General features: G+C 67.0%; 55 protein-coding genes (2 of these 55 cut by a window edge). 11 read left to right on the forward strand and 44 right to left on the reverse strand.

The window, feature by feature from the left end; all coding sequences use genetic code 11:
• Window positions 1-965, reverse strand: partial view of a nitric oxide reductase activation protein NorD gene (locus A5759_RS12620; protein ID WP_068197970.1) — the 5' portion only. Its footprint begins 739 nt before the window's first position; the window shows 965 of its 1704 coding nt (coding positions 1-965); the start codon lies at window positions 963-965; its stop codon lies beyond the left edge, outside the window.
• An 80-nt stretch (window positions 966-1045) separates the two neighbouring features.
• Between A5759_RS12620 and A5759_RS12625 the strand changes: the two genes are divergently transcribed.
• The 4 genes from A5759_RS12625 to A5759_RS12640 all read left to right on the forward strand — a co-directional run bounded on the left by A5759_RS12625 (window position 1046) and on the right by A5759_RS12640 (window position 4691).
• Window positions 1046-1975 (forward strand): SDR family NAD(P)-dependent oxidoreductase, encoded by a 930-nt coding sequence (locus tag A5759_RS12625; RefSeq protein ID WP_068197973.1) that lies wholly within the window; start codon window positions 1046-1048, stop codon window positions 1973-1975.
• 90 nt (window positions 1976-2065) lie between these two features.
• Window positions 2066-2713: a nitroreductase family protein gene (locus A5759_RS12630; protein ID WP_068197976.1), complete on the forward strand. Its 648-nt coding sequence runs from the start codon at window positions 2066-2068 to the stop codon at window positions 2711-2713.
• Entirely contained in the window at window positions 2710-3243 is a 534-nt protein-coding gene (locus tag A5759_RS12635) for a nuclear transport factor 2 family protein (protein ID WP_231984620.1), read from the forward strand. The genes A5759_RS12630 and A5759_RS12635 overlap by 4 nt, the downstream gene beginning before the upstream one ends.
• A gap of 125 nt (window positions 3244-3368) precedes the next feature.
• Window positions 3369-4691, forward strand: a complete 1323-nt coding sequence (locus tag A5759_RS12640) for a TetR/AcrR family transcriptional regulator (RefSeq protein WP_068197979.1) — start codon at window positions 3369-3371, stop codon at window positions 4689-4691.
• Here the strand turns inward: A5759_RS12640 and A5759_RS12645 are convergent.
• From A5759_RS12645 to A5759_RS12660, 4 genes are read right to left on the reverse strand one after another with little or no spacing between them, the layout of a single operon-like run.
• Window positions 4678-5874: a cytochrome P450 gene (locus A5759_RS12645; RefSeq protein ID WP_068197983.1), complete on the reverse strand. Its 1197-nt coding sequence runs from the start codon at window positions 5872-5874 to the stop codon at window positions 4678-4680. The genes A5759_RS12640 and A5759_RS12645 overlap by 14 nt on opposite strands.
• Window positions 5871-6860: an LLM class flavin-dependent oxidoreductase gene (locus A5759_RS12650; RefSeq protein ID WP_068197985.1), complete on the reverse strand. Its 990-nt coding sequence runs from the start codon at window positions 6858-6860 to the stop codon at window positions 5871-5873. Before A5759_RS12650 ends, A5759_RS12645 begins: the two co-directional genes overlap by 4 nt.
• A gap of 16 nt (window positions 6861-6876) precedes the next feature.
• Entirely contained in the window at window positions 6877-7950 is a 1074-nt protein-coding gene (locus A5759_RS12655; RefSeq protein ID WP_068197987.1) for a dihydrodipicolinate reductase, read from the reverse strand.
• 15 nt (window positions 7951-7965) lie between these two features.
• On the reverse strand, window positions 7966-8934 hold the full coding sequence (locus A5759_RS12660; RefSeq protein WP_068197991.1) for an LLM class flavin-dependent oxidoreductase: 969 nt from the start codon (window positions 8932-8934) through the stop codon (window positions 7966-7968).
• A gap of 141 nt (window positions 8935-9075) precedes the next feature.
• Here A5759_RS12660 and A5759_RS12665 point away from each other — a divergent pair, with 141 nt between their 5' ends.
• Complete coding sequence (locus A5759_RS12665; RefSeq protein ID WP_068197994.1) at window positions 9076-10188, forward strand: dihydrodipicolinate reductase; 1113 nt, start codon at window positions 9076-9078, stop codon at window positions 10186-10188.
• Here A5759_RS12665 and A5759_RS12670 read toward each other — a convergent pair.
• The 11 genes from A5759_RS12670 to rplS form a co-directional block, all read right to left on the reverse strand.
• The gene (locus tag A5759_RS12670; protein WP_231984621.1) at window positions 10166-10645 is read right to left on the reverse strand and encodes a hypothetical protein; all 480 of its coding nucleotides are present in this window, start codon (window positions 10643-10645) and stop codon (window positions 10166-10168) included. The two genes, A5759_RS12665 and A5759_RS12670, sit on opposite strands and share 23 nt — an antisense overlap.
• Window positions 10642-12339, reverse strand: coding sequence for an MCE family protein (locus tag A5759_RS12675; RefSeq protein ID WP_068198342.1), 1698 nt, complete (start codon window positions 12337-12339; stop codon window positions 10642-10644). Before A5759_RS12675 ends, A5759_RS12670 begins: the two co-directional genes overlap by 4 nt.
• Window positions 12339-13499 (reverse strand): MCE family protein, encoded by a 1161-nt coding sequence (locus A5759_RS12680; RefSeq protein ID WP_068197997.1) that lies wholly within the window; start codon window positions 13497-13499, stop codon window positions 12339-12341. Before A5759_RS12680 ends, A5759_RS12675 begins: the two co-directional genes overlap by 1 nt.
• Window positions 13496-14935: an MCE family protein gene (locus A5759_RS12685; protein WP_068198346.1), complete on the reverse strand. Its 1440-nt coding sequence runs from the start codon at window positions 14933-14935 to the stop codon at window positions 13496-13498. Before A5759_RS12685 ends, A5759_RS12680 begins: the two co-directional genes overlap by 4 nt.
• Window positions 14932-16032: an MCE family protein gene (locus A5759_RS12690; RefSeq protein WP_066845150.1), complete on the reverse strand. Its 1101-nt coding sequence runs from the start codon at window positions 16030-16032 to the stop codon at window positions 14932-14934. Before A5759_RS12690 ends, A5759_RS12685 begins: the two co-directional genes overlap by 4 nt.
• The gene (locus tag A5759_RS12695) at window positions 16032-17057 is read right to left on the reverse strand and encodes an MCE family protein (protein WP_068198000.1); all 1026 of its coding nucleotides are present in this window, start codon (window positions 17055-17057) and stop codon (window positions 16032-16034) included. Before A5759_RS12695 ends, A5759_RS12690 begins: the two co-directional genes overlap by 1 nt.
• Entirely contained in the window at window positions 17054-18247 is a 1194-nt protein-coding gene (locus tag A5759_RS12700) for an MCE family protein (RefSeq protein ID WP_369816192.1), read from the reverse strand. The genes A5759_RS12695 and A5759_RS12700 overlap by 4 nt, the downstream gene beginning before the upstream one ends.
• Window positions 18248-18839: 592 nt before the next feature.
• Window positions 18840-19145, reverse strand: coding sequence for a DUF2469 domain-containing protein (locus tag A5759_RS12705; RefSeq protein ID WP_064398671.1), 306 nt, complete (start codon window positions 19143-19145; stop codon window positions 18840-18842).
• 54 nt (window positions 19146-19199) lie between these two features.
• Entirely contained in the window at window positions 19200-19931 is a 732-nt protein-coding gene (locus A5759_RS12710; RefSeq protein ID WP_068198002.1) for a ribonuclease HII, read from the reverse strand.
• 27 nt (window positions 19932-19958) lie between these two features.
• Window positions 19959-20774, reverse strand: coding sequence for a signal peptidase I (gene lepB, locus A5759_RS12715; protein WP_068198349.1), 816 nt, complete (start codon window positions 20772-20774; stop codon window positions 19959-19961).
• Window positions 20775-20860: 86 nt separating this feature from the next.
• Window positions 20861-21202 carry a 50S ribosomal protein L19 gene (rplS, locus tag A5759_RS12720; RefSeq protein WP_064428397.1) on the reverse strand — a complete coding sequence of 114 codons (342 nt, stop codon included), beginning with the start codon at window positions 21200-21202 and terminating at the stop codon, window positions 20861-20863.
• Window positions 21203-21524: 322 nt separating this feature from the next.
• On the opposite strand from rplS, the gene A5759_RS12725 reads away from it, so the two are divergent.
• Entirely contained in the window at window positions 21525-22448 is a 924-nt protein-coding gene (locus A5759_RS12725) for a hypothetical protein (protein WP_068198004.1), read from the forward strand.
• An 84-nt stretch (window positions 22449-22532) separates the two neighbouring features.
• A complete protein-coding gene (locus A5759_RS12730; RefSeq protein WP_064428350.1) occupies window positions 22533-23057 on the forward strand; it encodes a hypothetical protein in 525 nt (174 codons plus the stop codon).
• A 5-nt stretch (window positions 23058-23062) separates the two neighbouring features.
• Here A5759_RS12730 and trmD read toward each other — a convergent pair whose 3' ends face one another.
• The 5 genes from trmD to A5759_RS12755 form a co-directional block, all read right to left on the reverse strand.
• On the reverse strand, window positions 23063-23740 hold the full coding sequence (gene trmD, locus A5759_RS12735) for a tRNA (guanosine(37)-N1)-methyltransferase TrmD (RefSeq protein ID WP_064428351.1): 678 nt from the start codon (window positions 23738-23740) through the stop codon (window positions 23063-23065).
• A 3-nt stretch (window positions 23741-23743) separates the two neighbouring features.
• Window positions 23744-24259 (reverse strand): ribosome maturation factor RimM, encoded by a 516-nt coding sequence (gene rimM, locus A5759_RS12740; RefSeq protein ID WP_068198007.1) that lies wholly within the window; start codon window positions 24257-24259, stop codon window positions 23744-23746.
• A gap of 9 nt (window positions 24260-24268) precedes the next feature.
• Complete coding sequence (locus tag A5759_RS12745; protein ID WP_003881089.1) at window positions 24269-24511, reverse strand: RNA-binding protein; 243 nt, start codon at window positions 24509-24511, stop codon at window positions 24269-24271.
• Between the two features lie 8 nt (window positions 24512-24519).
• Window positions 24520-25062 carry a 30S ribosomal protein S16 gene (rpsP, locus tag A5759_RS12750; protein WP_068198011.1) on the reverse strand — a complete coding sequence of 181 codons (543 nt, stop codon included), beginning with the start codon at window positions 25060-25062 and terminating at the stop codon, window positions 24520-24522.
• A gap of 194 nt (window positions 25063-25256) precedes the next feature.
• The gene (locus tag A5759_RS12755) at window positions 25257-25673 is read right to left on the reverse strand and encodes a nuclear transport factor 2 family protein (RefSeq protein ID WP_064416873.1); all 417 of its coding nucleotides are present in this window, start codon (window positions 25671-25673) and stop codon (window positions 25257-25259) included.
• 32 nt (window positions 25674-25705) lie between these two features.
• On the opposite strand from A5759_RS12755, the gene A5759_RS12760 reads away from it, so the two are divergent.
• Together A5759_RS12760 and A5759_RS12765 are read left to right on the forward strand one after the other, a co-directional pair.
• Window positions 25706-26584 (forward strand): D-alanyl-D-alanine carboxypeptidase family protein, encoded by an 879-nt coding sequence (locus A5759_RS12760; RefSeq protein ID WP_068198015.1) that lies wholly within the window; start codon window positions 25706-25708, stop codon window positions 26582-26584.
• A 73-nt stretch (window positions 26585-26657) separates the two neighbouring features.
• Window positions 26658-27503, forward strand: a complete 846-nt coding sequence (locus A5759_RS12765; RefSeq protein ID WP_068198016.1) for a D-alanyl-D-alanine carboxypeptidase family protein — start codon at window positions 26658-26660, stop codon at window positions 27501-27503.
• A gap of 203 nt (window positions 27504-27706) precedes the next feature.
• On the opposite strand, the gene A5759_RS12770 is transcribed toward A5759_RS12765, so the two are convergent.
• From A5759_RS12770 to A5759_RS12865, 20 genes are all read right to left on the reverse strand, one after another.
• Entirely contained in the window at window positions 27707-28789 is a 1083-nt protein-coding gene (locus A5759_RS12770; protein ID WP_068198024.1) for an amidohydrolase family protein, read from the reverse strand.
• A 1-nt stretch (window position 28790) separates the two neighbouring features.
• Window positions 28791-30359, reverse strand: a complete 1569-nt coding sequence (gene ffh, locus A5759_RS12775) for a signal recognition particle protein (RefSeq protein WP_064426107.1) — start codon at window positions 30357-30359, stop codon at window positions 28791-28793.
• Window positions 30360-30428: 69 nt separating this feature from the next.
• Window positions 30429-32909 carry a [protein-PII] uridylyltransferase gene (locus tag A5759_RS12780; protein ID WP_156616909.1) on the reverse strand — a complete coding sequence of 827 codons (2481 nt, stop codon included), beginning with the start codon at window positions 32907-32909 and terminating at the stop codon, window positions 30429-30431.
• Between the two features lie 83 nt (window positions 32910-32992).
• Entirely contained in the window at window positions 32993-33331 is a 339-nt protein-coding gene (locus A5759_RS12785) for a P-II family nitrogen regulator (RefSeq protein WP_018600748.1), read from the reverse strand.
• Between the two features lie 33 nt (window positions 33332-33364).
• Window positions 33365-34729: an ammonium transporter gene (locus A5759_RS12790; protein ID WP_068198030.1), complete on the reverse strand. Its 1365-nt coding sequence runs from the start codon at window positions 34727-34729 to the stop codon at window positions 33365-33367.
• A 182-nt stretch (window positions 34730-34911) separates the two neighbouring features.
• Window positions 34912-36264 (reverse strand): signal recognition particle-docking protein FtsY, encoded by a 1353-nt coding sequence (ftsY, locus tag A5759_RS12795; protein ID WP_197506029.1) that lies wholly within the window; start codon window positions 36262-36264, stop codon window positions 34912-34914.
• Between the two features lie 128 nt (window positions 36265-36392).
• Complete coding sequence (gene smc / locus A5759_RS12800) at window positions 36393-39980, reverse strand: chromosome segregation protein SMC (RefSeq protein ID WP_197506021.1); 3588 nt, start codon at window positions 39978-39980, stop codon at window positions 36393-36395.
• 26 nt (window positions 39981-40006) lie between these two features.
• Complete coding sequence (locus tag A5759_RS12805) at window positions 40007-40291, reverse strand: acylphosphatase (RefSeq protein WP_068198351.1); 285 nt, start codon at window positions 40289-40291, stop codon at window positions 40007-40009.
• On the reverse strand, window positions 40275-40691 hold the full coding sequence (locus tag A5759_RS12810; protein WP_066844854.1) for an OsmC family protein: 417 nt from the start codon (window positions 40689-40691) through the stop codon (window positions 40275-40277). Before A5759_RS12810 ends, A5759_RS12805 begins: the two co-directional genes overlap by 17 nt.
• A gap of 57 nt (window positions 40692-40748) precedes the next feature.
• The gene (gene mutM, locus A5759_RS12815; protein ID WP_068198036.1) at window positions 40749-41621 is read right to left on the reverse strand and encodes a bifunctional DNA-formamidopyrimidine glycosylase/DNA-(apurinic or apyrimidinic site) lyase; all 873 of its coding nucleotides are present in this window, start codon (window positions 41619-41621) and stop codon (window positions 40749-40751) included.
• On the reverse strand, window positions 41614-42312 hold the full coding sequence (rnc, locus tag A5759_RS12820; protein WP_068198051.1) for a ribonuclease III: 699 nt from the start codon (window positions 42310-42312) through the stop codon (window positions 41614-41616). The genes mutM and rnc overlap by 8 nt, the downstream gene beginning before the upstream one ends.
• Complete coding sequence (locus A5759_RS12825; protein ID WP_068198054.1) at window positions 42305-42907, reverse strand: DUF177 domain-containing protein; 603 nt, start codon at window positions 42905-42907, stop codon at window positions 42305-42307. The genes rnc and A5759_RS12825 overlap by 8 nt, the downstream gene beginning before the upstream one ends.
• A gap of 43 nt (window positions 42908-42950) precedes the next feature.
• Window positions 42951-43688 carry a cell division protein SepIVA gene (gene sepIVA, locus A5759_RS12830; protein WP_064398631.1) on the reverse strand — a complete coding sequence of 246 codons (738 nt, stop codon included), beginning with the start codon at window positions 43686-43688 and terminating at the stop codon, window positions 42951-42953.
• 324 nt (window positions 43689-44012) lie between these two features.
• Entirely contained in the window at window positions 44013-44579 is a 567-nt protein-coding gene (locus tag A5759_RS12835) for a hemerythrin domain-containing protein (RefSeq protein WP_068198057.1), read from the reverse strand.
• Window positions 44580-44661: 82 nt separating this feature from the next.
• Window positions 44662-45141 (reverse strand): pantetheine-phosphate adenylyltransferase, encoded by a 480-nt coding sequence (gene coaD / locus A5759_RS12840; RefSeq protein ID WP_068198060.1) that lies wholly within the window; start codon window positions 45139-45141, stop codon window positions 44662-44664.
• Window positions 45142-45152: 11 nt separating this feature from the next.
• Entirely contained in the window at window positions 45153-45731 is a 579-nt protein-coding gene (gene rsmD, locus A5759_RS12845) for a 16S rRNA (guanine(966)-N(2))-methyltransferase RsmD (RefSeq protein WP_082962097.1), read from the reverse strand.
• Entirely contained in the window at window positions 45728-49114 is a 3387-nt protein-coding gene (locus A5759_RS12850; protein ID WP_068198066.1) for a pyruvate carboxylase, read from the reverse strand. Before A5759_RS12850 ends, rsmD begins: the two co-directional genes overlap by 4 nt.
• Before the next feature lie 35 nt (window positions 49115-49149).
• On the reverse strand, window positions 49150-49782 hold the full coding sequence (locus tag A5759_RS12855) for a vitamin K epoxide reductase family protein (RefSeq protein WP_068198072.1): 633 nt from the start codon (window positions 49780-49782) through the stop codon (window positions 49150-49152).
• Window positions 49779-50555 (reverse strand): DsbA family protein, encoded by a 777-nt coding sequence (locus A5759_RS12860; RefSeq protein WP_066844877.1) that lies wholly within the window; start codon window positions 50553-50555, stop codon window positions 49779-49781. The genes A5759_RS12855 and A5759_RS12860 overlap by 4 nt, the downstream gene beginning before the upstream one ends.
• Window positions 50556-50590: 35 nt before the next feature.
• The gene (locus A5759_RS12865; protein ID WP_068198353.1) at window positions 50591-51679 is read right to left on the reverse strand and encodes an alpha/beta hydrolase; all 1089 of its coding nucleotides are present in this window, start codon (window positions 51677-51679) and stop codon (window positions 50591-50593) included.
• Here A5759_RS12865 and A5759_RS12870 point away from each other — a divergent pair.
• Together A5759_RS12870 and A5759_RS12875 are read left to right on the forward strand one after the other, a co-directional pair.
• Window positions 51678-52508 (forward strand): aldo/keto reductase, encoded by an 831-nt coding sequence (locus A5759_RS12870; RefSeq protein ID WP_068198075.1) that lies wholly within the window; start codon window positions 51678-51680, stop codon window positions 52506-52508. The two genes, A5759_RS12865 and A5759_RS12870, sit on opposite strands and share 2 nt — an antisense overlap.
• Window positions 52509-52513: 5 nt before the next feature.
• Window positions 52514-53365: an aldo/keto reductase gene (locus A5759_RS12875; protein WP_068198077.1), complete on the forward strand. Its 852-nt coding sequence runs from the start codon at window positions 52514-52516 to the stop codon at window positions 53363-53365.
• A gap of 13 nt (window positions 53366-53378) precedes the next feature.
• Here the strand turns inward: A5759_RS12875 and A5759_RS12880 are convergent, their stop codons facing one another.
• The 3 genes in view from A5759_RS12880 to A5759_RS12890 are tightly spaced (at most 2 nt apart) and all read right to left on the reverse strand, a layout consistent with a single transcriptional unit that may run on beyond the window.
• Window positions 53379-54086: an HNH endonuclease family protein gene (locus A5759_RS12880; RefSeq protein ID WP_068198079.1), complete on the reverse strand. Its 708-nt coding sequence runs from the start codon at window positions 54084-54086 to the stop codon at window positions 53379-53381.
• Window positions 54083-56293, reverse strand: a complete 2211-nt coding sequence (gene recG / locus A5759_RS12885) for an ATP-dependent DNA helicase RecG (protein WP_068198081.1) — start codon at window positions 56291-56293, stop codon at window positions 54083-54085. The genes A5759_RS12880 and recG overlap by 4 nt, the downstream gene beginning before the upstream one ends.
• Before the next feature lie 2 nt (window positions 56294-56295).
• Window positions 56296-57671 carry the 3' portion of a DAK2 domain-containing protein gene (locus A5759_RS12890; RefSeq protein WP_068198083.1) on the reverse strand. The gene runs 265 nt beyond the window's last position, so the window shows 1376 of its 1641 coding nt (coding positions 266-1641); the start codon falls outside the window, past its right edge; its stop codon occupies window positions 56296-56298.

Below are 57671 nucleotides of genomic sequence, written 5' to 3' on the forward strand. Positions count from 1 at the left end.
CGGTGACACCGGTCCAGCCCGATACCCAGGCGGGTGAGGGGGCGGCGCAAGGCGTGGACATCCGGGCGAACCAGCGCTTCCCCCTTCTCAATCGGTGCGTCGATCTCCACCACGGTGCACCAGTCCGGCCGGTAGCCGCGTCGCTGGAAGTCCCACTCGTCATACGTGCGCCCCCCGGTTGTGGAGGCTTCCCAGCCGTCGGAGTCCACCGCACCGGCCGCACTCGAGGTCACCGCACCTGCGCCACGAAATCCCCTGCGGGAGCGATGGGTTGGCGTATCCGCGCCCGGCGTGCCCGCACCGGAGAGTTTGCGGACACTCTTTGTCATCCTTTTCAGAAGCCTGCCGAGCGCACCGCCCCCACCAACAGGACTCGTGAAGGGATCCATCATGTCTTCGCCGTCGTCGAAGTCGTCATCGCCGTCGTCGAGGTCGGCCAGTTCCTTGTTCGCCTCGCGCCGAGGGACGTGCCCGCCGGCCGATTCCACCTGGGCGGCGGAGGCGCGGTTGGCCAACAGCTTCTGCGCCCTGATGACGCCGAACCCCGCGGGTGGATCGGCGATGTCACGACTTTGCCCCGCCACCTTCAACGAACCGACCGCCGAATCCGCGCGGGCGGCGAGGTCACAGTCGACAAGGCGGCGCACACCCGACGGCAGCAGGTCGTCGTTGACCGACAACGCTCGCTGACCCTCGACCGCGAGGTACCGGCGCGCCAGGGCCGGCCGTCTGACGAGTTTGCGCACCACCTCCGTTTCCAGGCCTCCACTGGCCAGCAGCGAGGCCTGCACCGTGACCGCCTCGAGTTGGCGGTCCGCGCCGGCGGATGGATCGACGAACACCGTGACGCCGTCCGTCCATGCCGGTTCACCCGGTGCGGCAGGCGCGACCGCTACCGTGCGGCCGGCCAGGGCCGAGGCCAGCAGCGCCAAACGCCTGGGGCTGTCGGCGTCCTCGCTCGTCATCGAGCGCGCCCTTTCTCGTTGACCAAATATCTGTTCCAACGTAGAGTCCGACCGGACCGCCGTCAATCGCCGGAGGAACGATGATCGATTTCGCCGAGCAGGTCGCCGTGGTCACCGGGGCTGGCCGCGGGCTCGGCCGTGTGTATGCGCTCGAGTTGGCGAGGCGCGGAGCATCGATCGTCGTCAACGACCTCGGCGCAACCATGCATGGCGACGGCCGGAACACGGCGGTCGCCGATCAGGTGGTCGAGGAGATCACCGCGTCCGGCGGCACGGCCGTAGCGTCCTATGACTCGGTGGACAGCCCGGCGGGCGGTAAGGCGATCGTCCGAACCGCCGTCGACGCGTTCGGCCGGCTCGACGCGGTGATCAGCAATGCGGGCATCTTCAACTCCATCGCGTTCGACGAACTGACTCCCGTCGACTGGCGACGCATGCTTTCGGTTCATCTCGACGGTGCGTTCTACCTGTCGCAGCCCGCCTACCGGGTGATGAAGGGGCAGGGCTACGGGCGGTTCGTTTTCATCGCGTCGTCGGCGGGCGTGTTCGGTCAGCACCTGGAGGCGCATTATGCCGCGGCCAAGGCCGGCATTGTCGGCCTTAACAATGTCATCGCGCTCGAGGGTGAACCGCACGGGATTCGCGCCAATACCGTGCTGCCCTTCGGGATCTCCCGGATGGTCACCGAAACGCTGGGCGACCCGAAAGCCCTGGAGGACAACGGCTTCTTCGCCGCCATCCGTCCCGAGCTCGTCGCTCCCCTCGTGGTGTACCTGGCCAGCCGGGCCTGCGATGTCAGCCATCAGAACTTCTCGGCATGTGCGGGCCGGTTCGCCAGGGTCTTCATCGGGCTGAGCGAGGGCTGGCTGGCACCACGGGACGGTGATCCGACGGCTGAGGACATCGCCGGCCACCTCGAGGCGGTCGCGGCCACCGAGCCGTTCACCGTTCCGGGATCGATCTACGACGAGGTGTTCGCGGTGACCGGGCGCCTCGGCATGTCGGGCTGAATGTCACGGCTCGACTGGGCCTCGACATCGTTGACCAAAGATCTGTTCCACATTATCGTCGGGCGCGTAGACCGAGCGTAGGGAGCACCCATGGACATCGACGAGCTCCTCACGACCACCCGGTCGGCGCGCAAATCACTGGACCTCGACGCGCCCGTCGATCGTCGCGATATCGCGGACTGCCTGCGGATCGGGATGCATGCCGCCAACGGCTCGAACCAACAGAGCTGGCGTTGGGTGGCCGTATTCGACGAGAAACTCCGCGCGCGCCTCGCCGACCTCTACCGCGACGCCTATCTGCAGAGGGTCGGTGGGCAACTGGTCGCCGACCTGCTGCCGCCCGATACCCCGGGCAAGAAAATCCTGTCCTCGACCGAGTGGCTGGTCGAGAACATGGCGAAGGTCCCGCTTCTCGTAATCCCCTGCTACGAACCGTATCTGCCGCGCGTAGACGGCGACGAGTCCTTTTACCAGGCGACGCTGTACGGTTCGATCTTCCCCGCCGTCTGGAATTTCGCGCTGGCGCTTCACACGCGCGGCTACGGAACCTGCGTGACGACGTTGCATCTGACCCACGAGGCAGCGGTCCGCGATCTGCTCGGCATCCCGGAAAATTACGTCCAGGGCTGCCTTCTGCCGGTCGGCCGGCTGCGGCCCGGCGTCAGATTCCGTCCGGCCGAACGCCGACCGATCGCCGAGGTGGTCGCCGTGGACACCTGGGAGGGAACACCGCTGTGAACGAGAGGCTGCAGGCGTTGTGCGACCGGGCGGACATCTTCGACTGCATGCAGCGGTACGCCCGCGGGATGGATCGACGCGACCGCGAACTGGTGCGTTCGGCCTACCACGACGGCGCGGTCGACGAGCACATCGGTTTCGTGGGCCCCGTCGACGACTTCATCGAATGGGCATTCGCGTACCACGAGACACAATCCCGCTATCAGCACTACCTGCTGAACCACACCGCGGACATCACGGGCGACCAGGCGCACGCCGAAACGTACTATCTGTTCGTCGGCACCGACCGCGCCCCGGCAAACCACCTGACCGTCAACGGCGGCCGCTACATCGACCGGCTCGAGCGCCGGGACGGCCGTTGGGCCATCGCCGCGCGGGTCTGCGTCGTGGAATGGCACACCGAGGGAACGACGCTGATCACCGACGAGACCATGGGCTTTCTCGCCGACATCCTCACCGTCGCGCATGACCGAAGCGACATCTCCTACGAGCGCCCGCTGAACCCCGCTCGCATTCCATCCAGCTCGTGACCGCCGGCCCGCTACCGGCGCTTCCACCTCGGAACCCCGCCCGGTGGCCCAGTTCTGGTAGCGTTAACCAAACTTTGGGTCGGTTCGACCAAACAGGTGGACGGGAGCCTGGCGTTGGAGGTGTCGTGGGGCGTCGTGTGACGCCGAAGGCCGACCTCGCGAAGCACGCGGGCCATTCCTACGATGACGGCACCCGGCGGACCGAAATCTTGCAGACCGCAGCGTCGTTGATCGCCACGTCCGGGCTGCGTACGTCACTTCAGGAGATCGCCGACGCCGCAGGCATCTTGCCCGGCAGCCTGTATCACCATTTCGAGTCCAAGGAAGCGATCCTCGTCGAGTTGCTTCGGCGATACCACGAGGACCTCGATCGCATCGCCGATCAAGCCCTCGATCGGCTCGACGACCCCGCCCCACTGTCGGCGTTCGACCGGATCGTGGAGTTGGGCGCCGCGATCGCCCAGTGCGCGGTGACCCACAGCGCCGCACTGCAGATGACGTTCTACGAAACACCGACCTCGAATCCGGAACTGGCCGCGCTGGCCCAACAGCGCCCGGCGAAGATCCTCGAAGCGATGGTGCAGACGCTACGTGCCGCGCGGTGGAGTGGTTATCTGCGCCCGGACGTCGACCTGCCGGTCCTTGCCGACCGGATCGTCCAGTCGATGCGCCAAGTCGGACTCGATGTCATCCGGCACAGCGCAGGCGCCGACAAAGTCGCGGCCACGCTGTGCCGGATCCTGCTGGAAGGACTGGCCACCGTCCCGCCCAGTGACGCCGAACTCGATCGCTCCCCCGCGTTCATCGCCGCCGACGACGCGGTGAAGTCGTGGATCGAGGAGGATGAGAACGCGCCCAACGACAAGGCTTCACACGTGCGCGCGGTCGCCCGAGCCGAATTCGGGCGAAAAGGCTACGAGGTCACCACGATCCGCGACATTGCATCGGCCGCCGGACTCGGCACCGGAACGGTGTACCGCTTGATCGGGTCGAAAGAGGAACTGCTGGCCTCGATCATGCAGTCGTTCGGCGAGAAGGTCGCCGAGGTGGGATGGACGAGCGTGCTGCGGTCCGAGGCATCGGCGGTCGAGAAACTCGATGCGTTGAGCTGGATCCACACCAACGCGCTCGCCCACTTCGGCGACGAGTTCCGGATCCAGTTGGCATGGATGCGACAGTCTCCTCCGGACACCCCGAACATCGCATGGTTGTTCACCAAACGCGTCCGCCAGATGAAATCCCTTCTCACCGCCGGGATCCGCGCCGGCGAGATCGCGATCGACGCACCGTCGAACGAGACTTTGGCCCGCGTCGTCATCGGGGTCTCGTGGATCCCGGAGAACCTGCTCGACGATCTGGGCCCCCGCGCGTCGCAGATCCACGTCCGCGACACCCTGCTGCGCGGGGTCACCACGCGCGCGACGGCCGAGGACGCTAGCCGACGATGATCGGCAGCCTGCCCCAGCCTCGCACGCTGGACGTGTGGGCCATCGCGGCGTCCGCGTAGTCGACCTCCCACTCGGGCCACCGGCGCAGCATCTCCTCGAGTGCGACCCTGGCCTGCATCCTGGCCAGCGACGAGCCGAGGCAGAAGTGCAGCCCCTGCCCGAACGACAGATGCGATCCGCCGCGATGGATGTCGAATCTCTCCCCGTCGGGGTAGCGCCGTTCGTCGCGGTTGGCAGAACCGTTGAGCAGCAGCATCACCGAGCCCTCGGCGATCGCCTGCCCGTAAGCCTCGGTGTCGCGGGCGACATATCGGGCCTGCACCGGCGACGGCGCCTGGTAGCGCAACACCTCCTCGATCGCCCGGGGAATCAGCGAGAAGTCGTCGAGAAGTTCGCGTCGCTGATCGGGGTGCTCGGCGAGCATCTGAGCGATGAAACCGATCAGCCTGGTGGTCGTCTCGTTGCCGGCACCGGCGATCATGCTCGTGTAGGTCATCACCTCGATCCGAGACAACGGCCGCACCTGACCGTCGTCTTCGACCTCGGCGTTGAGCAATTGTGTCATCAGATCGTCCGACGGATGTTCGGCCCGCCACTCGATGTAGTCGGCGAACAGCTGGTAGGCGTTCTCGAACGTCGCCGCCGACACTGACTGAAAGCTCCCCTCCTTCAACCCAATCGACGCATCGGTGTTGTCGCGAATCTGCTGCTGTCCCTGCTCCGGAATACCCAGCAGGTAACCGATGGTCCGCATCGGGATCAGCGCCCCGAAGTCGCCGATCACGTCGAAACGGGAAGCACCCGTAAGGGAGTCGAGCGCACGCACGCAGAACTGGCGCACCAGGGGTTCGATGGCTTCCATCCGGCGCGGGGTGAAGACCTTCGACAGCACCCGTCGGTGAATGTCGTGAAGGGGAGGATCCTCGAACAGAATCACGCCCGGCGGTACGTCCACACCGCTCATGATGACGTCCATCGTGGTGCCCTTGCCCGAACGGTAGGTGTCCCAGTCGTGTAGCCCCTTGGCGACGTCGTCGTAGCGGCTCAACGCGTAGAAGTTGTACTTGTCGTTGTAATAGAGCGGCGCCTCGTCGCGCATCCTCTTCCAGATGGGGTACGGGTCGTCGTCGATGTCGAAATCGAATGGGTCGTAGTACAGATCGACGGTGTTGGTATCGGTCATCTGCTGCTCTCCCTTGTCATCGTCGGGGTCGCTGCCGCGTCAGCGGCGCGCCTCAGATATGGCCACGCGATCTCGGGTGGAATACCGCCGCACAGCGGTGACAGATTGAGAAACCCTCCTCCGCGGATGATTTCGCTCGCCTCCTCGGAGCTGATGATCCGGTGCGAAGTGTAGTGGTGACGCAACTCCTCCACATCGCGAGCCGCCGAGATGCCCGCCGAAGCGTGGTTGTCCGGATTCCACCGCGCATACATCTGGGCGTCGTGAAACAGGTGTTCGCCGATCTCTTCCCACGCCTCGTCGACGTCGTCGGCGACGAAGGTGACCGTCGGCGTGTCGGGCGGGGGCAGAAGCACACCGCGGGGCTCGTACCCGTGCTCGCGTGACGCGGTTTCGTACGCGTCCCGCATACCGGTCACGCTGCCGTTGGCCAGAAGACCCAGACCGTAACGTCCGGCGCGGCGCGCCGCCGCAAGGCTTGCACCGCCCCACATCAAAGTCGGCCCGCCGCGAGTGCACGGTGGCGGTGACACCATGATGCGGCGGTTGTCGTGCACGGTGGGCCGGCCGGTCAGCAGCGTCCGCAACAAGTCGAGATTCTCGTCGGCCAGCGCGCCCCGGCGCGACCGGTCGATACCGAAGTGCTCGAACTCCTCGGGCCGGTAGCCCAACCCGAATACATACGAAGCCCGGCCGTTGCTGAGAATGTCGAGCACCGCAACGTCTTCGGCCAGCCGGACGGGATCGTAGAACGGCAGTATCACGACCACGCTGAGCGCCAATCGCTCGGTACGGGCCGCGATCGCCGATGTCAACATCAGGGGTGCCGGCAGATAGCCGTCCTCTGATCCGTGGTGCTCGCACAGCACCGCCGCCACGCATCCGTGCTGCTCGGCCCACGCCGACATGTCGATTGCCGCCGCATACAGGTCGGTCGTCGCCGCACCGAAACGCGGTGCCCGCATGTCGAATCGGATCGAGAACATCGCTGACTCGCGCTGCTCACCCGAACGCGTGCCGGGGCAACGTGTTCGGCAGGTCCAGCGAACTCAGCAGACCGGCGGGAGCCGCCACCACGTAGGGAATCGCGTTGACCACGCGCATCGCGGTGGCGGCCATCGCCGCATGCCCCGCGCCGTGGCCCTCGGCGGCGCCGAGGTTCATCGCGCAGTGGATGTCGGGATCACCGTCGATGTCGACGCGATACGTGGCGTCGAACTCCGAGGTCGGCCAGTCCGGCGCCACGTCGCGTGCCATCCGGATGATGTGCTGGACGACGATGGCTTCCCGGCCGTTGACCACACCCGCGGCCCTGGTGCTCACCGCGCCACACATCCCGGCCTCGATCGTGCCGAACGCCACCTCGATGTCCCTGTCGGTGACGCGGCGGTCGAGGCTGCCGCGGACCTCCTCGACCTCGACGCCGAGACCCGCCGCGATCAGGTGGATCGGTGCCCGCCAGGCCATTTCGATAAATCCCGGAGTCTTCAGCAGCGGTTCGAAATCAAGCGGGCGTCCGAAGCCCATGCCGTTCATCATCACATCGGCCACCGGGTAGTGGTCATTGAGCGCGACCTCGGTGACGGTCAAGCAGCGGATCCGCTTCGACTGCGTGGCCAGCACCAGCGCGAGCTGATCGGAGCCGAAGCCGGGAAAGATCCCCGAGGCGTAGAAGGACGCGCCGCCTCTCTTCGCAGCCTCTTCCATCTGGTCGCGCCACTCCGGTGAGTAATAGGCGGGAGGATAGATCAAGGTGGTCGACGACGTCGACACGACATTGATCCCGGCCTCGAGGAGTTTCAGGTAATCGGGCACCGCCGCCGCGTCGCGTTCCGGTCCGCTCGCGGCGTACACCACGCAGTCCGGTTGCAGCGCGACCAACTCGTCTGCGTCATTGGTGGCTGCCACCCCGATCGGATCACCACCGGCCAAGGCCCCAGCGTCCTTGCCGATCTTCTCCTCGGAGTGCACCCACACCCCGACCAGCTCGAGGTCGGGCCTGCCCCGGATTGCGTCGATGGCGATCGATCCGACGCCTCCTGTCGACCAGACGACGGTCCTCAGCGGTGTTGTCACGGATTCTCCTGTGGGTCAAGTAGATGCGGCCGCCGTCGCGGCGCGTTCGAGATAGGGCCAAGCCAGCTCGGGCGGTAAACCGCCGCACAGTGGAAGCAGCGGAAGCGGCGTGCCGTCTTCGACATACGCGGCGGCCTCCTCGGGCGTGAAGATGCGGTACGGCCCGCCCGGTTCTCGCAGTTCGGCCACGCTCTGCGCCCTCGAGATGCTCGCCACCGAATCGTCGCCGTGCCGGTAGGAGGCGGCCATCACCGCGTCGTGCAGCAAATACGGCCCCAACTCCTGCCACGCCGCGTCCACATAGTCGGCGACGAAGACGGTCGTCGGCGCCCCCTCGCCGGGGAACTGCATGAGGCCGGGCTCGAATCCGTTGTCACGACACTCGTTCTCGTAGAACCGTTTCAACTCCTCAGAAGCCACCTGGGAGATGAAACCGAGCCCGTGCCGCGCGGCGCGACGGGCGGCGGCCCTGCTGCCGCCGGCGATAAGCAGGTACGGCCCGCCGGGAGTCGCCGGAGGCGGCGTGACCTGGACGCGGCGGCCGTCGATGTCGATCGGCTCCCCGGTCAACAGTCGCAACAGCTGCGCCAGCGACTCGTCGGCGACCGCGCCCCGCCGGCTCATGTCCACACCGAAGTGCTCGTACTCCTCGGCGCGGTGCCCGATGCCGAACGCATAGGAGACGCGGCCGCGACTGATGATGTCGAGCACGGCGATGTTCTCGGCCAGCCGGACGGTGTCCCAGAAGGTGATCGGCACGGCGGCCAGCATGATCGCCAGCCGGGTGGTTCGCGCGGCAATCGCCGACGCCAGGAGGTGCGGTGACGGCAGATGCCCGTCCTCGGTGCCGTGATGTTCGGAGAGCACGGCGACGACCGCCCCGCGCGTCTCGGCCCATTCGCACATCTGCACAGCGCACGCATAGAGGTCGGTTGCGGGCGCGCCGGCAGCGGGTGCGCGCATGTCGAAACGAAGCGTGAACATCAGCGCCGCAAGAAGGCCGAGGGATCCACGACGACCGACTCTAACCTAATTTTTGTTCTGGTTGCCGTTAATAGTGGATGCTATTCTCAGACCTGCGCGAGACATGGATCTCGCCCCCGTCGCGCTCTCCGAGGAGGATCGATGACCGGAGGCAAACACCGCGTGGTGGTCTGGTCGACCGGCGGAATCGGTTCCATTGCGATTCGCGCGATTTCCCAGCGACCCGACCTGGAGCTCGTCGGGGTATGGGTGCACTCCCCCGACAAGGACGGTATGGACGCGGGCGAACTCGCCAACGGACAGCCGATCGGGGTGGCCACCACCACGGACGCCGATGCGTTGATCGGGCTGCGGCCCGACTGCGTCGTCTATGCGGCCAGCGGGCCCGAACGTGACGCGCTCGCCATCCCCGACTATGTCAAGCTGCTCAACGCCGGGATCAACGTGGTGACGACGAGCACCACCCACCTTGTCAATCCGCACGCCTACGAGCCAGCCGAGTGGCGGGACCAACTGGCCGCGGCTGCCAAGGAGGGACAGGTCTCGCTGTACGCCTCGGGCATCGAACCGGGTTTCGTCGCCGATTACCTACCGCTTGTGCTCAGCACCCAGTCCTCGCAGATCGAGAAGATCCACGCCTACGAGATCGGCCTCTACGACGACTACGGCGTACCCGACATCATGGGCGACGCCTTGGGATTCGGGCGGCCACTCGACTACCAGCCGTGGATCTCCTTCCCCGGCGCCATCGCCGGCGAATGGCAGGGGCAGATCCGCATGGTCGCCGAGGCACTCGGCGTCGAGGTGCAAGAGGTGCGCGAGACGTTCGACCGCGCAGTGACCGAGCGGACGCTGGAGGTGGCGATGGGCACCGTGGAGGCGGGCACGTGCGGAGCCCTTCGGATGCAGGCCATCGGCATCGTCGACGGCCGTGAGGCGATCGTGATCGAACACGTCACCCGCTTGGCGCCGGATGTGGCACCGCATTGGCCGACACTGCCGAATGCGCTCGGCTATCGGATTGTGATCACCGGTCAGCCCGACATCGAGTGCACGATGGCAGCCACCGTCCGCGACCGCAAGGACGCGGCCATCGAGAGCATGACCTCGGGCGCGGGCGCGATGGTCGCCACGGCCATGCGTGTCGTCAATGCGGTGCCGTATGTCATTGCCGCACAACCGGGTCTGCTCAGCTCGGTCGAGCTACCCTTGACGATCCCGCGGCACGCATTCAACCCACGCGGGTCAGGGTGAACGGCATCTCGATGTCGAGCACCTTGTTGAATCCGCATGCGCCGCTGGGGCCCTCGGTCTTGTCCCAGCCGGTGTACTTGTTGGGATCCTGCGGGTAACCGAGCCAGAACACCCACGACTGCTTGCCCGGGTAGGCCGTACCGTCGATGCACGGTTCCCAGTCCGGCACGGTCCTGGTCACCTTCCACCGGCCGCTCATATACACCAGATCCGCGCTCCAACCCTGATCGCTCTCGACCCGACCAGTGCAATCCTGATACGTCGTGCATGTCGAGGTGATGGTCCACGTCTGGGTGACGCTCGCCTCGTCGTGGCGCGAGTCGTTGGTTGTCGCCCACCGGCCGTCGGAGAACGCGGTGAAGACGCCGTTGATCGCGACCTCGTTCTGCGCCTGCGCGTGAGGCGCGAAGTGGACCGCCGCGATGATCGTCACCGCGATCGTCCACGCCCGGATCACTGCTCTCCCTCGTAAATCAACTGCTGCCACGACTTCGGGCTCTGCACGAGATCGGTTTGGCGGCCGACGTTTCCGTCCGGCGTTGCATACTGGCCGGTCTGCGGGTCGTAGTGCGTGATGGCGACGGATGGTCCGTCCGCCGCACCGGTGGTAGCAGAACTCGGTGTTGCGGGCACCGTCCCGGGCGGAGGTGGCGAATCATCCGGCGGAGGCGGGCCTTGCGGCGGTGGCCCGTGTGGGATCGCCGCGTGCGGTGCGGGTGCACCGACGGCGCCCTGCTGATCTACCGGTTGCGACACCAGGGGCGGGATTGCGTTCGGAGGCAGCGACGGCATCTGCGCTCCGACTGCGAGCGGCGGAGGCGGGATCGGCGGCACCGCACCCGGCGGCAGTGGCGTGCCCTCCAGCGGGGCGAAGAGGTTCTCGTCGGCAGTGACCCGATCATCGGGCGGCACTCCCTGCGCGATCAGGTTGGGATCGATCGGGTAGGGCCCGAGCGAGTGCTGGCGCATCGCAAGCGGTTCGTAGGGTTTGTCGCTGTAGCACTGCTCGACGGTGGGCGCGCGTTTGCCGGGAACCCCCATGCACGGCGCGTTGCGCGCACCACGTACGACGATCGGCGAATCCTGCGGCAGCTTGCAGTAAATCCCGTCCGGCGTGTCGACCGTGGTCTGATCGTCCGGGCTCCGCCATTGCGAGGGTGGCAGGAAGCCAACGGTGCACGGGTTGGGGTCGGCCATCTGAATACGGAAGTCCCCCAGGGCGATGCCGGTGGGATTGTTATGGGGAGCCGACGACTGCACGTTGGCCACGAACGGCGGCAACAGCACAAGCACCTGCTCCAGCGAGGGGCGGTAGGTGACTGCAACCTGACCGATGGTGGTCATGTTGGCCAGCAGCACCGGCAGTGTCGGCTTGATCTGCTCGAGCAGGCCGGCGACCTCATCAACTGCGGCGGGGCCCTCCTCAAGCAGTGTGCGGAGCTGCGGGTCGTTGGCCACGACCTGACCGGTGATCCCGGCGAGGCTTCGCACCCACACCCGCAACGAGTCGGTCGAGCGGACCTGCGAATCCAGCAGAGGCACCGAGTCTTCGGCCAACCTCGCCGAGCGCGACGGGTCCTCGTTCAGGGCTTCGGAGAGCGTGGCCGACGAGTCCACCAGCGAACCCATGTCGAAGCCGGCTCCGCTGAACGCCTTGTACGATTCGTCGATCAATTCGCTCAGGCGACCCTTGGGGATGCTCGCGATCAGGGCGTTCACCTGCTCGAGCATCGGGCTCACCGGCTGCGGAATCGTGGTGTCGGACATGGCGATCACCGATCCGTCTTCCAGATACGGCGGCGACTCGGTGCGCGGAAGCAGCTCGACGTACTGCTCGCCGACGGCTGACACGCTGCGCACTTCGGCCTGCAGATCGGACGGGATTCTCGGCGAGGTGTCGAGCCGCAGCGTCGCGGTGGCCTGGGTGCGGGACACGTCCATCTCGGTCACCTTGCCGACCTGCACCCCGCGATAGGTGACGTTGGCGAACCGGTAGAGCCCACCGGAGGACGGCAACTCCAGTGTGACGGTGATCTTCCCAATGCCCAGCAGGGTGGGCACCTGCATGTAGGCGAACACCATTGCGACCACGCCGATGATCGACGCGATCGAGAAGATCACGAGCTGGATGCGCACCACCCGCGGCAGCATCAGCCACCACCCCCCGGTTCCCACGGTGCGGGCGCAGCATTGGGAATCGGGCCGAAGGGCGGCGAGGTGCCTACGCCCAGTGGGAATTTGGTGTAGTACGCGTCGTATCCGGGGTCATCCGGCGCGGGAATCAACGATGCACGGTTCTGCCCGAGCGCGGTGCCGAGCAGCAATCCACGCTTGAGCCGCGCGTTCGTCCAGTCCACCGTGACGAAGAGATTCACGTAATCACCGCGCACCCCGCGGTCGATCAAGTTCTGGCTCAACGGGAACGTCGGCAAGGCAGCCAGCGCCGTGTCAATCTCTGCGCCCACGTCGGCGAGCGCGCGCAGGGTCGGCTCCAAGTTCTGCAGATTCGTCACGAGGTCGGCCTGCGTGTCGTTGATCAAGCCGGAAACCGTATCGCTGAACTGCCCCAACCGATTCAGCGCGGTGGTGAAGTTGGGCCGTTCCCGGATCAGGACGTCGAGCGCGGGCGGAATCTTGTCGAGCGCGCGGGTGAGCAGCCGTTGTTCATCGCCCAACCGCTGCGAGAACCTGTTCAGCTCGTCGATGGTCGCGATGATGTTGTCGCGCTGTTGGTACAGGGTCCCGACGAAGGTGTCCAGCCGGGTGATCAAGTCGCGCACCGTTCCCTGACGTCCCGATAGCGCGGTGTTGAAATTGACGATGATGTCGCCGATCTGGCCCAGTCCCCCGCCGTTGACCACCGCCGCCAGGGACGACAGCGTCTGTTCCGTCGACGGATAGGTCGACGTCCTGTCGAGAGCGATGGTGGCGCCGGGACTGAGCCTGCCGCGCGGTTCGTCGCCGGGCGGTGGGTCGAGCGCGACGTGCATCGATCCCAGGAGGCTGGTCTGCCCCACCGTGGCCACAGCGTTGCCGGGCACCACGACCTCGGGCTTGACCGAGACCTCCAGGTCGATGTGCCAGCCGTGCAGCGTCATCTTCCCGACGCTGCCGACCACGACATCGTCGATCATCACCGGCGAATTCGACTCGAGGGTCCCGATATTCGCAAGTTCGACGTGGTAGACGTTGCTATCCGACCCTCGGCCCACCGCGCCCGGCAGGGGCAGCGAGTTGACCCCCTGGAATGAGCAACCGGTGACCGTCAGCAGGATGCTCAGGCCGACCGCCACCATCCGACGAGCCGTCATGAGGGAGCTCCACCGTGTGGGACCGGGGGCGCTCCCGCCGGCTGCGCCTGCAAGTACGGCACCGCCGGAGCCTGCGGGTTGGGCCGCTCGGCGGGCAACAACATGTCCTGCAGTGTCGGCGGACCGGGTGCTGCAGGCGCCGCGAGTGGTGCGGGCGGCATGCCCGGCGGCGGCGGTGGCGCACCCCAGCCAGGGGGCGGCGGCACGTCGCCGATTCCCGTGTAGGCCGACACCGCGGGCGGGGGCTCGGGCCGATCGTCGGGCGGCCCGCCCGCACCAGGCATCAGCTCCGGTTCGGAATACCGCAGCATGTACGGGGGCGGGTTCGACGTCAAGAAAAGGCTGAATGGGAACGGCACGTTGTTGATGCTCGCCGTGCGCAGGCCGGGCCCGAGGTACTGCGCGCACAACTTGCCGGTGGTGGGCGAGGTGACGTTCTGGAGCGCCCCGATCATGCCGCAGAAGGCCCACACCGGATTCGACAGGTTGTTGAGCACGAACACACCGCTGGCGGCGCCGGTACGCGGGTCAAACATGTTGACCGCGTTGGCGATCGAGTGCGGCGCGATATGCAGTACGTTCTCCAGTGCCATGCGATTGTCGACGAGGTTCTGGGTGACGTTGGCCAGTCGCTGAATCTGTTCGGCGGTCTGGTCTCGGCTGCCCCTGATGAACCGGGTCGTCTCGCCCACGACGTCGGACAAGTTCTTCAGCGCGGCGTCGAGATCGGATCGGCTGTCGTCGACGACGCTGGTCAACGTCGCGAACCTGTCCTGGAACTGCACGATCTGCTCGTTGCTGTCGCGCAGCGCGGTGACGAACGTCTGCAAGTGGTTGATGGTGTCGACGATGTTGCCGCTGCCGTCGGCGAGTATGCGACCGACACCCGAAAGCTGCGCAAGCGTTTGACGCAGTTTGTCGCCGTTGCCGCCGAGCGCGCCGGCCGCGCTGTCGATGAACCTGCCGACCGAACCAGTCGACATACCCTCGGCGGGGCCAAGGTCCGTTGCCAGGCGCATCAGCTGCTCTTTGACCTCGTTCCACTCGACCGGAACTGCCGTGCGGTCCAACGGGATAACGGCACCGTCGGCCATCATCGGCCCCGACTCGTAGGCGGGTGTCAGTTGGACGTACCGCGCCGAGACCAGGTTCTGCGCGACGATAACCGCCTTGGCGCCGGCGGGCACCCTGATGCCGTGGTCGACGACCAACCTCATCTCGGCCTGCGTGCCGACCGGTTTGATCGATTCGATGGAGCCCACCTTGACGCCGGCGATACGGACCTCGTCACCGGGGTAGATGGCGGTCGCGGTGGTGAAGTGGGCGGTGATGGTCGTGGGCCGCAACACGGTCTGCCGGAACAGGACCACGGCTCCCCCGACGAGCGCCACCGCCAGCGCCACAGCAAGCGAACGCTTCACCCAGATGTTGTTCATCGCCCCGGACCCCACTGCTCATGGGGCATCGGAATTCCGTTGTACGGGAACGGAAGCTCGGCGCGCGGCCCGGCATTGTCGGGCGGCTGGCCGGCGTTGACCCCGCGCCGGAACCCGAACGCATAATCGAAGAACGGCTGGAAAATCTGACCGAAGAAGATGTTGGGTATGTAGGCCTGGTAGTAGGGACCGTTACCGATCGTCTCGCCCAACGTGATCTGGAACTTCGCCAGCCCGGGAAGCGCTTTGGCTATGTTGTCGCGGTTGCGCTCCAGGATCTCGGTGACGCCGTTGAGCTTCTCCAATGTGGGGGCGAGCTGTTTCTCGTTGTCGGCGATGAGGCCGGACAGCTGCTTGGATAACGCCGATGTGTGCGCGAGCAGTTCGACGATGGCGTAGCGCCGCGCCGACAACACCGACACCAGGTCGTTGGCGTTCAGAATCAGCGTGCTCACCTGCTGGCTGCGGTCCGACAGGATCTCGGTGACATCGGCGCCGTTTGCGAGCAAATCCCCCAGCGTTTCGTCACGGTCGTTGATCGCCCTTGACAACCGGGTCAGCCCGTCGAACGCCGGGCCCAGCTGCGGCGCCACCTGGTCCAGGGTCGCGGCCAACGTATCCAAGGACTGGTTCAACGACGCGGTGTCGGTGCCCGCGGTGTTGCTCGTCAGCTCGCTGACCGCTTCGGTTAAAGAATACGGGGATGCGGTGCGCGACACAGGGATCACGTCCATCGGGTGCAGTGACCCCTCGCCCTTCGATTCCAGGGTCACGACCCGCTCGCCCAGCAGCGTTCCGGTCCGGATGTGTGCGGTGGTGTCCGACCCCAGCGACACCGAGCCGTCGACCACCATCGTCACCAGCGCGTTGCGCCCCTGGAGCGCAACGCCGGAGACGGTCCCCACCTTGATCCCCGAGATCGTGACGTCGTTGCCCGCCGCCAGCCCGCCGGCGTCGGTGAACTGCGCCTGATACCGCACCGCGGTCGCCCATGACACCAGTCGTTCGGGAGCGAGCCCGACGGCGATGACGAGGACGATCAGCACCACGCCGAGGATTCCGGCGCGGATGAGTTGTCTGCCACGGTATTTCAGCATCAGGGCTCGGCACACCTCCCGTTTTCCTGTTTGAGCCAGGGGAAGACGGCGGTGCGGCCCTGCAGGTCGGTCACCCGCCACTTGAGTTCGCAGATGTAGTAGTTGAAGAAGCTTCCGTACGACCCGGTACGGACCAGTTTCCGGTAGTTCTCGGGCGCCTTCTGCAGGCTCGTGTCGATCCGGTCCTTCTGGAAGTCGAGGTTGGGCGCCAATCGGGCAAGCTCATCGATGGTGCCCGCCAGCGGCGCGCGCGCATCGCTGAGGAGGTCGGCCACGGACGCCGAGCCGTTGTTCAGCGACTCGATCGCTGTGCCGATCGGGTCGCGTTCAGCCGCAAGCTCCGTGACGAGCTTCTCCAGGCGGTCGATCGTGCCCGAGAACTTGTCCCCCTCGCGATTCAGGGTCGTAAGCAGGGTGCGCAGATTGTCGATCAGCGCCTGGATCGTCTGGTTGTGCTCGGCAAGGGCTGAGGTGAATCCGGAGGTGTTGTTCAGCAGCGACTGCAGGGTGCCGCCCTGCCCCTGGAAGATCTGGATCAGCGACGCCGACAAGGCGTTCACATCCTCCGGATTGAGTCCCCGGATAACGGGTTTGAGGCCGCCGAGAAGGAGGTCGAGATCAAGGGCGCCCTGGGTCCGTTCGACCGGAATCTGTGAGTCGGGTGGCATCGGTGTTCCGTCGGGCCCCTCGATCAGCTCCAGGTATCGGTCGCCGACCAGGTTCAGGTACCGGACCGCGGCTCGCGTGCCCGTGGTCATGCGTACATTCGGATCGGCGTCGAAGCTGACCAGCACGGTTTTGTCGGGGCGTAACTTGACGCTGTTGACCGTGCCGACCCGCATCCCGGCCACCCGCACGGACTGTCCGGTTTTTAGCCGGGAGGCGTCGGCGAACACCGCCGTGTAATCCTTGGTGCTCCCGGTTTGGTATTGACCGAAGATGAAGAACAGCGATGCGGTAAGCAACGTCATCACGAGCGCGAAAAGCCCGAACTTGACCACGGTCGGCCGCAGCGAACGCCTCATCCCGGCATTCCGATCTGTGCTGTATTACGGGGCGGCCCAGCGGTTTCTGTGTCGGGGAACATGATCTGCTTGATGATGTCGGCATTGAGGACGATGCCCGGATAGGTACGTCGCCACGGATTGGTACCGGTGTCTGCCACCACATACGGTGCGGCGGTCTCGAACGGCAGCTTCGGCAGCCCGGTGCACTGCGGACCGCCCTCGGCGCCTGCCTTGGGCAGATCCAGAGGATAGCGATACCGCTCCTGCGCCCACAGGAAGCCGGCCAGCACCTCGACGCCCGGCGCTTTCAACGGTGGGAAATGCGCTGACTCGACTATGCCGGCCAGCGCACACCACAACGCCTGGTTGTATTCGTTGGTCAATGATGTGGTCGGGACCAACAGCCGCACGACGTCGGTCAGCGCCTGACGGTTCTGCGCGATCACCTCGTTGCCGACATCGGCGAGCCCGATCACGCTGACGAGCGCCGCATCGAGATCGTCTTGTTTGTCGACGATGGACTCGCTGATGGTCGCCGCGTTGTCGGCGATCGACACGAGATCCCCTGACGCGTCTGCGTATGCGCGAAGCGCTCCGGGAGCCAGTTCCAGATCGCGGTTGAGCGCCGGCAGGCTGGGCTCGAGCGTCGCGAGGTAGGAGTCGAGGTCGGAAAGCATCTTGCCGAACTTCTGTCCACGACCGGATACGGCTTGGGCGATCGCACCGAGCGTGGCATTCAGTTTCGCCGGTTCGATCGTGGACAGCACCGAGGTCAGCTGCTCGAAGACGGTGTTCACCTCGACCATCACATGCTGGGCCTCGATCACCTGACCGGCGCGCAGCGATTGGGGTGACGGCTCTTCGGGAAAGACGAATTGGACTTGTTTGGCGCCGAACACCGTTGGCGACGCGATGTCGACGAGCGCGTTGGCCGGAATCGCATCGAGCCGCGAAGGATCCATCGCCAGATGCAGTGCCGCCTCACCGCTGGGCAGTTCTTCGATCGCCTCTACCCGTCCCACCTGGACGCCACGGATTTCGACCTTGGCATCGGGATTCATCACCAGGCCGGCGCGCTGCGAGATCACGGTCACCGGAACGGTATCGGCGAAGTCGCCGCGAAATAGGCTCGCCGCCAAAGCGAACACCGCCACGAGTGCGGCGATCGACGCCAATCCGACGAGCGGGCGCAGCAGATAACGCTTCACCGATCGCTCCCGCGCTCATGCCCGAGGCGCTCCGCACCGCACCCCGCCGATCGTATGACAAGCCCGCTTTCCCCCCAGTGTGCGATCGAGGACGGTGCAGGACTTTACGCCGGAACATATCTTTGGGTCAATCGCTCCCGTTATCAAGCGGATTTTCTTAGTCGCAGATCCTCTCCCCGGTAGCGGCAAGGCCAATATTTGTTTGCTGTACAAGAATGACACACAGTTCACTGCACTTCAACAGGCAGAAATGGGACACTTCGGTGTTATCTGTCTCGCGCTCGTGACGTACGTGACCAGATTGTCAGGTAGGCGACCGTTGGGCTTGCATGGAACAATGATTAGGCCCACCGCGGGCATTATTCAGCGCAATGACAAGTCGACGGATACAACGCGTCGTCGACGATGCGACTCAATCGTGCCGTGCGACCGACGCCGCGCGAAGCCAAATGGCAATTATTACGAGAATAGAGACGGGCAGTCTTGGAAAGGCCGGCCCCTGTGATTCGGCGCGAAACGTGTTGGTATTTCGGGCGACTACTTACTGTCGCAAGCGTCAGTTGATCGACGCGGCGCGATCGAGGCGCCCCGCCTATTCCGGGAGCCGCAATTCGGGCTTTTCGACCTCTTCGATATTGACGTCCTTGAAGGTGATCACGCGGACCTGTTTGACGAAGCGGGCGGGCCGGTACATGTCCCACACCCAGGCGTCGGCCAACCGCAGCTCGAAATAGACCTCTCCGTCGGAGTTGCGCGGCACCAGTTCGACGCTGTTGGCGAGGTAGAACCTGCGCTCGGTCTCCACCACGTAGCTGAACTGGCCGACGATGTCCTTGTATTCGCGGTAGAGCGAGAGCTCCATCTCGGTTTCGTATTTCTCGAGATCCTCGGCACTCATCGCTCAGCTGTCCTTCATCTTGGTCGCTGCCCCCTTGTTGGCTCCCATTGTCCCCTATCCCGCTTCGTCACATTGCTCCGGTGGACCCACGTGACGGGAGTCAACCAGTTCGGTCACCACTCTGATTCCTGCCGCCGTGGCCACCCGGCGCACATTGATGAACGAGTGCCGGTGTTGGCTACAGGGCCCCAGCTCGGCCAGCGCCGCGCTGTGCGCCGGCGTGCTGTAGCCCTTGTGAAGCGCGAAGCCGTACCCAGGGTGTTCGGCTTCCATCTTCACCATCAGACGGTCGCGGCTGACCTTGGCCAGCACGCTGGCCGCCGCGATGCACGCCGCGGCCGCATCGCCGCCGACCACCGGAAGCGACGGCGCCGGCAGCCCGGGGACGCGGAAACCGTCGGACAGCACATAGCCCGGTCGCACGGACAGGCCCGCGACCGCGCGGCGCATGCCCTCGATGTTGGCCACATGCACGCCGCGGCGATCGACCTCATGGGAGGGGATGAACACCACGTGGTAAGCCAGGGCGTAACGCCGAATCAGGGGAAAAAGGCGTTCGCGCTCCTTTTCGTTGAGCTTCTTCGAATCGTCGAGCGCCGAGAGGCTCTCCAACCGATTCGGGCCGAGAACACAGGCGGCGACGACGAGGGGGCCCGCACACGCGCCGCGGCCGACCTCGTCGACGCCGGCGACCGGCCCGAGGCCGCTGCGGTACAGCGCAGATTCCAGGGTGCGCAGCCCCGAGGATTTCCGGATCACAGTGCGCGGAGGCCATGTCGCCGGCAAGAACAGCTCTCCTAGTGCGTCTGGCGTTTACGTCTGCGGGTTCTCGCTGCCCACGCCACCCCAACGGGAGGGGGGCCATGCGATGAACCGCGCCTTTCCGATGACATTGTCCACCGGGACGGTGCCCGCCGTCGGGTCGCCCGTGCACAGCAGACCCTTCTGGGCGTCGGCCGGGGTGTTGGTGCAGTGCGCGCGGGAATCAGCCGAGTGGGTGCGGTTGTCCCCCATCACCCACAACCGGCCTTCAGGCACTTCGACCGGCCCGAACTCATTTCCCAGGCATGGATAGATCGCGGGGTCCGCCTGCATGGTCTCGGGGTCCAGGTACGGCTCGTCGAGCCGCTTGCCGTCGACGGTCAACCCGGTCGCCGCTCGGCATTCCACCGTCTGGCCGCCCACCGCGATGATCCGCTTGACGAGGTCGTTCTCGTCGGGCGGGACGAAACCGACGACCGAGAGCGCGTTCTGCACCCATCGGATCGCGGTGTTGTCCGAGCGGATCGACCGGTAGTTGATGTTCCAGTTCGGCGGGCCCTTGAAAACGACGACGTCGCCGGGCTCGGGTGACGAGAACCGGTAGGTCAGCTTGTCGACCATGATCCGGTCGCCGGTGCAGCCAGGGCAGCCGTGCAGGGTCGGTTCCATCGACTCCGACGGAATCAGATACGGCCGTGCGACGAACGTGAGCATGACGTAATAGATGACGAGCGCGATCGAGATGAGGATCGCGAATTCTCGGAGCGCACCGCCCTTTTTCTTGGGCTTTTCCGTCTCGCTGTCCGGCTCGGCGGTCTCGGGCCGGTGCTCGGCTGATGATTCGTCGGGCTCTGAGGAACCGGTCACCGCATCAGGGTAGCCAGCGCCGTGCTCAGCCCCGCGCTGCTCGCGCTCCAAGGATCAAGCCCCGGCGTCGACAGCCGACCGGGACGTCAGCGCTTTTCCTTGATCTTGGCTTTCTTGCCGCGCAGCTCACGCAGGTAGTACAGCTTGGCGCGACGTACGTCACCACGGGTCACAACGTCGATGTGGTCGACGTTGGGCGAATGCACCGGAAAGGTCCGCTCGACGCCGACGCCGTAGCTCTCCTTGCGCACGGTGAAGGTCTCCCGGACACCGCCACCCTGGCGACGCAGGACCACACCCTTGAAGACCTGGATGCGCTCCTTGGAGCCCTCGATGACCTTGACGTGCACGTTGACGGTGTCGCCGGGACCGAAATCCGGGATGTCGTCGCGCAGTGATGTCTGATCGACGAAGTCCAGCGTGTTCATCGGTGACACTTCCTTGCGGTTGGCGGCTGCGGGCGCTGCAGTCACGTGGACGCCGTGACATGGCCTGCCGAGCCGATCTGATCGGGCGAATCGGGGTGTATCTCGCAGCGGGCGGAACGAGCCGTTCCCGGGTCCTGCACAGACAACTGCTCAATTGTGCCAGATGAGACCTGATCCAGCGAAATCGCACCGGGTCCGTCGGTCCGCGCCTCCCGACGTTACCTGGACAGGCGCCCCGGGTAGCCAGTGATTAGGGTTGACACCAGGGCCGAAGCGACGCGGCGGGCCCCGATTTTCTCATCCGGGCCATTTGAGGAGGGTCATGCAACGGCGGCCGTCTTTGCTGGTCAAGACGATCGCAATCGCCGCCGCTGCCATCGTGGTCGTCGCTGGGTACGAGACGCAAGCACACGACGCGCCATCGACCGTCATCGCGCCGCAGGGCGGCTCCGGACCGCTGCCCGAATCCCGGCCCGACGAGCCCGCCGCCTCCTTCGGCGGGCTCGTCGCCCGCACGCGCCAGGCCACCGAGCAGGCCGCCGAGGCCGGTGCCGACCTCTCCGTCGCCGTGCTCGACCGCAGTACCGGAACCTTTGTGTCCAACGGCAACAACGAAGCGATGCCGATCGCGTCGGTGGTCAAGCTGTTCATCGCCGACGACCTGCTGCTGCAGGAATCGCAGGGGAAGACCGAAATCCCGCCCGAGGACCGTAAGGCGTTGGATGCGATGCTGCGGTCATCCGATGACAGCGCGGCCGAGATCTTCTGGAATCGCGGCGGCGGCAGCGAGATCGTTTCGCGCGTCACCGCGCGGTACGGCCTGCGCGCGACCAGCACGCCGTACAACGGCCGCTGGTTCAACACCTTGAGCACCACGGGAGATTTGGTGCGGTACTACTCAGAGTTGCTCTCGGGCGGCGGCGGCCTACCCCCCGACAAGACCGACGTCATCGTGTCGAACCTGGCCAGGTCGACTCCGACGGCGCCCGACGGCACCATGCCCGGCGGTGTCTACCCGCAGCGGTTCGGCATCCCCGAAGGGCTCTACGAGGAGCGGGTGGCGGTCAAGCAGGGCTGGTTCTGTTGCTGGAACGGCGGAAACTGGGTGCACTGGTCCACCGGGGCGATCGGCACCGATCGTCGATTCGTCATGGCGATCGCATCGATGCAGCCCGCCGACGACGCCACCGCACGCGACACGATGACGCAGGCGGTCAAGACCATGTTCCCCGGCGGCCGAATCTAGTCTCGGCGTAGCAAGTTCGACGAAAGTCGGCCGAGAACCGCGAAAAGGGCACTTCGCGCCGCGAGAATCCGGCACGCTGCGTTGATGACTCCAGCTGGGCATCTGCCGACCATCTCGCGCCGGGCCGCACTCGGTGCATTCGGGCTGGGCGCCGCCGCCATGGCCACCGCGCCGCAAGCGGCGGGTCAGCTCGATCAGGGCTATGAGGCGATGCTGATGAAATGCATCGACCCTCGGTTCACCACCGAAACGTGGAAGTACATGTCCGGCCGCGGGTGGCAGAACAACTACAGCCAGTTCGCCTTCGCCGGCGGGCCGGTCGGCGCGGTGGCCCCGGCGTTCGCCGGCTGGCACGAGACGTTCTGGGAGAACCTCGCGATCTCGGTGGACCTGCACTGGCTGACGCGGTTGATCGGTATGGCACACCGCGACTGCGGCGCAGCGGCAGTGGCCTACGGCGACAGGGTGCTGACCGACAAGGTGTACGAGACAGAGATGCTGTCGGGGGCGTTGCGGGCATTCCGGGAGGAGGCCGGCCGGCGTCAGCCTGCCCTCGTCGTCGAACTCGGCATCATGGATCTGAACGGAGTTGTCGAAGTCGTCACCTGAGGCGCTCAGTCGAGCAGGTCGGGTCGACGCTCGCGGGTGCGCTCCAATCCTTGTTCGCGACGCCATGCGGCGACCTTGGCGTGGTCGCCGGAGAGCAGGACATCGGGTACGTCGAGGCCCCGCCAGCTGGGCGGCCGGGTGTAGCTCGGACCCTCGAGGATGCCTTCGGAATGTGAATCCTGTTGATGTGACTGCGGATTGCCGAGCACGTCGGGCAGCAACCGCACGACGGCCTCGATCATCACCAGTGCCGCCGACTCGCCCCCGGGCAACACGTAGTCACCGATCGACACCTCCTCGACGCGCATGCGGCGCGCCGCGTCCTCGACGACGCGCTGGTCGATTCCCTCGTAGCGTCCACATGCGAACACCAGGTGTTTCTCGGTTGCCCATGCGCTGGCGTCGGCCTGCCGGAACAGTCGTCCCGCAGGCGTCGGCACCACCAGAAGCGTTTGTTCCGAACAGATCTCGTCGAGTGCCGCGCCCCACACCGGCGCCTTCATCACCATCCCCGGTCCCCCGCCGTAGGGCGCGTCGTCGACCGAGCGGTGCACGTCATGCGTCCAGCGGCGCAGATCGTGTACCTCCAGTTGCACGATGCCGGATTCAATAGCCTTGCCGGGCAACGACTGCCGCAGAGGTTCGAGGTAGGCCGGGAAGATCGTCACAACGTCTATTCGCATCGCTCAGATCTCCAGCAGGCCGTCCGGCGGGTCGATTTCGATGACCTCGTCGGCCAACGACACCGACGTCACGATCGCGCTGACGAACGGCACCAGAACTTCGCGTTCCTCAGCGCGGACCGCTAGCAGCTCACCGGCGGCCGTATGCAGCACCTCGGTGACGGTGCCGATGTCGTCGCCGTTTGTTGTCCGCACCCGCAGGCCCTCGAGTTGATGGTCGTAGTACTCGTCGCGGTCATCGATCGGTGGCAGTTCCTGCGAGTCGACGAGGAACAGGATTCCGCGCAGCGCGTCGGCGGCGTTGCGGTTGTCGATGCCGTCGAACCGGACCAGCAGACGGCCGCCGTGTTCACGGACCGACTCGATCCTGTACTCGCGCTCGGGACCGCCCTTCGCGGGTCGCCCGCGCAACGACGTCCCGGCTGCAAACCGCGCATCGGGATCGTCGGTGCGGACGTCCACCACCACTTCACCGGCGATGCCGTGCGCTTTGGCCACGCGCCCGACAACGAGGTCCATGATGACCGACTACTGGTCGGTGTCCACCACGTCGACGCGGATACCGCGACCGCCGATACCGGCGACCAGTGTGCGCAGCGCGGTCGCGGTGCGCCCACCGCGGCCGATCACCTTGCCCAGGTCATCGGGGTGAACATGAACCTCGACGGTGCGACCACGCCGGCTGGTCACCATGTCGACGCGGACGTCGTCGGGGTTGTCGACGATTCCGCGCACGAGGTGTTCGACCGCGTCGACGACGACAGAACTCACGGCCTGACTCAGCTTTCGGTGGCGCCGGCGACGGTGGCGTCCTCGCCCTCAGCCGAGGGCTCGGACTCGTCCTTGGCGGGCGCCGGATCGGCCTGGGCCTCGGCCTCGACCGCCTTCTTATCCGACTCGTCTGAGGCCTTGTCGGCTGCCTTTTTTGCTGCGGGCGCCTTCTTCTTCTTGGGCTGCGTGGCCTCGGTACTCGGACCGCCCTCGGCCTCCGCGAGCGCCGCGTTGAACAGATCCAGCTTGCTAGGCTTGGGCTCCTTGACCTTCAGCGTGCCTTCCGCACCGGGCAGACCCTTGTACTTCTGCCAGTCACCGGTGATCTTCAGCAACGCGAGCACCGGTTCGGTCGGCTGCGCGCCGACGCTGAGCCAGTACTGGGCCCGCTCCGAGTTGATCTCGATGAGGCTGGGGTCTTCCTTCGGGTGGTAGCGACCGATCACCTCGATGGAGCGGCCCTGACGGCGGGTGCGCGCGTCGGCGACGGTGATGCGGTACTGGGGGTTGCGGATCTTGCCGAGCCGCGCGAGCTTGATCTTTACAGCCATGGTGGTACGTCTTCTCCTGTGATTGCCACGCTGGCAATTCAGCGATCGAGGCGGGTTGCCTCGGCCCGGTTTTGCCTTGCATGTGTGACCGCCGCAGAAGCGCCCGGCGAAATCGCTCGAAACGGGTCCCGCGGCAGACAGCCGCCCATTGTGCCAGAACAGCCGCGACCGGCAAAAATCCGCGCCGCGAGCGCTCAGACGAGTTTGTCGAAGCACTTCTCCTCGACCCGCTTGCTCATGCGCCAGCCGTCGGCGGTGCGCACGAACTCGTCGACGTACCAGATCCCCACGAAGTAGATCTGACCCTCGCCGCCCATCACCATCGGGTTGAAGCAGATCGCACGCGATGAGCCGGTGTCGCCGGTGACGCGGATATCGACGTTGCCCAGCATGTGGTAGTACGCCGGGAAGTTCGGCAGCACGTCCTTGAGCCACGTCTTGACCTCAGGAAAGCGGCCGTCGATGCCGCCGGTAACGCGGTAGTCGATGTAGGCGTCCTGGGTGAAAACCCGGTCGAGGTCGTCGAATCGCTTCTGGTCGATGGCCGTCGAGTAGTCGATCAACAGCTGCTGTATTTCGAAGCGGTCGGAAATCTCCTCGAGGCTCAACATGCGTCGATTGAACACGACTAGGCTGCCTGCCCATGCGGAAGCTCTTGATCTGCTTGACCACTGTGTTGTGCCTGGTGGCCTTCGGGACCTCCGTCGCGACCGCCGCGCCCGTCGGCGTGAGCCAACCGTCGGGTTCGGTACCGATACCCGAGGGCCCGGCCCGGGCATGGGTGCTCGCCGATATGGACACCGGTGCGGTGCTGGCCGGGCGCGACGAGTACGGCCAGTACGCGCCGGCCAGCACGATCAAGGTGCTGCTGGCGTTGACGGTGCTCGACGAACTGCCGCTTGATGCCACCGTGGTCGCCAACGAGGCCGACACCCACGTGGAGTGCAACTGTGCGGGCGTGACGCCGGGCATGGTCTACACGACACGGCAACTGCTGGACGCGATTCTGCTGGTCTCAGGCAACGACGCGGCCAACACATTGGCCACCATGCTCGGTGGTTACGACGTCGCCGTGACGAAGATGAACGCCAAGGCCGCCCTGCTCGGTGCCCACGGCACCAACGCGGCGTCGCCGTCGGGCCTCGACGGCCCCGGCATCGACATGTGGTCGTCGCCGCACGATCTGGCGGTCATCTTCCGCGCCGCGATGGCGAACCCGGTGTTCGCGTCGATCACCGCTGCGCCCACGGCAGTCTTCCCCACCAAGGACGGTGACAAAGTCCTGGTCAACCAGGACGTACTGCTCGAGCGCTATCCGGGCATGCTCGGGGGGAAGACGGGGTTCACCGACCGCGCCCAGAAGACCTTCGTCGGCGCTGCGCAACGCGACGGTCGCCGCTTGGTCGTCGCGTTGATGTACGGCATGGACAAGCCCGGTCAGCCGACCTACTGGGATCAGGCCTCCAGCTTGTTCGACTGGGGTTTCGCGCTCAGTCCGGGCGCCACGATCGGCGCGCTGTGATCACCGGATGAGTTGCTGAATCGCAACACATCCGAGACCGGGACGGGGAACCCCGCCGATACGCTCGGCGACCATGCGAAGCATGTTGGCTGCGTTGGCCATTGCGCTGACTTGCGCAATGACACTGGCCATCGGCGTCGCCGCGCCCGCATCATCTCAACCGCGAGGCGAACCGTCGGGCGCCGTCGCGCTGCCCGACGGGCCGGCGCAGGCCTGGGTGCTCGCTGACGTCGATTCCGGCCGAATCCTGGCCTCGCGCAATCCCTATGAGCCGCATGCGCCCGCAAGCACCATCAAGGCGCTGCTCGCGATGGTGGTACTCGACCACCTTCCGCTCAACGCGGCGATCGCGGCCAGGCCGGCGGCCGCCGACGTCGAATGCTCCTGCGCCGGAGTCAAAGCCGGGCGCGCCTACACTGTGCGCCAACTGCTCGACGGGCTGATGTTGGTTTCGGGTAACGAGGCCGCCAACGTTCTCGCCGACGGCCTCGGCGGTTACCGCGTCGCGGTGGCGAAGATGAACGCCAAGGCGCAGTCGCTGGGCGCGCGCAGCACGCGTGCGTCGTCGCCGTCAGGGCTGGACGGTCCGGGCATGGAGTCGTTCACCACCGCCAGCGACCTCGCGCAGATCTATCGCCATGCGCTGCGGTATCCGGTGTTCGCCGCGATCGTGCGCCAGCCGTCGTCGTTGTTCCCGACCGACAACGGTCCTAAGACGATCACCAACCAGAACCAGCTGCTCAAGCGATATCCGGGCACGCTCGTCGGCAAGACCGGCTACACCAACCTGGCTCGTAACACCTTCGCCGCCGCCGCCCAACGCGGCAACCGCCGGTTGGTGGTCGCGCAGTTGTACGGCACCGGCGACCTCTACGGTCAGGCGATCAAACTGTTCGACTGGGGGTTCAGCCAGCCCTGAACCCGCGCGAGCGACCGTGTTTGCGCACGACACGCCGCAATTCTTGAGCGCTACACGGACTTTCGTGCGCCACGAGCGTCCGCGAATGTAGCGATTACCCCGGTGTGTCGTGTACAGACACGGTCGCTCGCGGGGACGGCGCCGCTCGCGAGCTCAGGGGACGGTGCCGCTCGCGAGCTCAGGGGACGGTGCCGCTCGCGGGCTCAGGGAAAGGTGCGGCCGCGCAGGAGCACCAGATCCGGGCGGTTGACGACGGCCGCGCCCTTGCGCGGATCGTCGGCGTAACACACCAGGTCGGCGGGCGCGCCGTGCTCCATGCCCGGCCGGCCGAGCCACTCGCGGGCGGCCCAGCACGCCGCCCCCAGGGCTTCGGTCGGCGTCATCCCGATATCGGTGAGCGCGTCGATCTCGTCGGCGATGCGGCCGTGGGCGACCATGCTGCCCGCGTCGGTGCCCGCATAGATCGGGACCCCTGCCTCCCTGGCGGCAGCGATGCGCGGATAGCACTTCTCGTACAGGTCCCGCATGTGCTTGGCGTACGTCGGGTATTTCGCGGCGCCGTCGGCGATACCCGGGAAGTTGGCGACATTGATCAGCGTCGGTACCAGCGCGGTGCCGTACTCGACCATCAGGTCGATGGTGTCGTCGGTCAGGCCCGTCCCGTGCTCGATGCAGTCGATCCCCGCCTTGATCAAGCCTGGCAGCGCGTCCTCGCTGAACACGTGCGCGGTGACGCGCGCGCCGTTGGCGTGCGCGGCGTCGATCGCGGCCTTGAGCACATCGTCGGACCACAACGGCGCCAGGTCGCAGACCTCGCGGTCGATCCAGTCGCCGACGAGCTTGACCCACCCGTCGCCGAATCGCGCCTGTTCGGCCACCGCTTCGGGCAGCGCGGATTCGTCGTCCAATTCGATGGCGAACCCGCGCTGATAGCGCTTGGGCCTGGCGAGGTGGCGGCCCGCGCGGATGATCTCCGGCAGATCGTCGTGGTCGGCGAGGCTGCGGGTGTCGATCGGCGAACCCGCGTCACGCAGCAGCAGCGCACCGACATCGCGTTCGACCTCGGCCTGTGCGATGCAGTCGTCGAGATTGTCCAGGGGGCCGTGATCGCCGAGACCCACGTGACAGTGGGCGTCGACGAGCCCCGGCAGTATCCACCCGCCGTCGAACACCGTCTCCGCGCCGCTGACCGGTTCGCCGCTGATCACACCCCCGTCGATCCACCACTCCACGGGTTGCTCATCGGGCAGTCCGATGCCGCGGACATGAAGAACGGGGCGCTCCACGCTACTTCTGGCCCGGGAACTTCAGCTTGGACAGATCGATGTCGGCCAGTCCGGGCGGGAGCTCGTCGAGACCCTTGGGCATATCGGACAGGTCCGGAAAGCCTGCGGGCATGCCCGGCATCGCGGCGCCGAGGGGGTTGCGCACCTTGGGCGGAGTCGGGCCCCTGCCTGACTTCTTGTTCTTTCCGCTCTTCTTCTTGTTCTTCGTGTTCTTACGAGAGTTCTTGCGGCCGAACGGCATCCCCATCTGGCCTGCCATCTGCGACATCATCTTGCGGGCCTCGAAGAACCGCTCGACGAGCTGGTTGACCTCGCCGACCGTCACACCCGACCCGTTGGCGATGCGCAGCCGGCGCGACCCGTTGATGATCTTCGGATCGGCACGCTCCTCGGGCGTCATACCGCGGATGATCGCTTGCAGCCGGTCGAGCTGTTTGTCGTCGACGGAGGCCAGCGCGTCCTTCATCTGACCCGCGCCGGGCAGCATGCCGAGCAGGTTGCCGATCGGGCCCATCTTGCGGATCGCCAGCATCTGCTCGAGGAAGTCCTCCAGCGTCAGTTCGCCACTGCCGATCTTGGCCGCGGCCTCTTCGGCCTTCTGGGCGTCGAAGACCTGCTCGGCCTGCTCGATCAGCGACAGCACATCGCCCATACCGAGGATGCGGCTGGCCATCCGGTCGGGGTGGAAGACGTCGAAGTCCTCGAGCTTCTCACCGCTGGAGGCGAACAGGATCGGCACGCCGGTGATCTCGCGGACCGAGAGCGCAGCACCGCCGCGTGCGTCACCGTCGAGCTTCGTCAACACCACGCCGGTGAAGCCGACGCCCTCGCGGAACGCCTCGGCGGTGGTCACCGCGTCCTGGCCGATCATCGCGTCCAGCACGAAGATCACTTCGTCCGGATCGACGGCCTGCCTGATCGCGGCGGCCTGGCTCATCAGCTCGTCGTCGATGCCGAGGCGGCCGGCGGTGTCGACGATCACCACGTCGAAGTGCTTGGCCTTGGCCTCGGCCAGGCCCGCGGCCGCGACCGCGACCGGATCACCCGGCGCCGCATCGGCCGCACCGTCCGCCGACACACCGGGATGGGGTGCGAACACCGCGACGTCGGCGCGCTGGCCGACGATCTGCAGCTGGTTCACCGCACCGGGACGCTGGAGGTCGCATGCCACCAGCAGCGGTGTATGGCCCTGAACGCGAAGCCATCTCGCGAGCTTGCCGGCCAGGGTGGTCTTACCGGAACCCTGTAGGCCGGCCAGCATGATCACCGTCGGCGGCGTCTTGGCGAACGCCAGCGGGCGGGTCTCACCGCCGAGGATGCCGATCAGTTCCTCGTTGACGATCTTGACGACCTGCTGGGCCGGGTTGAGCGCGCCGGACACCTCGGCGCCCCGGGCGCGCTCCTTGATGCGGTTGACGAAGGCGCGCACGACGGGCAGCGACACGTCGGCTTCCAGCAACGCCAGCCGGATCTCGCGGGTGGTCGCGTCGATATCGGCGTCGGTCAGCCGCCCTTTGCCGCGCAGGCCCTGCAGGGCCCCGGTCAACCGGTCGGACAGGGATTCAAACACGACGTCCAGCCTAATGGGAGCCGCCAGCGGCGCGCCCGAGCAGGGCGTGCGCGGCGTAAACGGCCGTGATCAGCTCGCTTCGGACACCGGTTTGCGGGCCGGCGGGGCAGGCAGCACCGCGTACAGGTCGCGTTCGATCTCGTCGCAGACGCCCTTGTCTGCGGTGATGCCGAAAAGGTCGACCACCGAGGAGCCCATCGTCGTCACCTTCGCCCACGCGATGTCGATGCCGTCGCGCTCGAACACGGCGGTCAGCCGGGCCAGCAGGCCCGCGCGGTCGGTGCTGCGGATCTGCACGACCAGTTCGCCCGACCGGGCGCCCTCAGACCACAGGATGCGTGGCGGGGCGGTGACGTGATTGATGGGGACGGCGGCAGGGACCTCGCCGGCGCGCGACGTGCCGTGCTGCGCGGCCTCACGTTCGCGGCGATCCAGGGCCTCAGCCACGTCGAATTCACCGTCGAGCGCGAGGATGAACTGCTGGCGCAGCACCTCGGCCGCCGGGGGCAAGCCGAAATGCGGGGAGACGACGAACGTGTTGATCGCCGAGCCCTCGTGACCGTTCACCGAGGCCGAATGGACGCGCAACGAGTTCAGCGCGAGGACGCCCGCCGCCTTCGACAGCAGGCCGCGCCGGTCGGGCGCGATGACCGTCACGTTGAAGATCTGTGGGCCGTCCCCCGGTGTCAGCTCCAGATGAACACCCACCTGTCCAGCGAGCGAAAGATACCGTGGATCAATGGGATCCGGCTGCGGTAGTGGCTCTCCGGCCATCACCATCCGGCAGCGGTGCACGAGATCGCCGAGGAGCGAGGCCTTCCAGTCCCCCCAGACGCCGGGTCCGGTCGCCAGCGAATCGGCCTCGGCGAGGACGTGAAGCAACTCCAGCAGGACGGGATCGCCGTCGAGAGCGTCGACCACCGACGCAATCGTGTTGGGATCCTGGAGGTCGCGCCGTGTCGCGGTGTGCGGCAGCAGCAGGTGGTGGCGGACGGCCTTCGACAGGATCTCGACATCCGAGGGCCACATCCCCAGCCGGGTGCCGATCTGGGTGGCCAGCTCCGCACCGATGACGCTGTGATCGCCGCCGCGTCCCTTGCCGATGTCATGGCACAGCGCACCGAGCATCAGAAGGTCCGGACGGGCCACTCGCGTGGTGAAAGCGCTTGCCCGCGCCACGGTTTCGACGAGATGTCGGTCGACTGTCCAGATGTGCACCACATCGCGCGGAGGAAGGTCACGCACCGCACCCCACTCGGGAAACAGGCGCCCCCACAGGCCGGTGCGGTCCAGCGCCTCGATCGTGTCGACCGCCGACGGCCCCGCGGCCAGCATGACGAGCAGATCCTTGAGCGCCTGATGCGGCCAGGGTGTGCGGAGTTCGGGGGCCGCTGCGGCCAGCCGGGACAGCGTCGAGGCCGCCATCGGCAGCCCCGTCGTCGCCGACGCTGCGGCCACCCGCAGGATCAGGCCGGGATCGCGTTCGGGACGCGCGTCGCGCGCGAGGATGACCTCACCTGCGAACTCGATGACCCCCTCGTCGAGAGGGCGACGAGGGGGACGGCGCAATGCCGCGAATCCACGGCGGGGAAGCGCGTTACCTGCAGTGCGGATACCGGCGTCGACGTAGAAGCTGATGGTGCGCGCGGCATCGGACAGCATCCGGGCCAGATCGAAGCGGTCACCGATGTGCAGAGCCGCGCCGATCTCGTCGGCGTGTTGGGCCAACAGCAGGTCGCGGCCGCGGCCGGCCACCCTGTGCAGTTCGGTCCGTACGGTGAGCAACGCCAGATGAGCCTGCCCCAACGACCCGAGCGGGGACGCCAACGTGTGGTTGGGATACCCGTCGGCCAGTTGCGCGATCGCCAGCGCGTTGAGCAGCTGGACGTCGCGCAGTCCGCCACGACCGCATTTGAGGTCGGGCTCGGCGCGGTGCGCGATCTCTCCGCTGCGCTGCCAGCGCGCCCGGGTGTGCTCGACGAGTTCGTCGAAGCGCGAAGCGATTCCGGTACGCCACTGCCGACGGGCTCCCCCGATCAGCAGCGCGGACAGGTCGGCGTCACCGGCGATATGACTCGCTTCCAGCATCGCCAGCCCCGCCGAGATGTCCTCACCGGCCACCTTCAACGCCTCGGGCACGGTCCGCACACTGTGGTCGAGGCGAATGTTGGCGTCCCACAACGGATACCACAGCAGTTCGGCTACCTGGGCGACCACGTCGTCTGGCATGTTGTCGTGCAACAGCATCAGATCCAGGTCGGAGTGCGGCACGAACTCACCCCGGCCCAGGCCACCGGTCGCGACGATGGCGAAGCCGCTGGTGGGCGTGATGCCGATCTCGGCGGCCTTGGTGGTCAGCCAGAACTCGTGCAGATCTTGCAATGCATGTCGCAGGGCGGCCGAATCCAGTTGGCGCGCACCGTCTGTCAAGAGTTGCTTGATCGCGGCGCACAGGTCCGTCGCGGGACGAGACGAGCCCGCCGCCGGCGCCACCCATTGAGGGGCACCGGCGGCGGCAGTCTGCTCGTCGGCAGCTGGTTCGGGGTTCATCTCACTCATCTCGTCCTCTCCCCCTGCAAGACTGCTCACGGTGTGTGATCGGACGGAGACGAACTCTCAGTTCTACAAGCGGCTCAAAGGGCGTCGGCTCCCCGTTCCCCGGTGCGTACCCGGACCACGGTGTCGACGGGGCTCACCCACACCTTGCCGTCGCCGATCTTCCCGGTCCGTGCGGCCTGGACGATGACATCGACCACCTTGTCGACGGCGGAGTCCTCGACGACAACCTCGACGCGAACCTTCGGCACGAAATCCACGGAGTACTCAGCACCGCGGTAAACCTCGGTGTGCCCCTTCTGGCGCCCGTAGCCCTGAACCTCGCTGACGGTCATCCCGAGGATACCCGTCTGCTCCAGCCCGGTTTTGACATCCTCGAGTGTGAATGGCTTGACGATCGCTGTAATCAGCTTCATTTAGTGGATCCCTTCCGAGGAAATTGTTGCCGATCAGACGAGCTCGTAAGCGGTTTCAGCATGTTCGGTCGCATCAATGCCGGTGTCCTCGTCCTCCGCGGTAACGCGCCAACCCAACGGCTTAACGATAAAGGCAATGATCGCGGTCATGATGCCGGTGAAGATAACCGCCACCGAGGCGATGACGACCTGCACGACGAGCTGCTGGAATCCACCGCCGTAGAACAGGCCGGTCTCCAGCGCCAGGAAGCCGATGCCCACCGTTCCCCACAGGCCCGCTACCAGGTGCACGCCGACCACGTCGAGCGAATCGTCGTAGCCGAACTTGTACTTCAGTCCGACCGCCAGCGCCGACAGCGCGCCCGCGATGACGCCCAGGATCAAGGACCCGATCGGCGACAGCGAACCGCAGGCCGGTGTGATGGCCACGAGGCCGGCCACGACGCCCGAGGCGGCACCGACGCTGGTTGCGTGCCCGTCGCGGAGCCGCTCCACCAGCAGCCAGCCCAGCATCGCGGCGGCGGTCGCAGCAGTGGTGTTGACCCAGACCTGGCCGGCGAGCATGTCGGCCGCGCCCTCGGACCCGACGTTGAAGCCGAACCAGCCGAACCACAGGATGGCCGCGCCCAGCATCACGAACGGAATGTTGTGCGGCCGATAGGCGACCTTGCCGAAGCCGGTCCGCTTACCGAGCAGCAGCGCCAGCACCAGTGCGGCCATGCCGGCGTTGATGTGCACCACCGTGCCGCCGGCGAAGTCGATCGGGGATACGTTCGCGGTGCCCTCCTCACTGACGCCGAAAAGCTTGGCCGCAATACCGTTCTCGGCTCCGGACAGCAAGCCGCCACCCCAAACCATGTGGGCCAGTGGGAAATACACCAACGTCACCCAGATCCCGCCGAACACCAGCCACGTGCCGAACTTCATGCGCTCGGCCACCGCACCGCTGATCAGGGCGACGGTGATGACCGCGAAGGTCAGCTGGAAGCCCGCCCAGACGATCGCCGGCACCGAACCGAATCCGCCGAGAACGTACAGCGATATTCCGTCCACTTCCTTGGTCTCCAGCAGCGGGCTCAGCCCGAACAGCGAGAACGGGTTGTCGAAGATGCCCGCGATGTCGCTGTTTCCGGTGTGCGCCGACGCGAACGACATCGAGTAGCCCCACAGCACGTAGATGACGCTCACGACGCCCATGGTCCCGAACGACATCATCATCATGTTCAAGACCGACTTCTGGCGTGAGAGCCCACCGTAGAAGAACGCGAGACCGGGTGTCATGAACAGAACCAGCGCCGCGGCGGTGAGCACCCATGCGGTGTCGCCGGAGCTCAACCCGTCGGGGCCGAATGGCGCGAACGCATCATCGGGTAGGGCAAGGGGTAAGGCTGAAACCACTTTGTGTGAACCTCCTTGGGAAGTGCGCCGATCGGATCGGCCTCCCGAAGAGACTCTTTTGTCCGCGTTTCACCGGTGATTCTGTTCCGTTTCCACGAAGTGAACGGACACGCCAGAAGCGTTACGCTCGTGTTTCCACGCGGATTCCGCCGCGACGCACGGCCGCTGCCGGGCGCATCGGACTATCCGAGAAGCGCGTCGACGAATGCGCCGGGCTCGAACGGAGCGAGATCGTCGGCGCCCTCCCCGAGTCCGACGAGCTTGACCGGAACGCCCAATTCCTGCTGCACGCGAAAGACGATTCCGCCCTTGGCCGTGCCGTCGAGCTTCGTCAGCACCACCCCGGTGATGTCGACGACCTCGGCGAACACCCTGGCTTGCGGCAGACCGTTCTGGCCGATCGTGGCATCGAGCACCAGCAGGACTTCGTCGACCTCGGCGCGCTTGCTGACCACCCGCTTGACCTTGCCGAGTTCATCCATCAACCCGGTCTTGGTGTGCAGGCGCCCGGCGGTGTCGATGACGATGACGTCGGCGCCCTCCTTGATGCCCTCGTCGACGGCGTCGAAGGCCACCGAGGCGGGGTCGGCGCCCTCCGGGCCGCGTACCACCTGCGCCCCCACTCGCGACGCCCACGACTGCAACTGATCGGCCGCGGCGGCGCGGAAGGTGTCGGCCGCCCCGAGGACGACGCGGCGACCGTCGGCGACCAGGACGCGGGCCAGCTTGCCGACGGTGGTCGTCTTACCGGTTCCGTTCACCCCGACGACCAGCAGCACCGAGGGTTTGTTCGCGTGCGGCAGCGCCCTGATCGAGCGGTCGAGGTCGGGCTGCAGCGCCTCGATGAGGACCTCGCGCAGCACGGCGCGGGCGTCGGCCTCGTTCCGCACCCGACTGCTGGCCATCCGGGCGCGCAGCGCGGCGACCACCGACTCCGTCACGACGGGCCCGAGGTCGGCGATCAGCAGCGTGTCTTCCACTTCCTCCCACGACTCGTCGTCCAGGTCGCCTCCGCCGAGCAGCCCCAACATGCTGCGTCCGAGAGTGTTCTGAGACTTGGCGAGCCTGCCCCGCAGCCGCTCGAGCCGCCCTTCTGTCGGTGCGATCTCGTCGAGGACCGGTGCGTCCTGCTCGACGACGGGGACCGGCTCGGCAGGCGCGGGCGCCGGTTCGGGTGCGGGCGCCGGTTCGGGTGCGGGTGCCGGCTCGGCAGGCGCGGGTGCGGGGCGCTCCTGAACCGGCGGCTCGGGTAGTTGCACGTCGGCGATCGGGCGCTTCGGTGCATCGCGCGGAATGGTCGCGTCGTCACCGACGGCGGGCAGGCCGGTGGTGTCGATGCGCTCGGGGGGCGCGGTCGGCGCGGATTGCGAGAACGTGATCCCTGCAGAGGCGGTATAGCCCCCGGAACGGTCGATCGGCGTGGCCGTCTCCGTCGACGACAGCCGGATGCGCCGGCGTCGATACCGCACCAGCCCGACGACGAGCGCGGCGACCAATAAAACGGCAATGACCGCTATCGCGATCCACAACCACATCGAGCCAACATCAGTCACGGCGCCATTGTCTCAAGGTGAGCCGCGCCGACGCCCCCCGCGCCCCCTCATGCCTCGATCTGTGCACCGCTTGTTGCGCTCAGCGCGCCAGACGGTGCACAAACCGCGGCTCAGTTGGCCGCGCCGACCAGTTCCTGCCCGCGCATGCGCTGGCTGATCACCGCGGTGATGCCGTCGTCGCGCATGGTGACGCCGTACAGGGCGTCGGCGACCTCCATCGTCGGCTTCTGGTGGGTGATAACTATCAGCTGGGAGCGCTCGCGCAGCTGCTCGAACAAACTGATCAGCCGGCGCAGGTTCACGTCGTCGAGCGCCGCCTCGACCTCGTCCATCACATAGAACGGCGACGGCCTCGCGCGGAAGATCGCCACGAGCATCGCGACCGCGGTCAGCGATTTCTCACCGCCGGACAGCAGCGACAAGCGCTTGATCTTCTTGCCGGGCGGCCGCGCCTCGACCTCGATGCCGGTGGTCAGCATGTCGTTGGGGTTCGTCAGCAGCAGCCTGCCTTCGCCGCCGGGGAACAGCGTCGAAAACACCTGGGTGAACTCGCGTTCCACGTCGGCGTACGCCTCGGTGAACACCTGAAGGATGCGTGCGTCCACGTCCTCGATCACGTCGAGGAGGTCCTTGCGGGCACCCTTGACGTCCTCCAGTTGGGTGGACAGGAAGTTGTACCGCTCCTCGAGCGCGGCGAACTCCTCGAGCGCCAGCGGGTTGACCCGGCCCAGTTCGTTGAGCTCTCGCTCGGCCTTCTTGGCGCGCCGTTCCTGCGTCGCGCGGTCGAACGGCATCGGTGCGGGTGCGGTGACCTGCTCGCCACGCTCGCGCGCCTGCTCGAACTCGGCCATCTCCAATTCCGTTGGCGGCAACGGCACGTCCGGCCCGTATTCGGCGATCAGGTCGGCGGTTGCCATACCGAACTGTTCGAGCACCTGCTCCTCGAGCTGCTCGATCCGCAGCGCGGCCTGCGCCTTGGCGACCTCGTCCTCGTGCAGCGCCTCGGTGAGGCCGTTGACTTTGGCGGTGAGCTCGTTGACCTCGTCGCGCGTCGCGGCCAGCGCGGCGGCGCGGTGCTGGCGTTCGGCGGCGACCTCGTCGCGAGCGCGTGAAGCCACCGCCACGACGGCGCTGAGCCGTTGTGCAACAACGCGACCCGATTCTGCGACCGCGGCCGCCACGGCCGCCGCATGTCGACGGGCCTCGCGGGCACGCATCGCGCGTAGCCTTGCCTCGCGTTCGGCTGCGGCGGCCCGGCGCAGCGAATCAGCCTTTCCGCGAACGGCATTGGCGCGCTCTTCGGCGGTGCGCACCGTCAACCGGGCCTCCACCTCGGCGGTGCGGGCCGCCTCTGCCGCTGCCGTCGTCTCCTGCCGGTTGACGGGCTCGGCTTCGAACGTCGGCTCCTGCTGTGCGTTGTGCAGCCTCTGCTCGAGCTCGGTGAGTTCGTCGACGGTGCGGGACCGATTGGTTTCCAGCTCATTTCGCTGCTGGATCAGCCGCTGCCATTCGTCGTCCGCCGAACGCGCGTCCTGACCGAGCCGACCCAACTGCTCGTAGATCGCCGAGATCGCCGCGTCGGATTCGTTGAGCGCGGCCAACGCCTGCTCGGCGGCATCCTGACGGCTGGCCTGTTCGGCGAGCGCACCGGACAGCGCCGCCGACAGCTCGTCGACCTGCTTTTCGGCCTCTACGAGCTCGGCGCGGGCCTTGTCGACCTCCGATGCGATCTCGAGCGTGCTGGGTTTGCGATCGGATCCGCCGCTGACCCAGCCCGGACCCACGAGATCGCCGTCAGTGGTGACCGCCCGCAGCGTCGGATGCGCCGCGACCGCGTCAAGGGCAGCGGCCAGGTCCAAGACCACCACGACGTCGGCGAGCATGGCCCGGACCGCGCCCTGCAGTCGCTGCGGCGCCTCGACCAGATCAACCGCGCGCACCGCGCCGTCGGGCAACGACTGTGCCTGCGGCACTTCACGGTTCGGCCAGTCGCTCAGCACGATCGCCGCCCAGCCGCCGTCGGACTCCTTGAGCGCCGCGACCGCTGCACGAGCGGCTCCCGGGCTCTCGGCGGCCACCGCGTCGGCCGCGGCACCCAGCACGGTCGCGACGGCCACCTCGTAGCCGTTGCGCACCTTCAACAGGTTGGCGACCGAGCCGAGAAGCCCTGCCCCACCACGGTTCTTCTGTAGCCAGGCCGCCCCGTCCTTGCGATCCAGACCCACCGAGAGAGCCTCGATGCGCGCGCGCAGCGAGGCCACCTGACGTTCGGCGCCACGTTCGGCGGCCTGTAGTTCGGCGACGCGTTCGTCGGCGAGCCGCAGCGCGGCGACCGTGCGGTCGTGGTGATCGTCGAGACCGACCTCACCGGCGTCGAGTTCGCCGACGCGACTCTGCACGGTCTCGAACTCGGCCTGGGTCTGTTGCGCGCGGGTGGCGGCCTCGTCGATGGTGCCGGTGAGGCGGGCGACGGTCTCGTCGATCGATTCCACGCGAGTGCGCATGGTGTCGACCTGACCGGCCAGCCGCGCCAGACCCTCGCGACGGTCGGCCTCGGCGCGGGCGGCGGCCATGTGTGCACGCTCGGCCTCGGCGGCGATGCGCTCGCGTTCGGTGAGTTCGGCGCGGGCCGCCTCGAGCTTGCCGCGCGACTCGGTCAACTCGCCGAGCAGCCGGCGCTCCTGTTCGGCGACCTCGTCGGCCTGGGCTTCCAGGGCGTCGGGATCCGGACCCGTCGACGCCTCGGGCTCGGTGTCGAGATGCTGTGCGCGCTCGCTGGCGATGCGCACCGTCGCGCTGACGCGTTCGGCGAGCGCGGACAGCGCGAACCACCTCTGCTGCGCCGCGTCCGCGCGTTCGCTGAGGCTGCCGACCGCCGCCTCGTGCGCGGCCAGCTCGGCGGTCTTGGCCTCGAGCCGTGTGGCGATCTCGTCGTGTTCGCGCCGCAGCGTGGTCTCGGCCTGGTTGGTGTTGTCGAACTCGGCGCGGCGGGTGACGAGGTCGTCGGCGGCCAGCCGCAGCCGCGCGTCGCGCAGATCGGCCTGGATGGTTTGTGCGCGCCGGGCCATCTCGGCTTGACGCCCGAGCGGTTTGAGCTGACGGCGCAGTTCGGTGGTCAGGTCGGTCAGCCGGTTCAGGTTGGCCGACATCGCGTCGAGTTTGCGGACCGCTTTTTCCTTGCGCTTGCGGTGCTTGAGGACGCCGGCGGCCTCCTCGATGAACGCGCGCCGGTCCTCGGGGCGCGACTCGAGGATCTCGGAGAGCTTGCCCTGTCCGACGATGACGTGCATCTCGCGCCCGATACCGGAGTCGGACAGCAGTTCCTGCACGTCCATCAACCGGCAACTGCTGCCGTTGATCTCGTACTCGCTGCCGCCGTCGCGGAACATCCGCCGGGTGATCGACACCTCGGAGTACTCGATCGGCAGCGAGTTGTCGGAGTTGTCGATGGTCACCGTCACCTCGGCGCGCCCCAGCGGTGGGCGCGACGACGTGCCGGCGAAGATGACGTCCTCCATCTTGCCGCCGCGCAACGTCTTGGCGCCCTGCTCACCCATCACCCAGGTGAGCGCGTCGACGACATTGGACTTACCCGAACCGTTGGGCCCGACCACGCACGTGATGCCTGGCTCGAAGCGCAGAGTCGTCGGCGAAGCAAACGACTTGAAGCCCTTCAGGGTCAGACTCTTGAGGTGCACGACGTGCCACACTACCGCCGCAGCGGCTATCGCTCGGTGAACCCTTGTAGCGAGTCGCGAGGTTCTGTGAAGTCGGCGACGACGTTGTCGACCCGCCCCGGTGTTTCTCCGCTTTGCAGCAGGTCAAGCAGCCGCTGACAGGACTCGCGTGGCCCCTGGGCGACCACCTGAACCCGGCCGTCGGGCTTGTTGGCCGCAAATCCGGTCAGCCCCAGTTCCAGTGCTCGGGCGCGCGTCCACCACCGGAAGCCGACACCCTGGACGTGCCCGTGCACCCAAGCCGTCAGGCGTACCTCAGCTAACTCCTGCATCATCTACCTCAAAGGTCACTTTGGCCCCAGCCTTGAGGGTGCGGCCGACGGTGCAGACCTGGTCGATCGCGCGCTCGACGACCGTGAGCACCCGCGCCCGCTCCTGCTCGGACAACCCGGACAGGTCGAGTTCCATTCGCTCTTCGAGCAGCGGATAGCGCTCCTGCTCGCGGTCGGCCGCCCCGGAGACGCGGATCGTGGTGCGGTACTGCTCGCCGAGGCGCCGCTGCAGGGGCACGTCGCTGGCCATCCCGCTGCAGGCGGCGAGCGCGATCTTCATCAGCTCGCCCGGCGTGAAGACACCGTCGACGTCCTCGTTGCCGACGAGCACCTCCGCGCCGCGGGAGCTGTGTCCGACATAGCGCCGCACTCCCGTCCGCTCAACCCAAAGTTCGGTCATGGCCCCATCTTCGCCCAGACCGACGTATTGGCGGAAAACCGCGCGCTCAATCGACCATTACGTCGGTCTGGGCGCGGTTCGCCGTACCCGCGGGCGCGGCTGACATTTCGGACAGTAGAACGACGAGCGGTTCATGAACTTCTCGCGCCGCATGATGGCCCCACAGCGTCGGCAGGGCTCGCCTTCGCGACCATAGGCGTCCAGCGAGCGGTCGAAGTAACCCGACTCGCCGTTGACGTTGACATACAGCGAGTCGAATGACGTCCCGCCTTGGGCGAGCGCCTCGCGCATCACCTCGGCGGCCGCGTCGAGCAGTTCGGCCAGCTTCGGCCTGCTCAGAGACGACGCCAACCGGGCGCCGTTGACCTTGGCGCGCCACAGCGCCTCGTCGGCGTAGATGTTGCCGATGCCCGAGACGACGGTCTGGTCGAGCAGCTGACGTTTGATCTCGGAGTGCTTGCCGCGCAACACTTTCACCACGCCGTCGCGGTTGAATTGCGGGTCGAGCGGGTCACGCGCGAGGTGCGCGACCGGAAACGGGACGTCGGTCCCGTCGACGGTGACCATGTCGGTGAGCAGCCATCCGCCGAACGTGCGCTGGTCGACGAAGCTCAACGCGGTGCCGTCATCCAGCAGCGCCGCGATGCGCAGGTGATTCTCGCTCGGGGGCGCGCCCAGCAGCATCTGCCCGCTCATGCCGAGGTGCACGACCAGCGCGGAGCCGTCGTCCAGCGTCAGCCACAGGTACTTACCTCGCCGCCCGGTCCCGGTGATCGTGCTGTCGAGCAGGCGCGCGGTCAGATCCGCGGGTCCCGCCTCGTGGCGCCGCACCGCGCGCGGATGATGTACGCGCACAGCGGTGACGGTCTTGCCGACGACGTGTGCGTCCAGTCCGCGACGGACAACCTCGACCTCTGGAAGCTCAGGCATCTACCTCGGCCGTCAGCGCGTTCCACGCCGCCGCGGCCGCCTTGAGTTCGGCCTCCTTCTTGGTGCGCCCGACACCCCTGCCGTATTCGGTGTCGGTCACCATGACCGTCGCGGTGAACTCCTTGTCGTGGTCCGGACCCGTCGAGGTGACGAGATAGGTGGGCGCGCCAAGGCCGCGCGAGGCGGTCAGCTCCTGCAGACTGCTCTTCCAGTCGAGCCCGGCGCCCAACGTGGGCGCGGTGTCCAGCAGGTCGCCGAACAGCCGCAGGATCACCTCGCGGACGATCGCGTTGCCGTGTTCCAAATAGATTGCACCCAACAGAGATTCGACGCCGTCGGCCAAGATGCTGGCCTTGTCGGCGCCGCCGGAGTTCAGCTCGCCCTTGCCGAGCAGCAGGTAGGCACCGAGTCCGGCATCGGACAGCTGACGACCGACGTCGGCGAGCGCCTGGGTGTTGACGATGCTGGCGCGCAGCTTGGCCAGATCGCCCTCGGACCGGTCGGGGTGCCGGTGGTAGAGCTCCTCGGTGATGGTCAGCCCGAGCACGGCATCGCCGAGGAACTCCAATCGCTCGTTGGTCGGCAGGCCGCCGTTCTCGTAGGAGTAGCTGCGGTGGGTGAGGGCCATGGTGAGCAGTTCGTCGGGCAGATCGACGCCCAGCGCCGCCAGCAGCGCGGCGCGCTCACTCACGCGTGTCCTCAATGGGATCGTCGGCTCCGCCGACAGTGTCGAACATGCCGGCCAGCTTCGCCCAGCGCGGGTCGATCCGCTCGTGGTGGTGACCGGGTTCGGCGGTGGCCAACGCCACACCGCAGTCCGGGCAGAGGCCCGCGCAGTCCGGACCGCACAGCGGCGCGAACGGCAGCGCCAGTCCGACGGCGTCGATGATCGGCTGCTCCAGGTCGACGGTGTCGTCCACCACGCGACCGACCTCGTCGGCTTCGGTCGTCTCGTCGGTGGCGCTGTCGGGATAGGCGAACAGTTCGGTGAGGTAGATCTCGACGTCGCCGGTGACCGGCGTCAGGCATCGCGCACAGTCGCCCGTCGTCGGCGCCGATACCGTCCCGGAGACCAGGACTCCCTCCGACACCGACTCGACGCGCAGGTCGAGCTCCAACGCTGCTCCTTTGTCGATGGCGATCAGGTCGAGGCCGATGCGCGACGGGCTGGGCACCGTTTCGGAGACAGTCATCATCGACCCGGGTCGCCTACCGAGCCGGGAAATGTTGATCACGAGCGGCGATTGTGACGCGCGATGCGCCGCCGCTTTGGCATGCGTCGCCATAAGTACCGAGTTTACGGCGAGGATTTTTGGCGGCCCCTGGCGCTCAGCGGGCGGCGTAGTCGTGCGTGCCCGCGGCGGTGCGAAGTTGATGACGACCTCGACCGACGGAGCGCAGCGTGCCGTTGAGGAAATCCTCGAACTCCGCGAGCTTGCTGTCGACGTAGATGTCGCACTCGCCGCGCAACCGGTCGGCCTCGGCATGCGCCGAGTCGATCAACCGGGTCGCCTCGGCTGTCGCGGTGGCGACGATCTCGGTCTGCGACACCAGCCGCTGCTGCTCCTTGATGCCCTCTTGCACGGCCTTCTCGTAGGCGAGGTTGCCGCTCTCGATGAGCCGGTCGGCTTCGGTCTTGGCTCGTCCGGTGCTGGCCTCGTACTCGCGCTTGGCGGTGGCGGCGACGCGGGTGGCCTCCTCGCGGGCCTCGCCGACCATCCGCTCGCTGTGCTGGCGAGCCTCGGCCACCATGCGATCGGCCTGCGCCTTGGCGTCGGCCAGCAGCCGGTCCGCCTCCGCGCGGGCGTGGTTCAGAACCGAATCCGCCTCGGCGGTGGCTGTGGACACCATCGAGTCGGAGTGGTCCTTGGCCTCGCGAAGCATCCCGTCGCGGGCGTCGAGGACGTCCTGGGCATCGTCGAGCTCACCGGGAATCGCGTCCTTGATGTCGTCGATCAATTCGAGGACATCGCCGCGGGGCACGACGCAGCCTGCCGTCATCGGCACGCCGCGGGCTTCTTCCACAATTGCGCTCAGTTCGTCGAGCGCCTCAAAAACTCGGTACACGGCAACACCCTCCAGGCGTAGTTGTCAGTTACTAGTGTGCCTGGTGTTACCCCTGTGACTCAGCTTCCCGGCCGGTGTGTCGCACCGGACGTCGGAAATTCATGGATTGCTGAGTCTCTCCACTCCCCAGGCCGCAACTTCCGGCTGAATTGCTGCTCGCATTATGTCAACCACCCGAGCCCGAGGCGAAAGCCCGCCCCCGGGCGGCATCCTTCGAGGCGCCCGGGGGCGGGCGTGAGTCTTTCTCGAATCTGAACTTCTTCGCGCGAAATCGGCGATTTCTCGAACACAAGTTCAGATTCGGCGACCACGACGCCGAGCGTCTTACTTCACCGCCGCGCCGATGAGATCGCGGGCGCGGTCGAGCATCGAAGCAAACGGTCCGAGCGCGAAGTTGGCCTTGGCCGACTCGACGCCGGCATGCGGATGGGTCGGGGCAATCGCCTCGGCGGCCTGTACGGCGCCCGCCATCCGCTTGAGGTCATCACCGTCGAGGTTCTTCTGCAGGTGGCTGAACTCCTCGCGCTCCTCGAGCTCGGCGTGCTCGACCACGTCCTCGCGGAACTTCATCAGTTCGTCGATGAACTCCTGCGACTCGATGTCCATCTTCTCGAGCCGCGACAGGAACTCCTTGGCCTCGTGCTCTTCCTTGAGGCGTGCGTCGACGATGGCCTCACCGTCGGCGACCTCCTTGCGGGCGCGCGGGTGGACCACCATCTCCTCGGCGGTCTCGTGCACGGCCAGCAGCTGACGCAGATCGGCGAACGCCTTCTCGCGCGCCTCGGTTTCCGACGCGCCCAGCACTTCTTCGAACAGGTCCTTGATCAGGTTGTGTTGGTCGGTCAGAAACTTCACGACGTCGTCGGTGTTCTGGACAAACGTTTCAGCCATGGCAGAAACCTCCTGCATTTCGGTAGTGGTGTGGGCGCGAATGGGCTGTGCGCCTGCACCTGTTTACCCCTGCAGGAGCGGGCTAACCCTGGCTCAGCTTGGCCTGCACGCGCGTGTTGACCGCGGCGGGGAGCAGTTCGGAGACGTCGCCACCCATCGACGCGACCTCCTTGGCCAACGACGACGACACGAACGAGTACCGCGGTATCGAGGCCACGAAGAACGTGTCGACGCCGGCGATGTGCTTGTTCATCTGCGCCATCTGCAGTTCGTATTCGAAGTCGGCACCGCCGCGCAGGCCCTTGACGATCGCCGTCACGCCGCGCTGCCGGGCGAAGTCGACCACCAGGCCCTGACCCGATTCGACGCGCAGGTTCGGCAGGTGCTCGGTGGACTCCTCGATCATCGCGATGCGCTCGTCGAGCGTGAACATGCCCTTCTTGTTCGGGTTGACCAGAACGGCGACGATCACCTCGTCGAACTGCGCGGCCGCGCGCTCGAAGACGTCGACGTGCCCGAGATGGACCGGGTCGAAGGATCCGGGGCATACCGCGCCGCTCATGAGCGATGACGCTAGCAGGGCCGCTCTGGTGCCTCGGCAAGCTCCAGGCGGGTGTCGCCGTAGGTGCGCGACGGCCATACCTGCCAGCCCGGCGGCCACGTGAGCGGCGATCCGCTCGCCGCGCGTTCCACCACGACGACGGTTCCCGGTCCGGCCCAACCCCGTTCGGCGAGCAGCGCCAGCATCGATTCGACTTCCCCGGCGGTGACGCCGTATGGCGGGTCGGCCAGGACGAGGTCGACGGGCCGCGGGCTGCCCGCGGCCAGTACCTCGGCGACGACGCCGCGCCGCACGCTAGCCCCGGTGACGCCGAGTGCGGCGATGTTGTCGGCGATGACTCCTGCCGCGCGCCGGTCGGCCTCGACGAACGTCGCCTCCGCGGCGCCGCGCGAGAGTGCTTCGAGCCCGAGCGCGCCCGAGCCGGCGTACAGATCGAGCACCGCGATCCCGCCGAACTCGATGCGCGCGGCCAGCACGTTGAACAACGCTTCGCGCACCCGGTCGGTGGTGGGACGGGTCCCTCCCCCAGATCTATTCTGGGGCACGGTGATTCGTCGACCGCCCAGCGCACCGGCGATGATGCGGGTCAGCTGATCACCACCAGCAGATCGCCGCCTTCGACCTGTGCCGTCTCCGAGACCGCGACCCGGTTCACCTTGCCCGCCTTGGGTGCGGTGATGGCCGCCTCCATCTTCATGGCCTCGATCGTGGCGATCGTCTGACCGGCCTGCACCTCGTCGTCGACGGCGACGCCGACGCTGACCACCCCGGCGAAGGGCGCGGCGATGTGGTCGGGATTGGACTTGTCGGCCTTCTCCGCGGTGGGGATGTCGCTGGCGACATTGCGGTCACGCACCAGGACCGGCCGCAGTTGGCCGTTGAGGATGCACATCACGGTGCGCATGCCGCGTTCGTCGGGATCGGAGATCGCCTCGAGCCCGATCAGCAGTTCGACGCCGCGCTCCAACCGGACGCGATGCTCCTCGTCGCTGCGCAACCCGTAGAAGAACTGGTTCGCCGACAGGCTCGACGTGTCCCCGTACTGCTCGCGGTGGGCTTCGAGTTCCTTTGTCGGCCCGGGAAACAGCAGCCGGTTCAGCGCGGCCTGGCGCTTCGGGCCCGCCTGGGCGAGCACCGCTTCGTCCTCCTCGCTGAGTTCCTCCTGCGCCTTGGCCGGCGCCCGGCCGGCAAGCGCCTTGGTGCGCAGCGGTTCGGGCCATCCGCCTGGCGGGTCGCCGAGTTCGCCGCGAAAGAATCCGATCACCGAATCGGGAATGTCGAATCGCGATGGATCTGAGGCGAATTCGTCGGCGCTGATCCCCGCCCCCAGCAGCGCGAGCGCAAGGTCGCCCACCACCTTCGACGACGGCGTCACCTTCACCAACCGGCCGAGCACCCTGTCGGCTGCGGCGTAGTTGGCCTCGATCTCCTCGAAGCGGTCGCCGAACCCGAGCGCGATGGCCTGCTGACGCAGGTTCGACAGCTGACCGCCGGGGATCTCATGGTGATACACCCGCCCCGTCGGCGCCGGTAAACCACTTTCGAACGGCGCGTATACCTTTCGCAGCGCTTCCCAGTACGGTTCGAGGTCGCACACCGCCTCCAACGACAGCCCGGTGTCGTACTCGGTGTGTGCGGCCGCGGCCACGATCGAACTCAACGCCGGTTGGCTGGTGGTGCCTGCCAGCGGTGCCGCCGCACCGTCGACGGCGCTGGCTCCGGCTTGCCACGCCGCCAGGTACGTCGCCAGCTGGCCGCCTGGGGTGTCGTGGGTGTGCACGTGCACGGGCAGATCGAACCGGGTGCGCAGCGCGCTGATCAACGTGTGCGCGGCGGGAGGGCGCAGAAGCCCGGCCATGTCCTTGATCGCCAGCACATGGGCACCCGCATCGACGATCTGCTCGGCGAGCTTCAGGTAGTAGTCCAGCGTGTAGAGGTTTTCCCCGGGGTCGGACAGGTCGCCGGTGTAGCTCATCGCGACTTCGGCCACCGACGTGCCGGTTTCGCGGACCGCGTCGATGGCCGGACGCATGGAATCGACGTTGTTGAGCGCGTCGAAGATGCGGTAGATGTCGATGCCCGTGGCCGTGGCCTCGGCGACGAACGCGTGGGTGACGGTCTCCGGGTACGGGGTGTAACCAACGGTGTTACGGCCGCGCAGCAGCATCTGCAGGCAGATGTTGGGGACCGCTTCGCGCAGCGCGGCCAGCCGCTCCCACGGGTCTTCCTTCAAGAACCGAAGCGCCACATCGTAAGTCGCCCCACCCCAGCATTCGAGCGAGAGCAACTGCGGCGTCATGCGCGCAACGTAGGGCGCCACCATCGACAGCCCCGTGGTGCGCACGCGGGTGGCCAGCAGCGACTGATGGGCATCACGGAACGTCGTATCGGTGACGGCCAACGGTTTGGAGTCGCGCAGCCAGCGCGCGAACCCTTCGGGGCCGAGTTCGGTCAGCCGTTGCTTGCTGCCGTCGGGCGGGAGCGCTTGCAGGTCGATGTCGGGCAGCTTGTCCTGCGGGTACACCGATGCGGTTCGCGGGCCGTGCGGCTGGTTGACCGTCACGTCGGCCAGGTAGTTGAGGATCTTGGTGCCGCGGTCGGCAGGTGTTCTGGCGGTCAGCAGATACGGGCGCTCGTCGATGAACGACGTGCTGATGCGGCCGGCCCGGAAATCCGGATCGTTGACGACCGCTTGCAGGAACGGGATATTCGTCGACACTCCGCGGATGCGGAACTCGGCCAGCGCGCGGCGCGCACGCGCCACCGCGGCGCCGAAGTCGCGCCCCCGGCACGTCAGCTTCACCAGCATCGAGTCGAAATGCGCGCTGATCTCCGCACCGAGATGGGTGCCGCCGTCCAACCGGATGCCCGCGCCGCCCGGGGTGCGGTATCCGGTGATTCGGCCGGTGTCGGGACGGAATCCATTGGCCGGGTCCTCGGTGGTGATCCGGCACTGCAGCGCGAAACCGCGCGGGGCCGGCAGCGCCTCCTGGCTCAAGCCGAGGCTGTCGAGGGTCTCGCCGTCGGCGATGCGCAACTGGCTCGACACCAGGTCGACATCGGTGATCTCCTCGGTGACCGTGTGCTCGACCTGGATGCGCGGATTGCACTCGATGAACACGTAATGGCCGCGCTCGTCGAGCAGGAACTCGACGGTGCCGGCGAACGTGTAACCGATCTGCCGGGCGAACGCGACCGCGTCGTCGCAAATCCGTTGCCGCAGTTCGTCGGACAGATTCGGCGCGGGTGCGAGCTCGACGACCTTCTGGTGCCTGCGCTGCACGCTGCAGTCCCGTTCGAACAGGTGCATCACGTTGCCGTGGGTGTCGGCCAGGATCTGCACCTCGATGTGGCGGGGATTGAGCACGGCCTGTTCGAGATACAGCGTCGGGTCGCCGAACGCCGACTCAGCCTCGCGCGACGCGGCATCGATCGCGTCGGCCAGCGCGTCGATTTCGGTGACCCGCCGCATGCCCCGGCCGCCGCCGCCGGACACGGCTTTGACGAACAACGGGAACTCCAAGCGCTCCGCGGCGGCCAGCAACTCCTCGGCCGACGCCGACGGGGCCGACGAGTTGAGCACCGGCAGGCCCGCCGAGCGGGCCGCCTCGATCGCCCGCGACTTGTTGCCCGTCAGCTCGAGCACCTCGGCGCTGGGCCCGACGAACGTGATGTCGGCCTCCGCGCAGGCCGCCGCCAGCGCCGGATTCTCCGACAGGAAGCCGTATCCCGGATAAATCGCGTCGGCTCCGGCATGCTTGGCGACCCGGATGATCTCCTCGACCGACAGGTACGCGCGCACGGGATGGCCGGTCTCGCCGATCTGGTAGGACTCGTCGGCCTTCAGCCGGTGAATGCTGTTGCGATCCTCATGGGGATACACCGCGACGGTGTCGATCCCCATCTCGTAGGCGGCCCGGAAAGCACGGATCGCGATTTCGCCACGATTGGCGACCAGCACTTTAGAGATCATGGGCGATCACGCACGTACTTTATCCTCCGGGCCGATCAGACCAACGTGGACCAGTAGCTCCAGAAGCGTACGAGGATCAGCAGGAACAGGCCGGTGAACCACAGCGTGACCAGAGACCACCGCCAGGTGTGCAGCACCCGCGCGACGGTGTTCCCGTGTTGGGGCTGCAGAGCGACGGCCGCAACGACCACCAACAGCGGGATCGTGACCGCCCACACCACCATGCAGTACGGGCACAGCGCGCCGATGCGGTAGAGGCTCTGGTAGATGAGCCAGTGCACGAACGCAGCGCCCAGCAGCGTTCCCGTGGCCAGACCGGCCCAGTACCAACGCGGCAACGCGACCCTCGCGAGCGCGAGCACACCGGTCACCACCACGATCGTGAACGAGATGATGCCGATCAACGAGTTCGGGAAGCCGAACGCGGACGCCTGCGGTGTGATCATCACCGAACCGCAGGACAGCACCGGATTGAAGCTGCACGACGGGATGTACTCCGGATCGATCAGCAGCTCGACCTTCTCGACGGTCAGCGCGACCGCGGCGGCCAGCCCCAGCACACCCGCGATGAGGATCCACACCGCGCTCGGGCGACCCACCGGGGGACCCGTCGGCTCATGGGCCGTGGGTTCGGACGGCTGGACGGCTCCGGGCGCGGCGAGCGTCACGGCCTCGCCGGCTGGGTCGGATCGGCGTTGGGCGGCGGCGCACCGGCGTCCAGTGCGGGCACCTCGCCGACGATCTTCTCGATCTCGGCGATCAGCGCGTCGGGCGTCGACGGCGAATAGTCCTCACCGTTGATCCGGATGGTCGGTGTCGAGTTGACCCCGCTCGCCTTGGCCAAACCCTTGACCATGTCGTTGTAGCGTCCACCGTTGATGCAGGCCGGCACCTCGCCGGTCACCCCAGCCTGCCGAGCGATCTCGATCAGCCGGGCGTTGTCGGGGAAGGGGCCCACCCCCTCGGGCGGCTGTTGTGCGAACAGCGCGGCGTGGAAACGCCGGAAGGCTTCGGTGTCGGCGTCGGCCACGCAGTAGCCGGCGTTGGCCGCGCGGGTGGAGTAACCCTGGCCCGCCCGGTCGAGGATAGACACCATGTTGTAGTCCACGGCCGCAGCACCGCTGTCGATCAGCCGGTTGATCGTCGGGCCGAACTGCTTCTCGAAGTTGCCGCACGCCGGGCAGAGGAAGTCCTCGTAGAGCGACACCACCGCTTTGGGCTCGGACGTGCCCTCCTGGGTGATCACGTCGCTCGACGCCACGCGGACCGCCCTGGTCTCGCCCTCACCGGGTTTGTCCTCTTTGGTCATCACGATGTAGAGCACCAACGCGACGGCGAAGATCACGACGATGGCGGTCAGGCCGATCTGCACAGCCCGGTTCCGCTTGCGGTCAGCCGCCTTCAGATCGTAGGTCGGGGTCTTCTTGCGTTTCGTGGCCACGCAGGTAAGAGTACCGGCGCGATTTCGCCGCCCGATCAGCTGCGGGCCAGATGCGCCCGCAGCGCCGAGATCACCTCCGCCATCGCGGTGGCGCTGTCACCGCCGAACGGGAAGAAGTTCGCAAAGCCGTGGATCAGCGATCCGAACTCCCGGTGGTCGACGCGGACACCGGCGGCCCGCAGGGCCTCGGCGTACTGCCTGCCTTCGTCGCGCAGCGGGTCGAAACCGGCGGTGACGATCAGCGTCGGCGCCAGCCCGGACAGATCGTCGGCCAGCAGCGGTGAGACCCGTGGGTCACCGGAATCGACTCCACCGCGCAGGTATTTGTCGCGGAACCAGTCGATGTCGTCGCGGGTGAGGAAGTAGCCCTCGGAGAACAGCGCCTGCGACCTGGTCGTGTCGCGGTAGTTGACGACCGGGTACAGCAGGAACTGCAGGGCCGGCTGCGGCCCCTCGCCGCGGGCGCGGTGCGCGACGAGCGTGGCCTGGTTGCCGCCGGCGCTGTCACCCCCGACGGCGACGCGCTCGGGGTCGGCGCCCAGTTCGGCAGCGTGCTCGCACGCCCATCGGAACGCGGCGTGGGCGTCGTCGGTGCCCGCAGGCGCGGGATGTTCGGGCGCCAGGCGGTAGTCGACCGAGAGCACGTGCATCTGTCCCCGGTGGCAGATCTCGCGGCACAGGTCGTCGTGGGAGTCGATGCTGCCGATGACCTGTCCACCACCGTGGAAGAAGACCAGTAGGGCGCCCTCATCGTCGACGGGCCGGTAATGGCGCGCGCGGATGTCTCCTGCGGGTCCCGGGATCGAGAGATCGGTCACCGACGCGACGGGGATGTTCTGCTTGAAACCCGCGGCCAGCGTTTCGAGTTGTCCGCGGGCTGCGGCGACGCCGTCAGCATTGACCAGACCGTCGATGCCCGTGAGCTTTTGTCCGGCGAGCATCAACTGCAGCGTCGTGTCCAGCGTGTTGCCGTCGACGCTGACGGTGCGACGTCCGAGCATGAGGCGCTTGACGGCCTCGGGGATGCGCGGCAACGCGCGAAGGGTGACGCCCGCCGCGGCGTTGATCAGCGTCTCCTTACGGTTCGGCCGCCACTGGTCATCAGCTGGCAGACTCTGGGTCATGGCATCTCCCTCGATCACGTTGAACGACGGTACTTCGATACCGCAGGTTGGACTCGGAGTCTGGCAGACCCCTCCGGAGGACACCGAACGCGCGGTCGCGACCGCGCTCGAGGCGGGCTATCGCCACATCGACACCGCCGCCGCGTACCAGAACGAACGCGAGGTCGGCCAGGCGCTCGAGAAGTCGGGCCTGCCGCGCGATCAGGTGTATGTCACCACCAAGCTGTGGAACTCCGAGCAGGGTTACGACAGCACGCTGAGTGCCTTCGACAAGAGCATGCACCGGCTGGGGCTCGACTACCTCGATCTCTACCTCATCCACTGGCCCTTGCCGGCCAAGGGCACGTTCGTCGACACCTTCAAGGCCTTCGCCCACCTGCGTGAGCAGGGCCGCATCCGGTCGATCGGGGTGAGCAATTTCGAGCCCGAACACCTGCGGGAACTCGTCGACGCCACCGGCATCGTGCCCGCGGTCAACCAGATCGAACTGCATCCGCTGCTGCAGCAGGAGGAGCTGCGCGAGGTGCATGCCCAGATGGGCATCGCCACCGAGGCCTGGAGTCCGCTCGGTCAGGGTTCACTGCTGTCCAACGACACCGTGGTCTCGGTCGCCGATGCGCACGGCAAGACACCGGCCCAGGTGTTGATTAGGTGGCATATGCAGCTCGGCAATATAGTCATCCCGAAGTCGGTGACCCCCGAGAGAATCGTGAGCAACTTCGACGTGTTCGATTTCGAGTTGAGCGAACAGGACATGGCGTCCGTCTCGACGCTCGGCGACGGCACTCGGTTGGGCCCCGATCCGCGAACATTCGAATTCACGGGGTAGGTGAAATGACCGAATCGCCGGGCAATGCGGCTGCGGTTCCGACCGTCACGCTCAACGACGACCACACGATGCCGGTATTCGGTCTCGGGGTCGGCGAGCTGTCGGAGTCCGAGACCGAGCAGGCGGTGCTGGCGGCGTTGTCCGCCGGGTACCGGCTGATCGACACCGCCGCGGCCTACGGCAACGAAGCAGCGGTCGGACGGGCCATCAAGTCGTCCGGGGTTCCGCGCGACGAGATCTTCGTCACCACCAAGCTCGCCACTCCCGATCTGGGCTTCCAGTCGTCGCAGGACGCGCTCAAGGCCAGCCTCGACAGGCTCGGCCTCGACTACGTCGACCTGTACCTGATCCACTGGCCCGCCGGTGAACATGGCAAGTACGTCGACAGCTGGGGTGGGCTGATGAAGCGCAAGGAGGTCGGCGACACCAAGTCGATCGGGGTGGCCAACTTCCACGCCGAGCACCTGTCGGACGTTATCGACCTGTCGTTCTTCACCCCGGCGATCAACCAGATCGAGCTGCACCCGCTGCTGAACCAGGCGGAGCTGCGGGAGGTCAACGCCGGTTACGGCATCGTCACCCAGGCGTACGGACCGCTGGGCGTCGGGCAGCTGCTCGAGAACGAGGCGGTCACGTCGGTGGCGCAGGCGCACGGCAAGACGCCCGCGCAGGTGTTGATCCGCTGGAGCATTCAGCTGGGCAACGCGGTCATCGCCCGGTCGTCGAAGGCGGAGCGGATCACCTCGAACCTCGAGGTGTTCGACTTCGAGCTCACCGACGACGAAATGGGCTCGCTCAACGGGCTCGACGAGGGCAAGCGGTTCCGCCCGGACCCGGAAACCTACACCGGCACGTAGGCCTTTAGAGGACTCAACCCGTCGGGCAGGTGGCGGCGGCGTCGCGCAGCGCGGTGGCCGACGGCGCGTCGATCGGCAGCCGGTATCCGCGCAGCACCGCGATGAACTGCATCGAGTACTGGCAGTGAAACGCCGCATTGGGCGGCATCCACGTCGCGGGCTCCTGGTCACCCTTTTCCTGGTTGGCGTTTCCGGCCACCGCGATGAGATTCGCCGGATCGTTGGCAAACCGGACGCGCAGGTCTTCAGGCCAGTTGCGCGCCCCGAGGTCCCAGGCAAGCGCCAACGGGACGATGTGGTCGATTTGCACCGCAGCGCCGGTCTTCTCGCCGCGGGTGAAGGCGACGACGGCGTTGGTGTACGGGTCGTGCAGTGTGCCCGTGGCGACGGCGTCGGGGCAGCGCTTGATCGACACGAACGTCTTGTCGTCGAGGTCGCGATTGAGGATGTCGTTGCGGGTGTCGCACCCGTTGTGTCCGCCCGGAGCCGAGTTGTCGTCGGTCCAGCTGTCCCCGAAAGCCGCTCTGCGGTAGTCGTATCCGCGGATCCGCAACGGTATGACGGGAACACCCGCGAGAACGTCGGCGCCCGGCGCGACGGTCGGGATGTCGGCGCGCGCGATGAACTGTGTCCGGTCGCCCGCCGAGTTGACCGCCTGTACGGCGACGATGACCGCGAGTGCGACGATCGCGGTCAGCCAGAGCAGATGTCTGCGCTTCATGCCTTGTCCAGGAACTCGACGCGGTCGGTGTCGACGAACGGGGCCGCCAACGCCGCCATACCCGGGTTGTCCGGATCGTTCTCGTACAGCCGCGCGCAGAAGTCACGGGCCGTCACGATGATGTCGAGGTGCTCCTGCAGCGACAGGAACCGGAGCGTGATCGCGCGGCCGGATTGGTTGAACCCCAACACATCTCCCTCCTGCCGCTCGTAGAGGTCGAGGTCGGCGAGCTTGAACCCGTCCAATGTCGATGCGACGGCGGTCAGCCGGGCGCCGGCCTTGGACCCCTGCGGGAGCTTGGTGACGAGCAGGCACAGGCTCGGATGCTGTCCGCGCCCGATGCGCCCGCGCAACTGGTGCAGCTGGCTGATGCCGAACCGGTCGGCGTCCATCACCACCATCACCGTCGCATTCGGCACGTCGACGCCGACTTCGATGACCGTCGTGCACACCAGCACGTCGATCTCGCCGGCGCGGAACGCGGCCATCACGGCGTCCTTCTCGTCGGAGGGCAGCCTGCCGTGCATGAGCCCGAGCCGCAGCCCGGCGAGTGGGCCTCGGCTCAGCCGCGCGAACAACTCGACCACCGTGATCGGCGGCGGACCGCCCTCCTTGTCCTTGGCCGCCTTGTCGTTCTCGTCGATCCGCGAGGCCACCACGTACGCCTGCCTGCCCTGGCTCACCTCTTCGGTGATGCGCTGCCACACACGGTCCAGCCAGCGTGGGTGCTCGCTGAGAAAGACGGTGTTTGTCGTGATCGGTTGTCTGCCCCGCGGCAGCTCGCGCAATGTCGAGGTCTCCAGATCACCGTAATGAGTCAGCGCGACAGTGCGCGGTATCGGCGTGGCCGTCATCACCAGCAGATGCGGCGTGATACCCGCAGGGGCCTTGCCGCGCAACCGATCCCGTTGCTCCACGCCGAACCGGTGCTGCTCGTCGATGACCACCATGCCGAGGCGGTGGAACTCGACGGCGTCCTGCAATAGGGCGTGGGTGCCGATGACGATGCCCGCCTCACCGCTGGCGACCTCGTCGCGTACCGCGCGTTTCTGTTGCGCCGTCATCGATCCGGTCAACAGCGCGATGCGGGTGGCACCGTCCATGCCACCGAGTTGGCCCGCCATGGCCAGCGGGCCGAGGACGGCGCGGATCGAGCGAGCGTGTTGTGCGGCAAGGACTTCCGTGGGTGCGAGCAGCGCGCACTGGTAGCCGGCGTCGACCATCTGCAACATCGCGAGCACCGAGACGATCGTCTTGCCCGAACCGACCTCACCCTGCAGCATGCGGTTCATCGGTCGGGTGCTCTCCAGCTCGGCCGAGACGACGTCGAGCACTTCCTTCTGGCCGTCGGTCAATTCGAACGGCAACTGTTCGCACATGGCGGCGACGAGCCCGTCGTCGCGACGCTGCGCGACCGGACCCGACTCACTCAGCTCACCGTGGCGTCGGTTGACCAATGCCCATTGGAGGCCGATGGCCTCGTCATACGTCAGTCGCGCGACCGCGGCGTCGCGTTCGGCCGATCTCTCTGCGGTGTGGATCGCGCGGAGCGCCTGGTCTTCGGTGATCAGACCGTGTTGCCGCAGAAAGGCTTTCGGCAGCGGTTCGGTGATCGCGTCCAGCACGTCGAGCACCTGACGCACGCAGGCGTAGATCTCCCAGGTCTGCACCTTCTTATTGGCGGGGTAGATCGGGAAGAAGTCGCGTTCGAAGGCGGCCAGCAGGTCCTCACCGGTGGCCCCCGAGGCCTCGGCGATCACCTTGAGAGACTTGGATCCTCGCACGCCGCCGGTCTCGTGTAACACCAGGAATGCCGGATGGGTCAGCTGCATGACGCCCTTGAAGTAGCCGACCTCCCCCGACAGCATCACCTTCGCACCCTCGACCAACTGCTTCTTGAGGTACTTGACGTTGAAGAACGTCGCGGTCACCTTCGGCTTCCGGTGCCCGAGGGTGACGACGAGATATTCGCGCTGGGGTTGCCGGTTCGTCCGCCTCAGCTCGGCTTTGGTGATGACGTCGACGAACGTGACGTGGACGCCCTCCTCGAGCTCCTCGCCGTCGCCGGCCGTCGTCATCTCGTCGCTGTACTTGCGGGGATAGTGGCGCAGCAGGTCGTTGACCGTGTGGATGCCGAAGTGCTCGGCGAGCGGGTCCGCGGCCTTCTTGCCGAGCACGAAGTCGAGACGATCGGACAGCGTCGCCACGGCTACTCCACCCCGATCAGCAAGGCGTCGCCGCGGTGGCCGGTGTGGTAGGTCACAAGTTCGACGCCTGGGTGCCGGTCGTGCACGTGCTCGGAGAGCGCGCCGGCGACATCCTCGTCGACCCCGGCGCCGGTGAGGACCGTGACGAGTTCACCGCCGGCGGCCAGCAGCAGGTCGATCAGTCCCGCTCCCGCCGCGGCCAGGTCGTCGCCGACGATCAGCACCTCGTCGCCGGAGATGCCGAGACCGTCACCCGGCTTGCACATCCCCGCCCAGGTGTGCGCTTCCTCGGTGGCGATCCGCACCGATCCGTGCCTGGCGCCCGCGGCGGCCCTGGCCATGGTGTATCCGTCGTCGACGGCCTGGCGCGCGTCGTCGTGGACCGCCAGCGCCGCCAGCCCTTGAACCATGGACGCCGTGGGTACCGGCACCACGTCGAGGCCCCAGCCCATCGCGGCCGTGCACCCGGCGACCAGTTCCTCGGCCGCGACGTACCCGTTCGGCAGGATCATCGCCTGGCCCGCGTCGGCGTTGACCAGTGCGTGCAGCAGCTGTTTGGCGCTGACCGGCGCGTCGCCCTCGAGCCGCAGCACGTGGGCGCCCTCGGCCGCGAACAACTCCTCGGCGCCCGTCCCGTCGACGACGGCGAGCACCGTCCGTCCATGCGACCACGCCCTCACCGGGCGGGCATCGCGGGTGCCGCTGAGAGCGGTGATCTGGATGCGGCTGGTCGCGCCGACCGCGAGCCCGGCCTCGACGGCGGCGCCGGCGTCGTCGGCGTGCACATGCACCGAGTAATGGCCGCTGCCGTCCGACGGGGCGGCGATCGCGACCGAGTCGCCCAGCCCGTCGAGGTCGTTGCGCAGTTTCTCCACCCCTGCCGCATCGCATCCGCTGAGCAGGTACATCACCTCGAACTGCGGAGCCGCGACGGCGCGGGTGGCACCGTTGTCGGTGTGCGGTGGCGGCGCCGGAACGTACTCCGTCCTGCGCGGAGCACTGCCGGTCAGCGTGGTGCTCATCGCGTCCAGCAGGACCAGCAGACCGCGGCCTCCGGCGTCCACCACGCCCGCGCGGGCCAGCACATCGAGTTGGCCGGTGGTCTTCTCCAGCGACTGCGCCGCCGCGTCCGCGGCCCTGCACACGACCTCGGGAAGCTCGGCGCCGTCGGTCGAGGCCTGGTCGGCGGCCTCGGCCGCGCCCTGAAGCACGGTGACGATGGTGCCCGGCACGGCCTCCCCCATCGCCCGGATCACCAACACCACGGCGTGGTGCAGCGCCGCGGCGAACAGCGGCCCGTCCACCCGGTCGAGACCACCGTGCAGATCGGCCGACGCTTCCGCGGTGACCTCCGCCAGCGCGCGCAGAATCTGGGACA

The sequence above is a fragment of the Mycobacterium sp. 852014-52144_SCH5372336 genome, assembly GCF_001665615.1.
In the GTDB taxonomy this organism is placed as follows: domain Bacteria; phylum Actinomycetota; class Actinomycetes; order Mycobacteriales; family Mycobacteriaceae; genus Mycobacterium; species Mycobacterium neumannii_A.

Excerpts from the sequence above, each read along its gene's own strand:
- A5759_RS12780 (WP_156616909.1), bottom strand. The coding sequence starts at position 32,909 with ATGAACCCCGAACCAGCTGCCGACGAGCAGACTGCCGCCGCCGGTGCC.
- A5759_RS12645 (WP_068197983.1), bottom strand. The coding sequence starts at position 5,874 with ATGACCGATACCAACACCGTCGATCTGTACTACGACCCATTCGATTTC.
- rplS (WP_064428397.1), bottom strand. The coding sequence starts at position 21,202 with ATGAACACGCTGGACTTCGTCGATCAGACATCACTGCGCGACGACATC.
- A5759_RS12630 (WP_068197976.1), top strand. The coding sequence starts at position 2,066 with ATGGACATCGACGAGCTCCTCACGACCACCCGGTCGGCGCGCAAATCA.
- A5759_RS12765 (WP_068198016.1), top strand. The coding sequence starts at position 26,658 with ATGCGAAGCATGTTGGCTGCGTTGGCCATTGCGCTGACTTGCGCAATG.
- rpsP (WP_068198011.1), bottom strand. The coding sequence starts at position 25,062 with ATGGCTGTAAAGATCAAGCTCGCGCGGCTCGGCAAGATCCGCAACCCC.
- A5759_RS12725 (WP_068198004.1), top strand. The coding sequence starts at position 21,525 with ATGCAACGGCGGCCGTCTTTGCTGGTCAAGACGATCGCAATCGCCGCC.
- A5759_RS12870 (WP_068198075.1), top strand. The coding sequence starts at position 51,678 with ATGGCATCTCCCTCGATCACGTTGAACGACGGTACTTCGATACCGCAG.
- A5759_RS12880 (WP_068198079.1), bottom strand. The coding sequence starts at position 54,086 with ATGAAGCGCAGACATCTGCTCTGGCTGACCGCGATCGTCGCACTCGCG.
- A5759_RS12810 (WP_066844854.1), bottom strand. The coding sequence starts at position 40,691 with ATGACCGAACTTTGGGTTGAGCGGACGGGAGTGCGGCGCTATGTCGGA.
- A5759_RS12785 (WP_018600748.1), bottom strand. The coding sequence starts at position 33,331 with ATGAAGCTGATTACAGCGATCGTCAAGCCATTCACACTCGAGGATGTC.
- A5759_RS12680 (WP_068197997.1), bottom strand. The coding sequence starts at position 13,499 with ATGACGGCTCGTCGGATGGTGGCGGTCGGCCTGAGCATCCTGCTGACG.
- mutM (WP_068198036.1), bottom strand. The coding sequence starts at position 41,621 with ATGCCTGAGCTTCCAGAGGTCGAGGTTGTCCGTCGCGGACTGGACGCA.
- A5759_RS12695 (WP_068198000.1), bottom strand. The coding sequence starts at position 17,057 with ATGAGGCGTTCGCTGCGGCCGACCGTGGTCAAGTTCGGGCTTTTCGCG.
- A5759_RS12875 (WP_068198077.1), top strand. The coding sequence starts at position 52,514 with ATGACCGAATCGCCGGGCAATGCGGCTGCGGTTCCGACCGTCACGCTC.
- A5759_RS12685 (WP_068198346.1), bottom strand. The coding sequence starts at position 14,935 with ATGAACAACATCTGGGTGAAGCGTTCGCTTGCTGTGGCGCTGGCGGTG.
- ftsY (WP_197506029.1), bottom strand. The coding sequence starts at position 36,264 with ATGTGGTTGTGGATCGCGATAGCGGTCATTGCCGTTTTATTGGTCGCC.
- A5759_RS12850 (WP_068198066.1), bottom strand. The coding sequence starts at position 49,114 with ATGATCTCTAAAGTGCTGGTCGCCAATCGTGGCGAAATCGCGATCCGT.
- A5759_RS12660 (WP_068197991.1), bottom strand. The coding sequence starts at position 8,934 with ATGTTCACGCTTCGTTTCGACATGCGCGCACCCGCTGCCGGCGCGCCC.
- A5759_RS12865 (WP_068198353.1), bottom strand. The coding sequence starts at position 51,679 with ATGACCCAGAGTCTGCCAGCTGATGACCAGTGGCGGCCGAACCGTAAG.
- A5759_RS12675 (WP_068198342.1), bottom strand. The coding sequence starts at position 12,339 with ATGCTGCCGCGGGTGGTGCGCATCCAGCTCGTGATCTTCTCGATCGCG.
- A5759_RS12690 (WP_066845150.1), bottom strand. The coding sequence starts at position 16,032 with ATGCTGAAATACCGTGGCAGACAACTCATCCGCGCCGGAATCCTCGGC.
- rimM (WP_068198007.1), bottom strand. The coding sequence starts at position 24,259 with ATGGACCTCGTTGTCGGGCGCGTGGCCAAAGCGCACGGCATCGCCGGT.
- coaD (WP_068198060.1), bottom strand. The coding sequence starts at position 45,141 with ATGAGCGGCGCGGTATGCCCCGGATCCTTCGACCCGGTCCATCTCGGG.
- A5759_RS12625 (WP_068197973.1), top strand. The coding sequence starts at position 1,046 with ATGATCGATTTCGCCGAGCAGGTCGCCGTGGTCACCGGGGCTGGCCGC.
- A5759_RS12760 (WP_068198015.1), top strand. The coding sequence starts at position 25,706 with ATGCGGAAGCTCTTGATCTGCTTGACCACTGTGTTGTGCCTGGTGGCC.
- A5759_RS12835 (WP_068198057.1), bottom strand. The coding sequence starts at position 44,579 with ATGGCTGAAACGTTTGTCCAGAACACCGACGACGTCGTGAAGTTTCTG.
- A5759_RS12705 (WP_064398671.1), bottom strand. The coding sequence starts at position 19,145 with ATGAGTGCCGAGGATCTCGAGAAATACGAAACCGAGATGGAGCTCTCG.
- A5759_RS12805 (WP_068198351.1), bottom strand. The coding sequence starts at position 40,291 with ATGCAGGAGTTAGCTGAGGTACGCCTGACGGCTTGGGTGCACGGGCAC.
- A5759_RS12665 (WP_068197994.1), top strand. The coding sequence starts at position 9,076 with ATGACCGGAGGCAAACACCGCGTGGTGGTCTGGTCGACCGGCGGAATC.
- A5759_RS12730 (WP_064428350.1), top strand. The coding sequence starts at position 22,533 with ATGACTCCAGCTGGGCATCTGCCGACCATCTCGCGCCGGGCCGCACTC.
- A5759_RS12755 (WP_064416873.1), bottom strand. The coding sequence starts at position 25,673 with ATGTTGAGCCTCGAGGAGATTTCCGACCGCTTCGAAATACAGCAGCTG.
- A5759_RS12650 (WP_068197985.1), bottom strand. The coding sequence starts at position 6,860 with ATGTTCTCGATCCGATTCGACATGCGGGCACCGCGTTTCGGTGCGGCG.
- A5759_RS12825 (WP_068198054.1), bottom strand. The coding sequence starts at position 42,907 with ATGGCGACGCATGCCAAAGCGGCGGCGCATCGCGCGTCACAATCGCCG.
- trmD (WP_064428351.1), bottom strand. The coding sequence starts at position 23,740 with ATGCGAATAGACGTTGTGACGATCTTCCCGGCCTACCTCGAACCTCTG.